This is a genomic window from Balneolales bacterium ANBcel1 (assembly GCA_029688905.1).
Taxonomy (GTDB): Bacteria; Bacteroidota; Rhodothermia; order Balneolales; family Natronogracilivirgulaceae; genus SLLW01.
The window spans coordinates 1-57,671 of sequence record JARULB010000001.1; the positions used below are offsets into that span (position 1 = coordinate 1).

The 57,671-nt window shown below is 54.6% G+C and carries 44 protein-coding genes and 1 tRNA gene (1 of these 45 running past the window's edge); 18 read left to right on the plus strand and 27 right to left on the minus strand.

Translation table 11 applies throughout. The features are described 5' to 3' along the window. Positions 1 to 1,066: MFS transporter (locus QA596_00005; protein ID MDG5765825.1), on the plus strand; the 1,066-nt coding region annotated here is incomplete at its 5' end. A gap of 123 nt (positions 1,067 to 1,189) precedes the next feature. Here the strand turns inward: QA596_00005 and QA596_00010 are convergent. Beyond that, positions 1,190 to 3,385, minus strand: a complete 2,196-nt coding sequence (locus QA596_00010; protein ID MDG5765826.1) for a glutamine synthetase III — start codon at positions 3,383 to 3,385, stop codon at positions 1,190 to 1,192. 242 nt (positions 3,386 to 3,627) lie between these two features. Here QA596_00010 and QA596_00015 point away from each other — a divergent pair, with 242 nt between their 5' ends. The 3 genes from QA596_00015 to QA596_00025 are packed head-to-tail and all read left to right on the plus strand — an operon-like array spanning position 3,628 to position 7,537. Then, complete coding sequence (locus tag QA596_00015; GenBank protein ID MDG5765827.1) at positions 3,628 to 4,506, plus strand: 1,4-dihydroxy-2-naphthoate polyprenyltransferase; 879 nt, start codon at positions 3,628 to 3,630, stop codon at positions 4,504 to 4,506. A gap of 35 nt (positions 4,507 to 4,541) precedes the next feature. Beyond that, positions 4,542 to 5,942 (plus strand): enolase C-terminal domain-like protein, encoded by a 1,401-nt coding sequence (locus QA596_00020; GenBank protein MDG5765828.1) that lies wholly within the window; start codon positions 4,542 to 4,544, stop codon positions 5,940 to 5,942. Beyond that, positions 5,942 to 7,537, plus strand: a complete 1,596-nt coding sequence (locus QA596_00025) for a fatty acid--CoA ligase family protein (GenBank protein MDG5765829.1) — start codon at positions 5,942 to 5,944, stop codon at positions 7,535 to 7,537. The genes QA596_00020 and QA596_00025 overlap by 1 nt, the downstream gene beginning before the upstream one ends. Before the next feature lie 30 nt (positions 7,538 to 7,567). On the opposite strand, the gene purB is transcribed toward QA596_00025, so the two are convergent. From purB to htpX, 4 genes are all read right to left on the minus strand, one after another. Further along, entirely contained in the window at positions 7,568 to 8,863 is a 1,296-nt protein-coding gene (gene purB, locus QA596_00030) for an adenylosuccinate lyase (protein ID MDG5765830.1), read from the minus strand. A gap of 24 nt (positions 8,864 to 8,887) precedes the next feature. Then, positions 8,888 to 10,360: a hemolysin family protein gene (locus tag QA596_00035; protein ID MDG5765831.1), complete on the minus strand. Its 1,473-nt coding sequence runs from the start codon at positions 10,358 to 10,360 to the stop codon at positions 8,888 to 8,890. 196 nt (positions 10,361 to 10,556) lie between these two features. After that, positions 10,557 to 11,003: a single-stranded DNA-binding protein gene (locus tag QA596_00040; GenBank protein MDG5765832.1), complete on the minus strand. Its 447-nt coding sequence runs from the start codon at positions 11,001 to 11,003 to the stop codon at positions 10,557 to 10,559. A gap of 286 nt (positions 11,004 to 11,289) precedes the next feature. Then, positions 11,290 to 12,153, minus strand: coding sequence for a zinc metalloprotease HtpX (htpX, locus tag QA596_00045; GenBank protein MDG5765833.1), 864 nt, complete (start codon positions 12,151 to 12,153; stop codon positions 11,290 to 11,292). A 275-nt stretch (positions 12,154 to 12,428) separates the two neighbouring features. Here htpX and QA596_00050 point away from each other — a divergent pair, with 275 nt between their 5' ends. Continuing rightward, a complete protein-coding gene (locus QA596_00050; GenBank protein MDG5765834.1) occupies positions 12,429 to 13,883 on the plus strand; it encodes an alkaline phosphatase in 1,455 nt (484 codons plus the stop codon). 4 nt (positions 13,884 to 13,887) lie between these two features. Here the strand turns inward: QA596_00050 and queG are convergent, their stop codons facing one another. Together queG and QA596_00060 are read right to left on the minus strand one after the other, a co-directional pair. Beyond that, complete coding sequence (queG, locus tag QA596_00055; protein ID MDG5765835.1) at positions 13,888 to 14,898, minus strand: tRNA epoxyqueuosine(34) reductase QueG; 1,011 nt, start codon at positions 14,896 to 14,898, stop codon at positions 13,888 to 13,890. Between the two features lie 11 nt (positions 14,899 to 14,909). Further along, positions 14,910 to 16,085 (minus strand): hypothetical protein, encoded by a 1,176-nt coding sequence (locus QA596_00060; protein MDG5765836.1) that lies wholly within the window; start codon positions 16,083 to 16,085, stop codon positions 14,910 to 14,912. A gap of 189 nt (positions 16,086 to 16,274) precedes the next feature. On the opposite strand from QA596_00060, the gene QA596_00065 reads away from it, so the two are divergent. After that, positions 16,275 to 16,868 (plus strand): outer membrane beta-barrel protein, encoded by a 594-nt coding sequence (locus tag QA596_00065; GenBank protein MDG5765837.1) that lies wholly within the window; start codon positions 16,275 to 16,277, stop codon positions 16,866 to 16,868. Between the two features lie 103 nt (positions 16,869 to 16,971). Here the strand turns inward: QA596_00065 and QA596_00070 are convergent, their stop codons facing one another. The 5 genes from QA596_00070 to QA596_00090 all read right to left on the minus strand — a co-directional run bounded on the left by QA596_00070 (position 16,972) and on the right by QA596_00090 (position 21,490). Then, positions 16,972 to 17,556: a sigma-70 family RNA polymerase sigma factor gene (locus QA596_00070; protein ID MDG5765838.1), complete on the minus strand. Its 585-nt coding sequence runs from the start codon at positions 17,554 to 17,556 to the stop codon at positions 16,972 to 16,974. A gap of 200 nt (positions 17,557 to 17,756) precedes the next feature. Continuing rightward, complete coding sequence (gene prmA / locus QA596_00075; GenBank protein ID MDG5765839.1) at positions 17,757 to 18,617, minus strand: 50S ribosomal protein L11 methyltransferase; 861 nt, start codon at positions 18,615 to 18,617, stop codon at positions 17,757 to 17,759. Beyond that, a complete protein-coding gene (locus QA596_00080; GenBank protein ID MDG5765840.1) occupies positions 18,604 to 19,644 on the minus strand; it encodes a M28 family peptidase in 1,041 nt (346 codons plus the stop codon). Before QA596_00080 ends, prmA begins: the two co-directional genes overlap by 14 nt. A 29-nt stretch (positions 19,645 to 19,673) precedes the next feature. Beyond that, positions 19,674 to 21,209 (minus strand): amidase family protein, encoded by a 1,536-nt coding sequence (locus QA596_00085; GenBank protein ID MDG5765841.1) that lies wholly within the window; start codon positions 21,207 to 21,209, stop codon positions 19,674 to 19,676. A 29-nt stretch (positions 21,210 to 21,238) separates the two neighbouring features. Then, positions 21,239 to 21,490, minus strand: a complete 252-nt coding sequence (locus QA596_00090) for a twin-arginine translocase TatA/TatE family subunit (GenBank protein ID MDG5765842.1) — start codon at positions 21,488 to 21,490, stop codon at positions 21,239 to 21,241. 197 nt (positions 21,491 to 21,687) lie between these two features. Between QA596_00090 and QA596_00095 the strand changes: the two genes are divergently transcribed. The 5 genes from QA596_00095 to crtI all read left to right on the plus strand — a co-directional run bounded on the left by QA596_00095 (position 21,688) and on the right by crtI (position 28,129). Then, positions 21,688 to 21,933, plus strand: coding sequence for a DUF2795 domain-containing protein (locus QA596_00095; protein MDG5765843.1), 246 nt, complete (start codon positions 21,688 to 21,690; stop codon positions 21,931 to 21,933). 225 nt (positions 21,934 to 22,158) lie between these two features. Next, a complete protein-coding gene (locus tag QA596_00100) occupies positions 22,159 to 24,399 on the plus strand; it encodes a BamA/TamA family outer membrane protein (protein ID MDG5765844.1) in 2,241 nt (746 codons plus the stop codon). Positions 24,400 to 24,568: 169 nt separating this feature from the next. After that, entirely contained in the window at positions 24,569 to 25,126 is a 558-nt protein-coding gene (locus tag QA596_00105; protein ID MDG5765845.1) for a cyclic nucleotide-binding domain-containing protein, read from the plus strand. After that, positions 25,127 to 26,566, plus strand: coding sequence for a 23S rRNA (uracil(1939)-C(5))-methyltransferase RlmD (gene rlmD, locus QA596_00110; GenBank protein ID MDG5765846.1), 1,440 nt, complete (start codon positions 25,127 to 25,129; stop codon positions 26,564 to 26,566). It begins immediately after the preceding gene. A gap of 81 nt (positions 26,567 to 26,647) precedes the next feature. Then, positions 26,648 to 28,129, plus strand: a complete 1,482-nt coding sequence (gene crtI, locus QA596_00115; GenBank protein ID MDG5765847.1) for a phytoene desaturase family protein — start codon at positions 26,648 to 26,650, stop codon at positions 28,127 to 28,129. 13 nt (positions 28,130 to 28,142) lie between these two features. Here the strand turns inward: crtI and QA596_00120 are convergent, their stop codons facing one another. Then, a complete protein-coding gene (locus QA596_00120) occupies positions 28,143 to 28,649 on the minus strand; it encodes a metallophosphoesterase family protein (GenBank protein ID MDG5765848.1) in 507 nt (168 codons plus the stop codon). Between the two features lie 120 nt (positions 28,650 to 28,769). Between QA596_00120 and QA596_00125 the strand changes: the two genes are divergently transcribed. Together QA596_00125 and QA596_00130 are read left to right on the plus strand one after the other, a co-directional pair. Continuing rightward, positions 28,770 to 29,801 (plus strand): glycosyltransferase family 2 protein, encoded by a 1,032-nt coding sequence (locus tag QA596_00125; protein ID MDG5765849.1) that lies wholly within the window; start codon positions 28,770 to 28,772, stop codon positions 29,799 to 29,801. Between the two features lie 75 nt (positions 29,802 to 29,876). Further along, the gene (locus QA596_00130; GenBank protein ID MDG5765850.1) at positions 29,877 to 30,596 is read left to right on the plus strand and encodes a hypothetical protein; all 720 of its coding nucleotides are present in this window, start codon (positions 29,877 to 29,879) and stop codon (positions 30,594 to 30,596) included. Positions 30,597 to 30,736: 140 nt separating this feature from the next. Here the strand turns inward: QA596_00130 and gcvP are convergent, their stop codons facing one another. After that, entirely contained in the window at positions 30,737 to 33,607 is a 2,871-nt protein-coding gene (gene gcvP / locus QA596_00135) for an aminomethyl-transferring glycine dehydrogenase (protein MDG5765851.1), read from the minus strand. 195 nt (positions 33,608 to 33,802) lie between these two features. Then, the gene (locus QA596_00140; GenBank protein MDG5765852.1) at positions 33,803 to 35,683 is read right to left on the minus strand and encodes a PAS domain S-box protein; all 1,881 of its coding nucleotides are present in this window, start codon (positions 35,681 to 35,683) and stop codon (positions 33,803 to 33,805) included. 379 nt (positions 35,684 to 36,062) lie between these two features. Between QA596_00140 and QA596_00145 the strand changes: the two genes are divergently transcribed. After that, on the plus strand, positions 36,063 to 36,755 hold the full coding sequence (locus tag QA596_00145) for a TonB family protein (protein ID MDG5765853.1): 693 nt from the start codon (positions 36,063 to 36,065) through the stop codon (positions 36,753 to 36,755). Positions 36,756 to 36,911: 156 nt separating this feature from the next. Here the strand turns inward: QA596_00145 and QA596_00150 are convergent, their stop codons facing one another. Continuing rightward, on the minus strand, positions 36,912 to 39,461 hold the full coding sequence (locus QA596_00150; GenBank protein ID MDG5765854.1) for a PEP/pyruvate-binding domain-containing protein: 2,550 nt from the start codon (positions 39,459 to 39,461) through the stop codon (positions 36,912 to 36,914). Positions 39,462 to 39,774: 313 nt separating this feature from the next. On the opposite strand from QA596_00150, the gene QA596_00155 reads away from it, so the two are divergent. Continuing rightward, the gene (locus QA596_00155) at positions 39,775 to 40,050 is read left to right on the plus strand and encodes an amphi-Trp domain-containing protein (protein ID MDG5765855.1); all 276 of its coding nucleotides are present in this window, start codon (positions 39,775 to 39,777) and stop codon (positions 40,048 to 40,050) included. Between the two features lie 349 nt (positions 40,051 to 40,399). Here QA596_00155 and QA596_00160 read toward each other — a convergent pair. Both QA596_00160 and QA596_00165 read right to left on the minus strand, forming a co-directional pair. Next, a tRNA-Val gene (locus QA596_00160) sits at positions 40,400 to 40,473 on the minus strand. Between the two features lie 174 nt (positions 40,474 to 40,647). Continuing rightward, positions 40,648 to 41,583, minus strand: coding sequence for a LysR substrate-binding domain-containing protein (locus QA596_00165; GenBank protein ID MDG5765856.1), 936 nt, complete (start codon positions 41,581 to 41,583; stop codon positions 40,648 to 40,650). Between the two features lie 836 nt (positions 41,584 to 42,419). Between QA596_00165 and QA596_00170 the strand changes: the two genes are divergently transcribed. Continuing rightward, positions 42,420 to 43,604 (plus strand): MFS transporter, encoded by a 1,185-nt coding sequence (locus QA596_00170; GenBank protein ID MDG5765857.1) that lies wholly within the window; start codon positions 42,420 to 42,422, stop codon positions 43,602 to 43,604. A gap of 110 nt (positions 43,605 to 43,714) precedes the next feature. On the opposite strand, the gene QA596_00175 is transcribed toward QA596_00170, so the two are convergent. From QA596_00175 to fabF, 3 genes are all read right to left on the minus strand, one after another. Next, positions 43,715 to 44,344, minus strand: coding sequence for a hypothetical protein (locus QA596_00175; protein ID MDG5765858.1), 630 nt, complete (start codon positions 44,342 to 44,344; stop codon positions 43,715 to 43,717). 90 nt (positions 44,345 to 44,434) lie between these two features. Next, complete coding sequence (locus QA596_00180) at positions 44,435 to 44,746, minus strand: YtxH domain-containing protein (GenBank protein MDG5765859.1); 312 nt, start codon at positions 44,744 to 44,746, stop codon at positions 44,435 to 44,437. A 256-nt stretch (positions 44,747 to 45,002) separates the two neighbouring features. After that, positions 45,003 to 46,247: a beta-ketoacyl-ACP synthase II gene (gene fabF, locus QA596_00185; protein MDG5765860.1), complete on the minus strand. Its 1,245-nt coding sequence runs from the start codon at positions 46,245 to 46,247 to the stop codon at positions 45,003 to 45,005. Between the two features lie 237 nt (positions 46,248 to 46,484). Between fabF and msrB the strand changes: the two genes are divergently transcribed. Continuing rightward, entirely contained in the window at positions 46,485 to 47,027 is a 543-nt protein-coding gene (msrB, locus tag QA596_00190; protein MDG5765861.1) for a peptide-methionine (R)-S-oxide reductase MsrB, read from the plus strand. Between the two features lie 135 nt (positions 47,028 to 47,162). Here the strand turns inward: msrB and QA596_00195 are convergent, their stop codons facing one another. The 5 genes from QA596_00195 to QA596_00215 form a co-directional block, all read right to left on the minus strand. Continuing rightward, the gene (locus QA596_00195) at positions 47,163 to 47,810 is read right to left on the minus strand and encodes an SDR family oxidoreductase (protein MDG5765862.1); all 648 of its coding nucleotides are present in this window, start codon (positions 47,808 to 47,810) and stop codon (positions 47,163 to 47,165) included. A gap of 125 nt (positions 47,811 to 47,935) precedes the next feature. After that, positions 47,936 to 49,420: a glutamate synthase subunit beta gene (locus QA596_00200; protein ID MDG5765863.1), complete on the minus strand. Its 1,485-nt coding sequence runs from the start codon at positions 49,418 to 49,420 to the stop codon at positions 47,936 to 47,938. A gap of 131 nt (positions 49,421 to 49,551) precedes the next feature. After that, on the minus strand, positions 49,552 to 54,165 hold the full coding sequence (gltB, locus tag QA596_00205) for a glutamate synthase large subunit (GenBank protein ID MDG5765864.1): 4,614 nt from the start codon (positions 54,163 to 54,165) through the stop codon (positions 49,552 to 49,554). 412 nt (positions 54,166 to 54,577) lie between these two features. Next, entirely contained in the window at positions 54,578 to 55,270 is a 693-nt protein-coding gene (locus QA596_00210; protein MDG5765865.1) for an FkbM family methyltransferase, read from the minus strand. A 118-nt stretch (positions 55,271 to 55,388) separates the two neighbouring features. Beyond that, positions 55,389 to 56,384, minus strand: coding sequence for a GNAT family N-acetyltransferase (locus QA596_00215; GenBank protein ID MDG5765866.1), 996 nt, complete (start codon positions 56,382 to 56,384; stop codon positions 55,389 to 55,391). A gap of 491 nt (positions 56,385 to 56,875) precedes the next feature. On the opposite strand from QA596_00215, the gene QA596_00220 reads away from it, so the two are divergent. Further along, entirely contained in the window at positions 56,876 to 57,511 is a 636-nt protein-coding gene (locus QA596_00220) for a hypothetical protein (protein ID MDG5765867.1), read from the plus strand. A gap of 64 nt (positions 57,512 to 57,575) precedes the next feature. Here QA596_00220 and QA596_00225 read toward each other — a convergent pair whose 3' ends face one another. Then, positions 57,576 to 57,671, minus strand: partial view of a glycosyltransferase gene (locus QA596_00225; GenBank protein MDG5765868.1) — the 3' portion only. The gene runs 1,107 nt beyond the window's last position; the window shows 96 of its 1,203 coding nt (coding positions 1,108-1,203); its start codon lies off the right edge, out of view — the gene reads right to left on this strand; it ends in the stop codon at positions 57,576 to 57,578.

Here is a 57,671-nt window from a genome sequence, read left to right on the forward strand (position 1 = left end):
GCAGACAGTATCCGGAACATTCGGGGTGCTCTCCTACTTTATCGGCGCTGTCTTTGGTAACATCACACTGCTCTATTTCGGAGTATTTCTGGTGTTCTTCTTTTCGGTGATCCCCCCTTTCTTCGTTAAGGAGCCAAAGTATCTGGGGCGCTACGGGGAGGATGAACAAGACATCGCCCGTGAAATTGACGGCAAGGAAGCGTCGCCGCAAAGTGTGAATCAGGCATCCCTGTATCAGATCTTGTTCAGTATCCGGCCGTTGTGGGGTTTTCTCATGTACGGGATTTACGCCATCATCAAACGGCTGAGCGGTCTGGAATTTCCGGGGTATTACTTCGAAATGTTTGCTCTGGTCATCACCATATACCTCATCGGAGAGGCGCTGTTTCGGTCGGAGGACGGGAAGACCGGAGAGGAGGCCGGAAAGATCGGGTTCCAGAAAGTACTTGCGGCACATTCGTTCTCCTGGATTGCCGCTCAGAGCATGTTCATCTACTTTTTTGCGTTTGTCGACTACCGGCTGCCGGGCCTATCCGACGAGGGGGTGGGTTCGGTTGTGAACTGGAGCTTTTTCTCGCTCAACCTGGTAGCGGCAATTATACCGGTTCTGATACTGGGTCCGCTTGCCAACCGTTACGGGCGGGTCAGGGTTCATGCAAGTGCCCTGGCGGTCATGGCTGCGGGATACGCGCTGATCGCGTTTCTCGGACAGTCACCCTATGTGTTTTATCTGCTGATGGCGGTTGTGGGCATCGGGTGGGCCTCCATCATCAGTTTGCCGTTTGCAATCATGTCCCAGAAAATAAACCAGGGGCAGATGGGTCTGTACATGGGACTGTTCAACCTGTCGGTCGTTCTGCCACAGCTGGTTTCCAGTTTTGCCGTCGGCGATATCGTACAGGCCGTGGACAACAAATCGATCCTGATGATCATCTGCTCGGTAACCGTGGCCTTTTCTGCAGCCGCATGGTATCTGGTGAAGGAACCCAAAGACGAAATGACCGAGAACCCGGCTCTGCTCGATGAAGAACTGGAGAAAAAAGCGGAAAGTGGTGAAAACCCGTAAATAAAAAAAGAAGTCCGGGCCGCTCTCACGACACCGGACTTTCTTTTTCCTCCTGTTGCGTCAAGAAGTATCGTTGGTTTCGCTGCGGGAACACCTCCCGCAGTGTGACCAAATTCGCTGCGCTTATTTCACGAAAAGCATTTCGCGATAGGACGGAAGCGGCCAGTAATCATCCGCCACCACCTTTTCGAGCTTGTCGGCAATTTCGCGCGTTTTATTCATTTCCGGGAGCACCACATTGGCCAGGTGGGCTGCTTTCTCGGGGATGGTGTCGCCGCCAAGGTCGGCATTGGCCGCCCCGAGCTTGTCAACCTGCGCAATAAGCTGGGCAAGCAGATCATTTACCTGTTTTGCCAGTGTATTGGTTGTGGATACATCCAGGCCGGAGCTCTTGCCCAGATCACCTGCGGCAAGTATTTCATTCAAATACCGGATGGTAGCGGGAATCACCATGGTTCGTACCACGTCTTCGGTGGTTTCCGCTTCGATATTCAGCTTTATGAAATACTGTTCCAGGTAGATCTCGAGCCGCGACTCAAGCTCGTGTTCGGCAAGCACATTATACTTTTCGAACAGTGAGACCGTGCTTTCGGCCGTAAGGTACGGCATGGCATCGAGCGTGGACTTGAGGTTGAGCAGCCCGCGTTTCTTCGCCTCAACCTGCCATTCCTCGGAATAACCGTCACCGTGGAAGAGTATCGCGTCGATTTCCTCAAAGGTCTCCTTCAGAACTGCCCCGAGAGCTTTTTCGAAATCACCTGTTTTCGCAATCTCTTCTTCAAGCAGGGTTGTCATGCCGTCGATGGCCTCGGCCACCGTCACATTCAAAATGGACGCCGGGAAAGAGACAGTCTGTTCGGAGCCCACGGCACGGAATTCAAACTTGTTGCCGGTAAAGGCAAAGGGCGAAGTCCGGTTTCGGTCACCCGCATGCTTCGGAATGTCCGGAAGCACCGGAATACCAAGGCCAAGCAGACCGCCTTCTTTTGAACTGGTGGCGCCACCGTTTTTAATCTGCTCGACGATATCCTCCAGCTGATCGCCCACATACGCCGAAAGGATGGCCGGCGGAGCTTCATTGGCACCGAGCCGGTGGTCGTTTCCGGCACTGGCAATGGATGCGCGAAGCAACCCCTGATGGTCATATACTGCCTTGAGCGTAGCGGCGAAGAAGAACAGGAACTGCATATTGTCATGCGGACTGTCGCCGGGCTCCAGCAGGTTTCCGCCCTTGCTGGTGGACATGGACCAGTTGAGATGCTTGCCGCTGCCGTTCAGGCCCGCAAATGGCTTTTCATGAAGCAGACACTCCAGGCCGTATTTTTTGGCGACTTTTTTGAGGATAATCATCGTCAGCTGCTGATGGTCGGCCGCCACGTTGGCTTTCTCAAATACCGGCGCTATCTCGAACTGACCGGGTGCCACCTCGTTGTGACGGGTTTTGACCGGCACGCCGAGACGGTAAAGTTCCCGTTCGGCTTCGAGCATGAAGGAGAGGATGCGATCCGGAATGGATCCAAAATAGTGATCGTCCAGCTCCTGCCCTTTAGGCGGCTTCGCTCCAAACAGGGTACGGCCCGATGTCATAAGATCAGGGCGACGATAGAAAAACTCCTGGTCAATCAGGAAATACTCCTGCTCAAAGCCTCCGGTCGAGTTTACCCAGTTGACATCCTCTATGCCGAAAAGCTTCAGCGCACGCAATGCCTGCTTGTTGAGGGCCTCGGTTGATCGCAGAAGCGGAGCTTTGAAATCCAATGACTCCCCCTTCCAGGAAGCGAACACCGACGGAATACAAAGCGTGGAACCATTACCGTTTTCGATAATGAACGCCGGAGAGGTAGGATCCCAGGCGGTGTACCCGCGCGCTTCAAACGTCGGGCGCAGGCCGCCACTGGGGAAACTGGAAGCATCCGGTTCACCACGCATCAGATCGTTGCCGGAAAACTGGGTGATCGCGCCTCCACCCTGATTCGGTGTGATGAAACTGTCGTGCTTCTCCGCCGTTGCACCGGTGAGCGGCTGAAACCAGTGTGTGTAATGTGTCGCCCCTTTTTCTGATGCCCATTCTTTCATAACCACCGCAACAGCATCCGCAACCGTTTCATCCAGGGGCTCATTGTCACGTATGGTCTTCTTCAACACCTTCCAGACAGATTTGGGAAGTCTCTCCTTAAGCGTATCGATGGACAGGCAGTTCTCACCGAATATCTCCGAAATATTCATATCCAGCTTGTTTGAACCGTTTCGGGCCAGGAGGTTCTCTTCTGCTTTTCTGACTGCTTTCAGCGCATCAAATCTTCTATATGTTGTACTCATCAATCACATTCTTTTAGGTTTTCGGTTGTACTCACGTTGGTGACGCTGACACAAGATAAATTATTAATGCAAAAAATCCATAATTATTTAATTAAATGATATCAACTGACTAATTTTTTCAATCTAATTGCCTTTTTTATGCATATAAATCAAAAAAGCGCTTACAACCTGGAGAAGGGACGCATCTTTCTGTCTTTTCCGTATTTTCCGCTACATTAATTTTTTTTATAGCTCGGATTTCTATGAATTTTTCTGTCTGGATAGAAGCGGCACGCCTTCGTACCCTTCCGGCTTCACTCGTTCCTGTAATGACCGGTGGGGCCCTGGCCTGGCAACACGGACTTTTTAACGGATGGATTACCTCCGTCGCACTGTTTTCCGCCATCCTGATTCAGGTTGCCACCAACTTCGCCAACGACTATTTCGATTTCCTGAAAGGTGCCGATAACGACGAACGCGTGGGTTTCACCAGAGCCTCTTCCACCGGAGCCGTCGCCCCCCGTACCATGCTTGCCGCCGCTTTTGTCTCTTTTCTGATGGCGTTTCTGCTGGGACTTATTCTGGTCTCACATGCCGGGTGGCCCATCCTGGCCATCGGCCTGCTTTCTATTGCCGCGGGAGTGCTTTATACCGGCGGACCCTTTCCGCTTGCCTATAACGGCCTGGGAGATGTGTTCGTTTTTCTGTTTTTCGGCCTGGCAGCGGTTATGGGAACCTATTATGTAAACACTCTTGAGTGGTCTGCCGAATCCTTTTGGGCCGCTGTTGCCGTGGGGGCTCTCTCCACCATGATCCTGGTCGCAAACAACTACCGGGACGTCGATACCGATCGCAAAGTAAATAAACGAACCCTGGCCGTGCTGCTTGGAGAACGTTTCTCTCGCTGGCAGTTTCTCGTTCTTATGATGCTCGCTTTTTCCATCCCCCCGCATTTTTATTTCCGGGAATCCTACCCCCTCGTTATTCTGCTTCCCATGATCCTCCTGCCATGGGGCGTTCTCCTGGTACGTGCATTCTGGCGGGAAACCGACAAGGCCGTCTTTAACGGCATACTTGTGAATACGGCCCGACTGATGACGGCCTTCGGCCTTCTTTTTGCAACGGGTATCGTCCTTTCGTAGTTTTTTACGAACCCGGCACCCCGTTATTCCTCCCGATGAGCAAGGAACTGACCCTGTACCGATATCGCCTGCCGTTTCGCATATCGCTGCGGAATGAACAAGGCCTGACGCGTCACCGCAACGGAGTGATTCTTGGCGACGGAGAGGCTCTGTGGACCGAAATCGCACCTCTTCCCGGTTTTTCCACCGAATCCCTGGACGACTGTGTGTCATTTCTGATGAAGAACCGGGAATCTGTGCAGCGACATTTCCGGAGTCAGAGCCTTGGAGAGTGGCTGCAGGATGACTTCATTGCCGAAGAGTTTGCTGCACTGCCATCGGTGCGCTTCGGCCTCTCCATGCTGGCCGCACAGCAGCAGGCGTTCTCATCGGAGCTGCCCCTTTACGCCCTGTTAACTCGTACCCATTTGCCGGAGCATCCTCAACTACTCCGGCGCCCTGATGCTTCTTGTGGTGAGCCCCCTTCACATGACCCCGCTGCTGACGCCCCTGGCGGCCGGGAAAACGTATCTACATCCGCCGGCCGGCACCGGTCACCCGCCGGAGGGGAGCATGCCGGACAAGCACCTGCACACATCACGCATGCCGGTCATGTTGTGCGATGCAACGGAATTGTCGGCCAGGATACTCCGGAAAGAATGCTGCAGTCTGTGAAGGCGCTCCAAAATGGCGGCTTTACCACCATCAAATTAAAACTGCCACCCTCGGTTCGAGAGGCGCTGGATCTTTTCCGCACCCTGCACCAGGCTTATCCCGGCCTTCGCTTCCGGCTGGATGCCAACGCCGCGTTCTCCCCGGACGACGCGGCCCGGCTTCTGGAGGGGCTTTCGGAATTCAGGGGTCCCCGCCACCGCTCTTCCACGGAGCCCCCTTCCGCTCCAATTGAATACATCGAGGAGCCGTTGAACCGGGGCAGTTTCCGGCAGTGGAACCGGTTGCGAAGCTTCGGCATCCCGATCGCCGCCGATGAAAGCGCCCGCACCGCAGATCAGATCTCCCGGCTGCTGGAGGAGGATGCTGTCGACGCCATCGTACTGAAACCGACGCTATACGGTTCGGCACAGGAACTGCATGGTCTGGTGGATCTCGTCAGAAATCACAACTACGCCCGTTGGTCTGACGGCAAGACCCGACCGGTGTCGCTGGTCGTCTCTTCAGCGCTTGAAACATCCGTCGGCCGCCAGCTTCTTGCACATCTGGCTGCCTGTGTGGACATGGTTCTAAAACCCGAGGCCCACGGCCTGGCAACCGGCCACCTGTTTGAAGCGGATTTCACGCTTCGGACACATCCGGAGGGTGTCGCGCGCGGTGCAACTGCCTCATCGCACAAATCCGCTGCTTCACTCACCATCGAAGAACCCGAACCTCCCAATCCCGAGATAATGCTGGCGGCAGAACCCGGAGTCGGCATGCGCCCCGTACCCCAAAACCGGTGATGAATACTTCCCGACACACATATCACTCTGACTCGATTTTCCTGACCGACGGCAACAGCACCGTTTATTACCGCGATCTGGCTGTGATTGCGCACCGCGTCCGAACACATACGGAGTCCGCCGACTCTCCGGTGATCGCCATTGATACTTCCGACCGCTTCCAGGCGATTCTATGGATGGCATCTTGCTGGATGGCGCACCTTCCCTTCGTGCCTTTCCACCCGGAAGATCCCGCACCACTGGGAGCCTTTCAACCTGATCTCATCGTGTCGCCGCATGCCGTTACAGCTAATCCGGCCGCAATAGCCTTTACTGAGCTGGCCAGGCCGACTTCTCACGACGATAGGGATTTGGGTCGCGGCAGCACATTGCCCGGTGCGCCTACTTTGTCCGGAGTCTCTTACAAGCTCTATTCTGAACGCGTGCAGGCGCACGGCACCCAACAGATCCCCCGTGCCGACACATCCGGGTTTCCGGGTGTGTCAGAGCTTCACTCCCACCCCGATCGTGTGTTTTGCGGACTGCTCACATCCGGCAGCTCGGGTCTGCCAAAGCGGGTTCCCCTGTTGCGCAGGCAAATGATCGCCGCCGCCGCAAATGCCGGCTTGTCGTCTGCTTCAACCGATAATGTCCCGGCAGAGTCCCTTTGGGGCCACCCCCTGCCCCTGTACCATGCCGGGGGCGTAGCCATCGTATTTCGGGCGCTGTTGAGCGGCACAGGGATTTTTTTATGGGATGGGTTTGATGCCGGAACAATTCTCAGAGCGCTGAAAACAAACCGCGCCATCAGACGCATTTCCCTGGTTCCGACCATGCTCAAGCGGCTGGTGGATGAAGCCGGGCGCCGGGAGTCTCACCCTATTCATTCGCTTGACTGTGTGCTTGTCGGCGGAGGCCCCTATACAACGGAGCTGGAGGCCCGCGCCCGCCGGCAGGGTTGGCCGGCGGCGTTCAGTTACGGAATGACCGAGACGTGCGGACAGATTTCAGCGCAAAACCCGGATGGAAGCAGTCCGGCAGGCTCTGTAGGGCGGGCGCTGCCCGGCCACGAGGTGCAGATTACCGATCGGAGAAATCAGCTCCTGCCGTCGGGTGAAACCGGCATACTGCAGGTCAGAGGCCCGCAGGTATTCGATGGTTATCTGCCGGAACAACAGCTATTGAAAGCATATCGCCCGGGTGGTGAAGGCCCGGAGCCTTCCCGATACCCGTGGTTCGAGACCGGCGATTATGCGAGACTCGACTCTGATGACCATCTGTTCATCGAAAGCAGGAGAACGGACATGGTTGTAACCGGAGGGTTGAACGTACCGGTGGCGGATGTGGAAGCTGCGCTCGCGGGCATTCCCGGTGTCAGGGACGCCGCAGTTACGGGTCTGCCCGACGAAGAGTGGGGACAGATTCTGGTGGCCCTGGTGGTTGCGGATGGAGAGATTTCAGCGGAACAACTCCAGCAAACGCTCGCCGGACAACTTCCTCCCCACCAGGTGCCCAAACGGCTGTTCCTGACCGACCATGTACCGCGATCGTCTTTGGGAAAAATCCGGCGCGAAAAAGTGAGGCAGGAGGCTTCCAGGCTGCATCGCCGGCGGTAACAGCGCGCCGACTTTTCGCAAACGGTGGTGCTATGAGAGTCCGGCCCGCTTAAAGATTACATCCACATTTTTTGTGTGATGGTTCAGGTCGAACGCCTCTCCGATCTCCTTCTCGCTCAGATGGGCCGTGATGCCTTCGTGCCGCTCCACCAAATCCCGGAAGGCCTTCTTCTGTTCCCAGGCTTCCATGGCGAGAGGCTGGACCAGGTCGTAGGCGTTTTCACGCGACAATCCCTTGTCGATCAGCATCAGCAGCAGGCGTTGTGAAAAAACCACACCGTGGGTCTTGTCGATGTTGGCCTTCATATTTTCGGGATAGACGACCAGCTTCTCAACCACTCCGGCAAACCGATGCAGCATGTAGTCAAGCAGGATAAGCGCGTCGGGTATGATGATGCGTTCGGCGGAAGAATGGGAGATGTCGCGTTCGTGCCACAACGGGATGTTTTCAAAAGCCGTGACCATGTAGCCACGAAGAACTCTTGCGCATCCTGCGATATTTTCGGAACTGACGGGGTTCCGCTTGTGCGGCATTGCCGAGGAGCCCTTTTGCCCCTTACCAAACCGCTCCTCCACCTCGCGGGTCTCGGTTTTCTGCAGGTGCCGAATTTCAACGGCGATTTTTTCGAGGGTGGAACCGATAAGTGCGAGCGTTGACATGTAGTGGGCGTGGCGGTCGCGCTGCAGAGTCTGAGTGGACACCGGAGCGGCTGACAGGCCCAGGATCTCGCAGGTGTGGGCCTCCACTTCCGGAGGGATATTGGCAAACGTACCAACAGCGCCTGAGAGCTTGCCGAACTCCACATCTGCAGCAGCCATTTCGAAACGCTTGAGGTTTCGCTCCATTTCGCTGAACCAGAGCGCGCATTTGAGTCCGAAGGTGGTCGGCTCGGCGTGCACACCGTGAGTACGGCCCATCATGACCGAGTACTTGTGTTCCAGGGCTTTCTCCCTGAGTACCTTCAGAAACCGCTCGAGGCCTTCGCGTATAATGCGGTTGGATTTTTTCAGACGCACTCCAAGAGCGGTGTCCACGACATCGGTGGAGGTCAGGCCATAGTGAACCCACTTTTTTTCCTCACCCAGCGACTCCGACACGGAGCGGGTAAACGCCACGACATCATGCCGGGTCTGCTCCTCGATCTCATGGATTCTCGCTACATCAAATGTGGCTTTCTCGTACAGCCTGTCTACATCGGCTTCCGGAATAATTCCAAGCCGGCTCCATGCCCGGCAGGCCGCCAGTTCGACCTCCAGCCATGCCTGAAACTGTTCCTTCTCAGTCCAGAGCGATGCCATTTCTTCTCGGGAATATCTTTCAATCATACGTCTGTTATTATTCGGACAAGTTTACGGGGCCGGGTTCTGCGACCCTGACTGATTCCGGTTGTGTTTGTCCGTCTTATCATGTTCATCACTATTATCATGCGCTTCCGGCGCTTCCGGCGCTTCCTGATCACTCAGCACTTCCACTTCCACTTTGGTAAGGCGGTTGTTATCCATCTCCATGACTTTAAGCTGGAGCTCCTTGAAGGTGACGGTCTCCCCTTCTTCCGGAATTCTTTCCAGCAGATAATAGACCAATCCTCCCAATGTTTCATACTCATCCTCGTCCGTGGTCAGGTCCATGGAAAGGATGTCGGCCATATCATCCAGGTCAATTTTGGCATCAAAAAGATAGTTGCCGGATTTGTTTCGCGTATAGAGCTCAACCGGCTCGGTATATTCATCGGTGATTTCACCTATAATTTCTTCAAGTACATCATCCAGGGTAATGACTCCTTCCGTTCCGCCGTACTCATCCACAACAATGGCAATATGGGTTTTCAACTGCTGAAACTCGCGCAGCAGATCATCCAGCTTTTTTGTGGTTGGGACAAACAACGCCTTTCGGGCAAGTGTTTTCCAGTTGATCGTCGCGCCACCAAGTTCGCTTTTTATATAGGGCAGCAAATCCTTGGAGTGGATAACGCCGATAATATTATCCAGGTCGTTTTCATAGAGCGGCAGCCGCGACACCCCCTTTTCCCGGATGATGTCCAGTACCTCCTGCAGGGTATTTCCGGTATTGATCGCCGTGATATTGACCCTTGAGGTCATAATCTCACGAACATAGGTATTGCCGAATTCGATAACATTTTCAATGATTTCCCGCTCGTCGCCATGAATTGATCCATGCAGCTCTCCAACTTCCGCTATCGTCTTCAGGTCGTCCGTTGAAATGGCATCGGAGGGGCGCGGGATACTTTTCTCAAGAAAACGGGTTCCCTGCGCAATCAGCCGGGCCAGCGGTGCCAGGATGAAAAAGAAGAAATAGAGCAGCCAGCTCAGTTTTCTGGAAACGGCAAGGGGCCTGTTCAGGGCAAGCAGTTTGGGCGTTATTTCCGCGAGAATCACAATGGTGATGGTCAACACCACCACTTCTATGGTGAAGATCAGAAGCTGTGGCAGTCCAAACAGCGCAATCAGTCTGCCGGTGAGTACCGCAGCTCCCACAGCGGTGATGATGTTCGCGAACGTATTGCCGATCAGAACTGTGGCAAGCAATTGCCGGGGGCGTTCCAGCATATGAAGCACCCTGGCGAGGGCACGGTCCTTCTTCGCCTCCTCGATGGTGCTGCTATCCACCTTCTTGTCGAGAGAAAAGAAGGCCACTTCCGCTCCGGAGAAAAAGGCGGAAAAGATGAGGCCCAGAACGATGACAATTACCAATACAAGAAAATCAGCCGGATTGACCAGCAGGGATTCAAAAGTACCGGTATCAGCGACGGCCTGGAATCGGTCCGGAAGAATCATTGCCTGAAACAACAGCGGAATAATCAAAAGAGTGCTGGTATCGTTGGGTTATGGATGCACCGGCATTTCACATTAACCGCATCTTCAGCCGGATCTGTCGTAACGGGTTAACAACAGATGGCAAGATAAGGATATCCGGTGAGCCGGTATAGCCCAAACTCAATTTTCTTGCCGCCATTTTTCCAGTAACACTTCATGATGTCAGCCCGCCCTGCTGACTGATTCAGAAGGGCAGGTCATCGTCCACATCCACAATCTCATCGCTGGTGTTGGCGCCTTCCTGCCTGCTTTGCTGCTGCCGGGCCTGTCCGGAGGAACCTCCTCCCTGGTCACCTTCTCCCCTGCTGTCCAGCATCTGCATGCCAAGAGCCTTGATTTCCGTGGTGTACTGCTTCTGACCGTCTTTGTCCTCCCAGGAACGCGTCTGGATAGGCCCTTCAAAATAGGCCTGAGAGCCTTTGGTCAGGTATTGCTGACATATCTCGGCCAGCCTTCCCCATACAACCACTCTGTGCCATTCCGTTGTCTCCTGCCATTCGCCGTTTTTATCCTTGTAACGGTCGCTAGTCGCGACACTCATGTTGGCAACAGCGGTATTGTTTTGAGTATAGCGAACCTCAGGGTCTGCTCCCAGCCGACCGATGATCATTGCTTTGTTAAGTGATCCCATATTGTTATCGATTTATCTCTGATTTACTTTTTAAAAACAAGACACTCCGGACCGTCACTCCTTACACTTACAATATTTGCTACATATCGCCTTTCTGTTGGATATGGAGACAAGAAAAGACATGGCAGTCCACACTGCGTATGGTACCGATTCCGCACCCCATATTCAAAAAAGATTGCTGTCGATTCCATCACTCCCGGGAAGGCGCACCGGCCATGCGGGTTGTAATATTCCGGAGAGAATCAACCACAACATTCAAGGCAGAGTGGACCGGCTGCGCAATGATTCAGGAATACCGGCCGGTTTTCTCCATTTCCATCAGTTTTTTAATCCTGAGCTGCGTATCCGGATGGGTGGAAAAAAGCTTACTCATGCCCCGGGCCGAAAACGGATTCACCGGAAACATGTGGGCGGTAGACCGCTGGGCCGTTTCGGATGCCTGCATCGGTATGCGCTCCACAGAGGCCTGAATTTTACGCAGCGCGCTGGCCAGGCTTTCGGCGCTCCCGCAAATTTCGGCCCCTACGCGGTCCGCTTCAAACTCACGGGTCCGGGAAACTGCGGCCTGCAGCATGGCGGCCGCCAAAGGCGCCAAAATAAGGGTCAGCAGCAGGACGATCGGGTTGGGGCCGTCTCCGCCTCCGCGGCCGATCGGCAGAAATATGGCAAACTGGGCGATCATGGTAATAGCACTCACAACCGTCGTAACAATCGTCTGCGTGAGGATATCGCGGTTTTTGATATGGGCAAGCTCGTGCGCCATAACCCCTCTCAGCTCTCTCTCATTCAGGCTGCGAAGGATCCCCTGTGTTGCCGCCACCGCAGCATGGTTGGGGTTGCGCCCGGTGGCAAAAGCATTCGGCTGTTCCTGGGGAATAATATACACTTTGGGCATTGGCAGGTTCGCCTTCTGCGAAAGCTCCTCGACCATATTGTAGAATTGCGGGGCATTATCCCTGGTAACCTCTTTGGCACGGTACATCTTCAGCACGAGCTTGTCGGAATACCAGTAGCTGAATCCGTTCATCATAAGTGCAAAAACCAAAGCGATGACCATCCCGGTCTGCCCGCCCAGCAAATTACCAATGAACAGAAACAGAAGGCCTACCAGCGCCATCAGAAATACAGTGCGAACAGAATTCTTGAGCATCTTAACTTTCCTCCAATCAATTATTACCAGACTTGTTTTCCGGAGTATAACTTGCCGGAATGCAAAATTATTATCCGAACAGAAAAACACCCGTGAGCCGGGAAACATTTCGTTTTTTACAGTTTAATAATCTCTTTTTTTTTATTCTGCAGATGGCAAATGAAACCACTGCCGGCATCGTATGTACACGGACGCGGCCTGACCCGGGCGCTCATACCCGAATTGAATCGTGAGGCCGACCGACTTTTTCCACAAACTGCAAAATACAACTTACCATGCGACAATCCGATCAGAAAAAAAACGGCTCCTTCAACCGCAGGGACTTTCTCAAAACCGGGGCGCTGTCCGGTCTGTTTATTGGCTCCGGAGCGTTTGTTACCGGCTGCAGCCCCCAAAGTAACGGCGTGGCACGGCCGGGAGATGTCAAGAATATCATTTTCATGGTAAGTGACGGTATGAGCAGCGGAACCCTCGCAGCCGCCGATCAGCTGCTCCGCCGCAACTACGGCCGGCCCTCAAGCTGGATTTCGCTCTACGAATCGGGAAAAGCGACACGGGGCCTGATGGACATGGCATCGGCCAGCTCCGTCGTCACCTGTTCCGCCGCCGCATCGAGCTCCTGGGGGTGCGGGCAGCGTGTCAACAACGGAAGGGTGAACATGACCGAGGATGGCGAGCCGCTCACACCCATCCTGAAGATTTTCCGGGATGCGGGCAAGGCGACCGGACTGGCCACCACCACCACCATTACCCATGCCACACCGGCCGGTTTTGGTGCCAACGTGATGGAGCGCGGCGACGAGCAGACTATTGCCGTCCAGTATCTGGAACGCGGATATGACCTGCTCCTCGGCGGCGGTCACCGGCATCTGGCTCCCGACCGGCGCGAGGACGGCCGCGATCTCTATGCCGAATTTGCAGAAGCCGGCTACCGTATCGCCAGAACCAAACAGGAAATGCAGCAGGGTGAAAACAGTAAAAAGCTTCTCGGCGTCTTCTACAACGGCCATCTCCCCTACAACCTGAATCATATCAATACCGAAGAGTACCGCCGTGACATCCCAACCCTGGCTGAAATGACCGAGACCGCCCTCGCACAGCTCTCCGGCAAACCCAACGGATTTATCCTGCAGGTGGAAGGCGGACGAGTAGACCACGCCGCCCACGGTAACGACGCCGCCGGCCTGGTTTATGACCAGATCGCATTTGACGATGCGGTCGCCAAAGCGGTTGCTTTCGCCGAAGGGCGCGATGATACCCTGGTAATCATCACCACCGACCATGGCAACGCCAACCCGGGCCTTAGCGGCACCGGTGCCTACTATAATGATAGCGGACCCGCTCTCGACCAGCTCGCCGATTTCCGTTACACCAACAGCTGGATGCTTCGTCAGCTCAATGAAAACAGCTCGGTAAGTAGTATCCGTGAGACGGTTGAGTACGCTTCCGGAATTGCGATCGGCAGGGATGAGGCGGAAATCCTGCGCAAGGCTTTTGCCGGTGATTATCAAAACCTGAACCGGGGGATGAGCCGCCCCGCACAGGTGATGGGGCAAATTTTTGCCAATTACCTGGCATTCAACTGGGTAAGTGGCGCCCATACTGCCGATTACGTTGAACTTGCCGCCATGGGTCCCGGCAGCGAAAAAATCGGAGCGTTTACCAGAAACACCGACCTGTTCCATCTTATGGTGGAACTGGCGGGAGTTCAGCAATACGCTGAGGTATAAGAGGTTACGGGCGCCGATGGAGCGGGGCCGCCGATCGGTTGAGATACCGGTTTTCCGGATCCCTCACATTGGCGCCTGCCACCCGGATATTGCGCTTTAACCCTTCGAATTTCGCCCGCTTGACGGTACTTTTCCGGAAGAGCTCCCGATATTCGTGGAGGTTCAGCTCCTCCCAGTAGTTAATGTCACGGTCGGCGCTCTCCGGCCGTGCGAACAGGCGTTCTTCCGCCCCTGGCTCCGCCCTGCGGTTCCACGGGCACACATCCTGACAAATATCGCATCCGAAAATCCACTCCCCCATCTGTCGGTGGTACTCCTCCGGGATTTCATCGCGCAGTTCAATGGTGAAGTAGGAGATGCACTTGCTGCCGTCTACCTTGTAAGGTTCGTAAATGGCATCGGTCGGACACGCGTCAATGCACCGGGTGCAGGTTCCGCAGTGGTCGGCTACCGGCGCATCGTAATCAAACTCGACATCCAGTATCATCTCCCCCAGGAAAAACCAGGAACCCTGGTGACGGTTCAGCACGTTGGTGTGCTTGCCCAGCCACCCAATGCCCGACTCCACCGCCCAGGCTTTGTCCAGTACCGGCGCCGTATCCACAAACACGCGGCCTTCGACATTGCCGGTGATCTCCGCGGTAAAGGCATACAAATCAAACAGCTTCTCCTTGACGACCTTGTGATAATCATCGCCCAGCGCATACTTTGATATTTTGGGATTCTTCGAATCCACCTGCATGTTCGCCAGTTCGGGCTGATGGTAACTGATCATCAGCGAGACCACCGACCGGGCACCCGGCACCAGCTTTCGGGGATCCACCCGCTTGTCGAAGTGGTTCTCCATCCATTGCATGGATCCGTGCCGTCCCTCCCTGAGCCACTGCTCCAGATGGCTCTCTTCCTGCTCCAGGCGCCGTGCACGGGCGAATCCGACACCGTCGAATCCCAGGCGAAACGCTTCACGGCGAACAAGTTCGGTTCTTCTGGTGATGTTGTTGATGATGCGATCCATAGCACTGCATTTCAGCGGTTCGGGGCGGACGATGAACGGCCATCGTCATGCTTCTCCTCTACGGGGTCCGATCCTCCGGAATCCCCCGGGTCCCCCTCATTCTCTTCGGATTCAGCGGCCGATCTACCATCTGGAGCCGAGATGATCGCATCCCGCAACCGGCGCTGAAAATCCTCCTCATCCTCGGCCAGATCCCGCAGTTTCCACTGCTGAATGCCGACCTGCTGCTTGACGATCTCAATGGAGCGGTCAATGGTCTCGACCACCATGCGGTTCAGTTCCGAATCTTCCTCTTTCAGCAATATCGCGTCAAACAGAATGTCGGCAGATTCATCAATCAGCAGGCGGTTTCGATCGGAAGCCAGGTCCTGCATGATCCCGTTAATCACGTTGAAGGTGATGTCATGGATTGCCTGGCTGATGGTTTGCCTGATCAGCGATCCGAACACCGGAATCTGATCCAGCCGGGCCATCTCCCGGTTCTCCTCGACAGCCAGGCTGATGCGTTCCCGCACATATTCCCGGATGTCTTCGCGGTAGCGGGCGTAGTTATCCGCCGACACCTTCTCCACACGATGGGAAATCCACTCCACCAGATTCTCCTTCTGGGGCATGACCACCTCGCCAACGATGCGATCGACAACGGGTCCGCCGTTTCTGACCTCCTGCTGGATATCGCTCAATATGTTGAGCGTCACCTTGTCCGACAGCTCCCCAATCAATATGCCGTAGTACTTTCGAATAAACGAAAAAAGTGCAGTCTCACTCAGGTCGATGATCCCGCTCTTCTGCAGCCGGTACACAATGGAAAAGATCCTGAGCAGTCGCAGGAAGCGAAATCCGCCCAGCGGGATGCACCCCAGCAAATCATAAAAGTGGATAAACGGGAAAAAAAACCAGCGATGATACACTCTGTGATATATGGCCATCCCCCAGCGAATGAAAAATTCGGTCAGAAAAACCGAGATAAACATCAGGTCGATGAGTATGAAACGCGGGTGGATGGCAGAGGCGTACCAGTCTGTAAAACCCGGCGCGATGGAATAGAGTCCATCACGCAGAATCTCATACTCAAAAAGCCAGTCAAAGACGATCCAGGTCAGGTTCACCACCAAAAGCAGGATCATCAGGGCATCCAGCGCAAAAAAGGAAAAACGGGAATGTGAGCGGTCTTCTCTGTTCGGCATGCCACAAATTACTACTCGGAGTAAACTATCCCAATCTCTTTTTGGAATCTTTTGCGTTCTGTCCGGGCATTTGTATATTAGGGCACTCCTTCCTTGTAATTTAATCACTTAGAGATAAGTCAGGTTGCGCCTGTGAAGCTGTCCGACATGAAAACGAGAAGGAATGCAACACCAACCGTCAACGGCCGGATGGCTACACTGTATCTGTATGTGCAGCTGTTTCCCGGCCGGAAAATGATAACCAAACCCGACATGCATATCATGAAGTCAACCAACAAAATCCTTTCACTGACCCTGATACTCTCCATTACGCTGCTTGCCCACACCGGCGCTATGGCCCAGCAAAACGATGGTTCCGATATCTTTATCGGCGGCGGACTCACCTACGGAGAATCGATCGATGAACTCGGCCTGCAACTTGGAGGATACTACATCTTTAACGAAGACTTCCGGTTCGGCGGTGATTTTATCTACTGGTTTGTCGATTCTCCCCAGGATGCATCCAACACCTTCTTCGAGTTGAATGGCAACGCCCATTACCTGTTCTACCGGGAGGGTGATATCACGCTTTACGGCATCGGGTCGCTTGGTATCCATTACAACAGCTTCGAGGTGACCTTCAACGGCGGCAGCATTTCCGATTCCAACACCGACCTGGCACTTGGCGTGGGTGCTGGAATTGAGTACAATGCCGGTCCGGTGCTGCTTTACGGTGAACCCCGTTTTTTCCTTACCGGATTTGACCAGCTGACACTCTCTTTCGGAGTGCGCTTCGGTATTTAACCCTTGCGGAATTCACGCGCCAATGCTTTTTTTCGCGGCGCGGCAGTGATCTGCGATGCCGGTTCCAGCCGGGATTCCCCAGCGAAGCCCGCTGGCCGGTATCTTAATAAGCGCGAATACGATCCTTCAGGTATTTGTTAAGCAACTCCCTCGCCCGGAAAATGTGCGCCTTCACCGTACCCAGCGGCAGATTCAGTTCTTCGGAAATCTCTTCGTAGCTCATCTCATCCATATGCCGCATCCGGATGACCAGCCGGTATTTCTCCGGCAGGCTCTCCACCGCGTCCCGTATGAGTTTGCGTCGCTGCTTTCTGATGATATCACGGTCGGTTCCGGACGTCTCGTCCGCAATTTCCATCCTCATCTCTCCATCCTTACCAGGCACAGGCTCATCGATGGAGTATGTCTGAAGCTTTTTTTTACGCAGAAAATCGATGGTGTGATTTGTGGCGATCCGGTAGATCCAGGTGGAAAACGCGTACTCCCTGTTATAGGACTTCAGGCAGTCAAACGCCTTCAGAAATGCCTCCTGGACCAGATCCTCCACCACATCCCGGTTCCTGACCATTTTCAGCACATGGAAATACAACGGCCTCTGGTACTTGTCAACAAGCTGCTGATACGCTTTCTGATCGCCGGAAAGCGCTGCCTCCACCAGTGTAATATCTTTTGTGCTGCTGTTGCTCATTGGGTACCTGTCAATAATCCGAATCCTGATTTGATTGAACCGGCCGGAAACTGGGCTAATTATTTCCGCAGAAAATATAGCAAGAATCCGGTATGAATTCTAAGCCGTTTCTGCACTTTCGCCGCCGGGTATCTTCACTTTCACTATCTGGGTAACCGCACTTGCGTTGCCGGATATCTATTCATTCGCTGCCGCTGTTATCAGCTTTTTTTAAGCACCAGAGCAAGCCATTCGTTTTCCTGCCGCGAATCGGTACACTCAAGAGAAGCATAGGCGGGGTGAGCCATTATGGCCGTGCGGTCTCCCTCCAAAATTCCGGAGAGCAGCAGGCGTCCGCCGGGAGCCAGGCGCCGGGTGAGTTCGTCGCCCAAATCCAGCAGCACGTTGCGGTTGATATTTGCCAGGATCAGGTCGAACCGTTCTTCATCCTGAATCTGTTCGGAGGAACCGATTCGAATCGCAAGCCGGCCGGCCACCCGGTTCAGCGCCGCGTTTTCGTTCGCGTTGTCATAGCACCACGGGTCCAGGTCAATGCCGACGGCCTCGGAAGCGCCCAGTTTGAGTGCGCCGATGGCCAGAATTCCGGTTCCGGTCCCCATATCCAGCACCTTGTCGCCCTCTGCCACACTGCCCGGCAGCAGATGCAGCAACAGTCGCGTGGTTTCGTGATACCCCGTTCCGAATGCCATTTTGGGATCGATGGCGATCGCTATCTTGTCAGCAGGCACGGGTTCGTCCGTCCATGTGGGGTGGATGTGGAAGGAGCCGATGGTCTGCGGACGAATCGTCTTCTCCCACTCCTCATTCCAGTTCCTCTCCTCGACGCGCTCTTCCGAAAGGATGCGGCACTCTTCCGGCAGGCCCGAAAGCCACTCTTGCAGCCGTTCCCGCAGCGCATCACCATACTTCTCCGGTGAAATCCATGCCGAGAGCAGGGCCTCCTGCTGTTCAAATGCCTCAAAGCTGTAGTCCAGCAACTCCCCGATCACCAGCTCCTGCAGCTCGTCAGGCACCTGCAAACGGACGTTCAGGTGCGCCACCGGTTTTCTATTGGCGTTCATTCTGCTGTTTTCCGATTCGTGTATAGATGAAATGGGTCATCACCTCACCGACGGCCTGCAGCGTCTCCCGGCTGATGATCTCCATGTTGTCGTCGTGGGTGTGCCAGTATTCCGGGAAACGGACGCCGCCGCTTTCCGGCGGTTTATGGTGGATGATGTTGATGGTGGGGATACCGGCGTCGCGATTCACAATCCAGTGGTCATCGGCAATCGTGGATCCCCTGCGATCGGGGAACAGCTCCTCATACCCAAGTTCGGCCGCCTGTGCCCAGACTTCCCTGACCAGCTGCGGGGCGTACTGCATCGAAAAGCCCTCTTTGGGAAAAACCGCGCCTTCACCGCCGACCATATCCAGCAAAATCCCGAACCGGGGCCGGTAGCCGGGCACCGGCGGATTGGCTGCCCAATGGCGCGCACCCAGGAAGTAGTAGTCCAGGTCGCCCTCATGGCCGTAATCCTCACCGTCAAACAAAATGATATCCACGCCAACGGGCGGGGGATGGTCGCGAAACAGCCTGGCCAGCTCCAGAAGTACACCGACACCGCTGCCGCCATCGTCGGCTCCGGGAATCGGCTCGTGCCGCAAACGCGGATCGCCGTCACGTTCCGCTCTGGGTCGCGTATCCCAGTGCGCCAGCAGCATGATCCTGTCGGTAACATCGGGCCGAAACGAGGCGATGATATTTCCCATATCATAGAGATCCTCTTCGTATCCGACGTGAGTAAAGCGCTGAATGAAGACCGAACGGTTACCTGCATATTTGCGCAGGGTTTCTGCGAGGTACTCCATGGCCTGCGCGTGGCCGGCCGAACCGGGGTTCCGCGGACCAAACGCTACCTGCTGCTCGATAAAATGATATGCCGAATCCGCAGAGAAAGCCGGCACATGGCGGTCGCGGTCAACCAATCCAAACCGGTCATTATCCGCCTCCGAGGAGCACGCAATGGCACCGAAACAGAAGATCAGGGCCGCCGGCAGCAGCACCCGCCATCGGCAGCAGGTAAATGGTTGTAGGTGAAGTGACATGGGAAGTAGAGAGAAATACAGTGAGTATTTCAGCCAGCGGCATTTTCCGCCAGCAGCGCGGCGTTGAAAAGCTGTGGCTCCCGGAAGGCATCCGCCATCAGCTGAACTCCGATCGGCATATTGTCGGCATCGTGCCGGCCGGCCGGAACGCTGATGCCGCAAATCCCGGCAAGGTTGGCCGATATGGTATAGATATCGTTGAGATACATTTGGAGGGGGTCGTCCAGCTTGGATCCCAGGTCGAAGGCCGTTGTCGGTGCTGTCGGCGAGAGGATCACATCCACTTCGGAGAAGGCGTTCTCGAAATCCTGCCGGATCAACCGGCGAATGCGCTGCGCCTTGCCGTAATAGGCCTCATAGTATCCGGCACTGAGCACATAGGTGCCGAGCATGATACGGCGCTTCACCTCCGGCCCGAAGCCTTCGGTCCGGCTTTGCTTGTACAGGCGGATCATGGGGCTGTCCATCGCGTTCAGTTCCTGCTGCAGGGCCGCGGTATCCGTCCCGTTGGCGGTTACGGAAGCCCGGATCGCGGCCTCCTCTTCCTTGAGCTCTTTTCTCACTTTCTTCATGTCGGCCCGGTGTCCGTAACGGATACCGTCAAAGCGCGCCAGGTTGCTGGAGGCCTCCGCGGTTGCAAGAATGTAGTAGGTGGCGATCGCATACTCGAGGTGAGGCAGGCGAATATCGACCAGCCGCGCCCCTTTCTGCTCCAGTTTGCGCGCAACGCCCATCACACGTTCACGAATCACAGGGTCCAGCCCCTCTCCGAAATACTCGACAGGGATGCCCACTTTTATGGCGGGATCGGGTTTCTCCAGCAGCGCGGGATAGTCGGGCACGGGGCGGGCGGATGAGGTGGCATCGCGGGGATCCTGGCCGGCGATTGCTTTCAGCAGAACCGCGGCATCGGTTACATTTGTCGCAAGCGGACCTATACAATCAAACGAAGAGGCGTAGGCGATCAGGCCGTAACGGGAGACCCGGCCGTAGCTGGGTTTGAGTCCGACCACACCGCAATACGACGCCGGCTGGCGGATGGAGCCACCGGTATCGGTTCCGAGGGTGGCGCCGCACATGCCTGCGGCCACGGCCGCCGCGCTCCCCCCGCTGGATCCACCCGAAACCTTCTGCGTGTTATGCGGGTTTTTAACCGGTCCATGGATGGAATTTTCGGTGGATGACCCCATGGCGAATTCGTCCATGTTGAGCCGGCCGACGATCACCGCATCCTGTTCCAAAATCCGCTCAACCACCGTGGCATCGTAAACCGCCTCGTATGATTCGAGCATCCGCGAAGCACACGTCGCCTTGACACCTTTTTGGCAAAGCACCTCCTTGATCCCCATAACCGCACCGGCAAGGGGCCCGGCACTGCCCGCCTCGATCTTTTTCTGAACGGCCGCCGCCTGCTCCAGGGCCTCATCCTGATGAAGCTGCGTGAATGCGTTGATTTCGGGATTGGCGGATTCAATTTGCGAAAAATACCCGGATACGAGATCAGTCAGGGATGCTTCCCCGGCTTCCACCGCCCGGCGCGCACTTCGGATGCTAGTGTAATTCAAAACGAATAAATACGATTTCTGGGAGGATTTCAGTTATCGGACTTCTGCTCTTCTTTGACCGTTTCCTTCTCCGGCTCTTTTTTGCTCTTCTGGTCACGTTCCGAAATAGTCGGTTCACTGGAACCTTTTTCGATCTCCTTGCGTATGTCGGAAGAAGCTTTTCGAAACTCTGTAAGTCCCTGACCCAGGCCTCGAGCCAGTTCCGGAATTTTTTTTGCACCAAAAAGAAGCAGCACCGCCAACGCGATAACCAGCCACTCCATGCCACCGAATGATCCCATAAAAAAACCTCAGAAAAATGTTAAAAATTTACGTTTCTTTGCTACCTGAGAATATCGTAAAATAGCAAACTTTCTCGACAGGGTTAACCCCCGGCAAAATTATTTTGTATTGATGCCGTTAGGCACTTGAATTTCTCCATAATTATTGGTTTATAACCCACGAAACTTGATAACGCATAAAATCGGATTTAGTTACTATGATTTGGACCGTTGAACTTGCTGCGACCCTGGAGGACGCCCCCTGGCCGGCTACACGTAACGAATTGATTGAGTGGGCCGAGCGCAACGGATGCCCTCAACAGGTCATCGATAATCTCTATGAGCTGGACGAGGAAGATGATACTCCATACGAAAGTATTGAAGAGATCTGGCCTGACTACATCATGAAAGAGGACTTTTTCCACGGAGAAGAGGACGAAGGATTTGACTATGATGACGTGTGATCGCCACGCCGGCTATCTTTTTTAACGCCGGGTGAATGCGATAGCCAGAATGTAAGTTCCAACGTCCTTCTCTCAGCATCTATTTGGCCCGCAGAATAGATTGTATTCTGTATCCTTGCCTTTACGCTCACTTTTTACAGAGATAAATCATTTTTGAAATTCGTATCGGGTGTCTTTGGATTGTGCTTTCTGCTCGGTATTGCTGCGCCTGCGATCCCGGCGCCGATGGAAGCACCTTCGGTACAAACAGAGGCTGATACAGATTCTCGCTCCCTCGAAGATCTGCGCATACGGCGCGTGCGGTTTGTAGGTAACGATGCGTTCAGCAACGGGCAGTTGCAGTCAATCGTCAGAACACGGCCCAACCGGAGATTTCTCGGAATACCGGGCCTCACCATGTGGTACCAGCTGCACAAAGTCTGGGACCGGCTGGGTGAACCCCCCGCCCTGCTGGACCTGGCTGTTCTCAACCGCGATCTGGAGCGCCTTACCAACTTCTACGAATCTCAGGGGTTTCGCGAAGCGCGCATTGATACCAACCTCACTCCGTTCGACCGGGAACGGCTCGAAGTTTCTTTCATCATCCAGGAGGGGGAACAGTCACGGCTGCGGGAAATCTACTACAGCGGAATGCCTGTAATCGGCTCCGATACCGAGATTTTCGAGTTCTTCAGCGACAGCGAGTTGATCACCCGTTCTGTCAACGACACCACCTTCGTTTCGGGCCTGCCCTTTACGTACGAAAAGGTAGGAGCCGAGCGCAACCGCATCCTGGAGCACCTGCGCAACAACGGCTACGCCTCCGCCAACCGCGATTCCGTACTGGCCATTGTGCGCGAAGATTCCGTGAATACGCAGGAGCTGGATCTGATGTTCCGAATTTTCCCCGGTTCACTCTACCGATTCGGGGACGTTCACGTGCAACTTGCCGGGCCCGAGGGGCAGCTCGACAACGTACGAACCGACACCCTGTCCGGTGAACCGTATACCGAAGACTCCCGCCAGATCGTAATCCGTGTCGATGAATCGGCAAAAACCCGGACCGGTCTCCTTGCCGACCAGCTCATATTCAAACCCGGAACACTCTACAGCAACAGGGATTACCGCAACACGATTACGCAGTATCAGAACCTCGGCATGCTGACTGTCAACCAGTTCAGCCATAGTGACGACGGCTCCCTGCCCGACTATTCCAGAGAGCTGCTGCCGGTATTCATTCGAATGCAGACTCTTCCGAAACACCGAATTCAGCTGGACTTCTACGGCATGAGACGGCTCGGATTCGGCGCCGGCGCCGGTTTGCGTTACATCAACAACAACCTGTTTCGCGGAGCCGAAAATTTTGAAATCGGGATGCAGGGCAGCTTCGAGTATGTCGGCGGAACCCTGCTCAACAGTACCGAGCTGAGCACCGCCTATTCCGTGCAACGGCTGAATTTCCCGTTTCGCCGCCTGGACCAGACCCCGTTTTTCCTGAATGCCACCACCCGGTACCGTTTCAGCTGGGCCCAGAGTACCCAGGAAAATTTCACTATCAACACCAATTTCCGGTTCAATAACCAGTTCGAGGTGCGGCACCGACCGCAAATGGCCAGCCTCTTTGACCTTATCGAGCTGGACTGGCTGGATGCTTCCGCCACCTCCGATTTCGAACGAAACCTCCGCGACCGATTCGACGATATTGTGGTTGAACGCATCCTCGAAGACTTCAACCCGCAATTCAGTTCCATCACCCGATACACGTTCCGGTATGCCAATACCGATCTCATCAAGCGTAACTACGGATTCTTCAGCGAGTCGTCCATAGAGCTCGGCGGAACCATTCCCTGGCTGATGGACCGGTTTATTTTCGACCCGGGAGATGTTCAGGGTACGGTGCCTTCCCTGAGCCTGAGCGACAGTACGCTGACCTACAGCCGTTTTGCCAGGGTTTCCGTTGATTACAGGCGATATATTCCGGTCCTCGAAAACGGAGTATTTGCCTGGAGGGCTTTCGCCGGTTATGCACATGCCTTCGGCACCAACCCCCAGATACCGCTCAACCGGCGCTTCTTTGCCGGCGGCAGTAACGACATCCGCGGCTGGGCGCCACTCAGACTGGGACCCGCCGACCTGGATGCAGGCGCGGGGGAAGCGCCCATCAATGGCGGCGACATAAAACTGGCCGGTTTCCTGGAGTACCGGCACACCATTCTGCAAGGGTTCATCAATACCGACTGGGGCATCGCCGGATTTACCGATTTCGGGAATATCTGGTACGGCTCTCGAAGCCCGTTTAACGAAGGCAAATTCCGGGTTGATGAATTCTACCGGCAGATTGCCGTGGGATCCGGATTCGGTTTGCGCCTCGACTGGGACTACTTCGTCTTCCGGATTGATGTGGCCTACCGCATCCACGACCTTCAGCAGGGCTGGTTTCAAAACAGCAACCCCTACTGGCATTTCGGAATCGGCCATTCCTTTTAGTCCCGCAATCCCCTATTTTCCGGTGTAAAAAAAAACGGCCTGCAGTGCCGATTTCGAGCTTCCGGCAATGGAGTCGATATTCAGGCAGGTGGTTGCCCTTTTGAACCTGCCGGAACGGTCCCGTACGCCGAATACACTCTGTTTACCACCAGCAAACCCGAATCCCGCCATGTACAAACCCAAATTCTGGCAGCGTTTAAAATCCCAGTCGGAGCTGATTTTCCAATCAACGTTTCTGAAACGCCTCTCGCAGCTGGAGCGCTATGAGCTGCTGCAACTGAGCCACCGGAGGCGATACAAAGCCGGGGAAGTGATTTTTTATCAGGGAGACCCCGGCACCGGGATGTATCTGATTGAGCAGGGGTCCGTGGAACTGCTGTACCAGGAAAACCCTGAACAGGAGCAGGTCCAGCTCACCCAGCTCCATCCGCCCGAATCGTTCGGCGCTTTCAGCGTGGATTACCAGATCCGGCGCAAGGCCACCGCCCGCTGTGTCACCGATTGTGTGCTTTACGGCTTTTTTATCTCCGATTACCAGATTCTGAGTAAACGCCACCCCAAGATCGCGCTTCGTTTTCTGGAAACCCTGAACGTCGTTTCGATTCAGCACCTCGACCTCGCCCTTTCCCGCATGAACAATGTTGAAATGGAAGCAGAAGCGTACGCCCTGCTCTTTGAAACCTATGACCTCCCGACGGAAGAGGCGGTCAATGAGAAAATCAGTTAAATGAATCAGCAGCAGCCCCCCTCTCCGGTAAAAAAAGGCCGGGAACTGGAACTGGATATTACCGCGGCGGCTTTTGAAGGAAAAGGCCTCGGCAAAGTAGGTGAGTACGCGGTATTTGTGAAGAACACAGCGCCCGGTGACCGGGTGAAGGTGCGTATCATCAAAAAGAAGAAGAAATACGCGGAAGGAGTTCTGCTTGAGCTGCTCTCCCCGTCACCCGACCGGATCCGGCCGGAATGCCGCCACGCGGAGATCTGCGGAGGTTGTACCTGGCAGCATATCCCCTATGAAACCGAACTGGCCTACAAGGCGGGGCACGTCGCCGACCATTTCCAGCGAATCGGCGGTTTCCGGGATCTGAAACCCGAACCGCCCGTTGGCGCACCCCGGCCCTATCACTACCGCAACAAAATGGAATATACGTTCGGCGACCGCCGCTGGCTCACCGACAGCGAGGTGCAGTCAGGCCAGGAGATCCCCGACAGGGATTTCGCCTTGGGCCTCCATGTTCCGGGCCGCTACGACCGCATCCTCAACATCGAGGAGTGCCATCTTCAGCACCCGGTCTCCTATCGCATTCTGGACGCCGTGCGCGCCTGGGCCCTGCAGAACGACATCCCCCCGTACAATACCCACAAACACACCGGCCTGCTGCGGCACCTGGTCATTCGCAACGCCGAACATACCGGCGACCTGATGGTGAACCTGGTCACCCGCACCAACGAGGAGGAGACCGTCCGGGCACTGGCCGGTCATCTGCTGGAATCTTTCCCCGAAATCACCACCTTCGTCCATACCGTCAACGACACCCGGTCCCCCACCTCCGAAGGTCGCTACCGGAATCTGATCCACGGACCAGGCCACATCCACGAGCACCTCGGAAGCTATCGCTTCCGCATAGATCCCGGTACGTTTTTCCAAACCAATACGCTCCAGGCCGAAGCCCTGTATGAAATTGTTCTCCGCTCTCTGGGTGATCAGAAGGTTCCCGTTGTATATGACCTGTACTGCGGGGTTGGTACGCTTACCCTGTATGCAAGCCGCATGGCCGGCCGTATTGTGGGCATCGAGCTCAATGAGCAGGCCATCGAAAAAGCCAGGGAAAATGCCGTCGATAACGGTGTCGAACACGCGGTTTTTGAACGCGGCGACATGAAGGATATCTTTAACGATGCGCTCGTGGAACGGCACGGACGGCCCGATGTGGTGATCACAGATCCCCCGAGGGCCGGCATGCACGAGGATGTGGTTCGGCGCCTGCTCAAGCTCGCCCCCCGGAAAATCATCTATGTAAGCTGCAACAGTGCCACACAGGCGCGTGACGTGGCCCTGCTCTCGGAACGATACCAGCTGGACAGCGTTCAGCCGGTCGATATGTTTCCGCGGACATATCATATTGAGTCGGTGGCCGTTTTATCCTTACGGCAGGACGGACTCTGATACGAACAGCTCGGCCTGCCTGATATTCGCTTACGGGCGCCGCATATGGCCGCCTGTTGCCTGAAATAATGTGATTCGAAGATGAAAATCGTTGTTATTGGTGCCGGTTTGGGCGGACTCTCCGCGGCTGCGATCCTGGCGGCCGATGGCCATGAGGTTGACGTGTTTGAGCAAAACGACCTCATCGGCGGAAAGATGCAGGAAGTCCGTGCCGACGGCTTCCGCTTTGACGCCGGTCCGAGTACGCTCAACATGCCCTTCCTGCTCAATGAAGTCTTTGCCGCCTGCGGCAAAACGCCGGAAACCTATCTCGAGTGGTTTCCGGTTGAACCGCTCTGCCGATACCGGTTCGCCGACGGTGTTTTTTTCGACAACTACCGGGACGCCGAGCGGAACCGGGACGAGCTGTTGCGCGTCGCCCCCGAAGATGTGGACGCCTGGGAAAAATTCATGAGCTACAGCGCCGATCTCTACCGGCGCTCATCCGGATCCATTATCTTCAATCCTCTGCAGGGCCTGCGTGACCTTCAGATACGAGATCTGCCCGGCATGCTCAATATCGACTCCTTTGCTACCGTTGCCAGCCGCGTTGACGATTTTTTCAGCTCTCCAAGGCTGCGGCAGCTTTTCAAACAGTTTACCGTAAGCAACGGAGCATCCGCGTACCGGGCCCCGGCCACAATGAATATCATTCCGTACGAGGAACTCAGGCTGGGCGGCAACTACATCGGCGGCGGCATGTACCGGCTGGCCTCGGCGCTGCACGATCTTGCGCGGGACTGCGGCGCAAATGTCTACACCGGCATGCCGGTTGACCTGATCGTTCCCGATCCATCCCGTAAAAAGTCGATTTCCGGGGTGATGATCAATGGCTCACTGATTGAATTCGATGCCGTCGTAGCCGGCAGTGACGCCACCGACACCTATCTCAACCTGCTGCCCGAAAACGCCCTTCCGGGGCTGAAACGCCGGAAAATATCCCGAACCGAACCCTCATCATCCGGCTTCGTCGTGATGTTGGGCATCAACCGGACCTACGAAGACCTGGTCCATCATAACGTTTTTTTCTCGGACGATCACGAAGGCGAGCTCCAGGCGATTTACGAGAACGGAGAGCTGGCGGACGAGCCCACCGTTTATCTCGTCAACACCTCCCATACCGATCCCGATGACGCTCCGCCGGGCTGCTCGAACCTGATGCTTTTTGTGAACGCGCCCTATACGCGTAACGGTCAACCCTGGCCTGAGTGGAAAGAAACGTATACCGACCACATCATCCACACACTGGAAAAACGGGGGCTTTGCGGACTCCGCGAGTCGATCTTGGTTCGCCGAACCATCACTCCGGAGGATTTTGAGCGAATATATCATCTGCATCGCGGGAGCATTTACGGACCGGGAATGAACAGCAAAGCCGCCGCTTTATCCCGACCGCGCAATAAATCCCCGTGGTTCCGGAACCTCTATCTGTGTGGCGGCAGCACGCATCCGGGCGGTGGCATCCCGATGGTATTGCAGTCGGCGCTGAACGTGGGGCTTTTGGTGAAACGGTCGGAAGGGTGACGTTTTCGGAAGATTACTCCTGCGCCCGTTTGCCGAGATTGATCACTTCCACCTCCCGGACCTTTCCGCTGTCGAGACAGAAACGCAGAACGGTGCGGTATTCCTGAAAGCCCTGCCGGCCGGCGGCGCCCGGATTCATGTAGATCATGTTGTTCTTGTCGGGATCGCGGGCGATTTTCAGGATGTGGGTATGTCCGCAGATGAACAGATCGGGGGGATTCGCCTCAAGCATGCCCTTGATCGGCAGCGAGTAGCGGCCCGGATTGCCTCCGATATGGGTCATCCACACATCCACCCCTTCGATGTCGTTCCTGTGAAACAGGGGGAACTCGGCCCGGATATCCGCACCATCGATATTTCCGTACACCCCTTTAAGCGGGGCGATCTCCCGCAGCTGGTCCGCGATGGCGATGGTACCGAAATCCCCGGCGTGCCAAATCTCGTCCACACCGGAAAAATGCCGAGTGACTTCAGGGTCCAGATAGTGATGGGTATCAGAAATAAGCCCTATTTTAAGCATCGTACTTATTGTGTATCATAGGGTCACCGTATCGAACAACATCGCCATGATACGGCAATTAGCAACAGGGGTAAAGCAAAAAATGCGGCCCGGCTACGAACCCCGCTGTAATCTATAACGATGCCTGACTTCAGTATTATTATTGTCACCTGGAACGCGCTGCACCATCTGAAAACCTTTCTCCCGTCGGTGTGGGAACACTCCCGCGACGACGCGGAAATCATCCTTGCCGATAATGCCTCGACCGACGGCACGGCCCAATGGGTGGCGGAGCATTATCCCGAAGTGCGGGTGGTAGCTCTGGATCACAATTACGGCTATTGCGGCGGGAACAACCGCGCCGCACGTCAGGCTTCGGGGAAATACCTGCTGTTCCTGAACAACGATGTCAAGGTGACCGGGAGATGGCTCCGGCCCCTTTCCGGAATTCTGGATCGTGAGCCGCAGACAGCCGCGCTGCAACCCAGGATTCGAAGCCATGAACAGCCCGGCATGTTTGAGTACGCCGGAGCCGCCGGCGGCTTTCTCGACCGCCACGCCTTCCCGTTTTGCCGGGGCCGCGTTTTTGACACTCTTGAAGAGGACCGCGGCCAGTACGACGACCGCTGTGACATCGCGTGGGCCAGCGGGGCGGCGCTTGCCATTCGCGCGGATCTCTTTGAGGAACTCGGGGGGTTTGATGAATCCTTCGAGTTTCACATGGAGGAGATCGATTTGTGCTGGCGCCTGCGCAACCGCGGATACCGGGTGAGCTACTGTCCCGACTCGGTGGTCTATCACCTGGGCGGCGGCTCCTTGCCGACCGGATCGCCCCGAAAGGTCTATTACAACTTCCGGAACAACCTGAAGATGATCTTCAAGAACAGTGCCGGTGGCCGGCTGCTCCCAAGGCTGCTGATGCGGCTGGTGCTGGATGAGGTCGCACTGGCCCGGCTGCTGCCGGGATTGCGTTTCCGGGAGGCCGGGGCCATCCTCCGAGCCCATCTCCATTTTTTTCTGGCACTGCCCGCGATGATGCGCCAGCGAAAAAAACTTCTCGCGGAACGTACCGAACCCTCCGACCGTACCGTTTTAAAACCGTACTCCCTGATATGGCACTATTTCATCCGCGGAAGAAAAACCTATGACCAACTGCCCGAAACTGGACATTGACGGGGGCGATACGTTATTTTTCGAATTACCTCTTTTTTACTCTTACTCACAGACATGATGCAGCCCATCTTCCTTATGCGATCCCTTCAGGCCGTGTTCCGTTCGGCGTTTCGGGGACCGTCGGCATATAGCCGGAACCATCCCCCCATCCCGGTTTCCCGGTTTTCCGCAGCGCCTGTGTGGCTTTTGGTGCTGTTGACGGGCACGCTCCTGCTGGTCTCCTCCTGCGCCTCTACCGACGAGCTGAAGGACGATGAGCTGGAACAGCTGCTGGATCAGGCCGAAAGGGAGTACGGCGACCTGGCCGAGTTGCTGGACGAAATGGCGATCGTCGAGGAAACCCTGGACGAGGAATCCATGGAGGCGATTGAGGCCCGGGCCGAGGAGTTGCTGGCCGAACTGCCCGAACTGTCAATTGACCTGGCAAGCTACCGGAGCCGGCTCGCAGATCAGCAGCAAACGGTCCGAAATCAGGTCCCGGAGATCTACATGGAGGAGATCAGGGAACAGGAGCAGAGAGCCACGAATCAGGGATTCCGGATCCAGATCATATCCACGAGAGATGCCCGTCTGGCCGAAGAGATCCGGGAGGATTTTGAATCCTGGATCAGCAGCGTGAGCGCGCCACCGCACGCCCGCACCTACATGGTGTTCCAGCAGCCGTACTACCGTGTGCACGTCGGCGATTTTCTGAACCGCGACCATGCAATGGAATTTACCGAGTTTGTACGCCTGCGCTATCCTGATGCCTGGGTGGTGCACAGCCGCATCCAGCCGGGGCGGGTTATGCGGTAACCATTCGGGTTTTCATTCCTCCGGGAGAGCGGGCAGAAAGCCGGTTGCAGCGTTTGATGGCCAGCGCTTGGGTCGCCGTACTTGTGCATCTTGCAGCGCGTCAGGCAGAACTGCGACCCGGATCATTTCTGCTGCATGCGTCAGGCGTATTCGGAGGTATCCGGACAGCTGCACACCAGATTCCGGTCACCGTAAACATCATCGATTCTGGTCACAGATACCCAGAACTTGTTCTGCCCGATCCATTCGAGAGGATAGGCCGCCTCCCTGCGGCTGTAGCTGTGGTCCCAGTGGTCGGCCGTCACCATCGACGCGGTATGCGGCGCGTTGCGAAGCGGGTTGTCTTCCTTATCCAGCGAGCCCTTCGCAATGCTTGCAATTTCCTTCCGGATGGAGATCATGGCATCGCAGAAACGGTCCAGCTCCGCTTTGTTTTCGCTTTCGGTTGGTTCGATCATCATGGTCCCGGCAACCGGGAAGGAGACCGTAGGCGCATGGTAGCCATAATCCATCAGTCGTTTGGCCACATCGATTGCATCAATGCCGGTGCTGCTTTTGAAGTCCCGGAACTCGATAATCATCTCGTGACCGACGCGGCCGTTTCTGCCCACATAAAGCGGTTTATAGTGGTCCTTCAGCCGCTCTTTAATGTAATTGGCATTCAGAATGGCGAGGCGGGTCGCGTTGGTCAGGCCTTCGGCTCCCATCATCCGGATGTAGGCATAGGAGATGGCCAGGATGAGCGGGCTTCCGAACGGTGCCGAGGCCACCGCCCCGTTGCTCTCGGGGAGGGCTATGTGTCCGGGCAGGTGCGGGACGAGGTGTTCGGCGACACCAATAGGGCCCACACCCGGACCACCGCCGCCATGCGGGATACAAAACGTTTTGTGGAGGTTCAGATGGCAAACGTCGGCGCCGATTTTGGCGGGCGAGGTGAGTCCGACCTGCGCGTTCATATTGGCACCGTCGAGGTACACTTGACCGCCATGGGCGTGAATCAGGTCACAAACTTCGCGAATATCCTCTTCAAAAACCCCGTGGGTGGAGGGGTAGGTCACCATAAGAGCCGCCAGGCGATCCTTGTGTTGTTCCACCTTCTCGCGAAGATCCGACAGGTCGATATTGCCCTGGTCGTCGCATTTGGTAATAACCACCTGCATGCCCGCCATCACCGCGCTGGCGGGATTGGTTCCATGGGCGGATGACGGGATAATGGCCACATCGCGATGCCCCTCGCCCCTTGTCTGGTGGTAGCCGCGTATGGTCAGCAGGCCGGCGAACTCTCCCTGAGCGCCCGAATTGGGCTGCATGGATACGGCCTGAAAGCCGGTGATTTCGCAGAGCCAGCCGGAGAGCTCACGAATCAGCTGCCGGTAACCCCGGGTTTGATCCTGCGGGGCGAACGGATGGATGTCGGACAGTTCGGGCCAGCTGACCGGCAGCATCTCCGTGGTCGCGTTCAGTTTCATGGTGCAGGAACCGAGCGATATCATGGAATGGGTCAGCGACAAATCCCGGTTTTCAAGTCGTTTCAGATATCGCAGCATCTCGTGTTCGCTGTGATAGCTGTTGAAAACCGGATGGCTGAGGTAGCGGGAAGTCCGCTTAAGTGAATCCGGAAGGTACAGCGCCACCTCATTCTGCAGGCGGGCGGTATCCGGGGCGGTTTTTCCGCAGGCACTTGCAAATACGGCCAGAATCTCCGCCACATCCTCCGGCTCCTTGGCCTGGTCAAACGAGACACCCACCGCAGGTTCCGGGAAATAGCGCAGGTTGATCGATCGCTTTTCGGCTTCCACCCTGACCCTCTCCTGCTCTTCCGGAGTATCGAGAAGCACCTTGAGCGTATCGAAATAGCGATCGTTGGCCTGGCGCAGTCCCATCTCCCTGAAGCCCAGATCGGCAAGCCGCGCCAGGGAGTGAATGCGTGAAGCGATCCGGCGAAGGCCATCCGGACCATGATACACGGCATAGGCGCCGGCCATCACCGCCAGAAGCACTTGTGAGGTACAGATATTCGATGTGGCTTTCTCCCTGCGGATGTGCTGTTCGCGGGTTTGCAACGCCATCCGGTAGGCAGGCCGGCCCTCCTTGTCGACAGACACCCCGATGATGCGTCCCGGCACCTTGCGCTTGAACGCATCCCTGGTGGCGAAGAAGGCGGCATGGGGCCCCCCGAACCCGAGCGGGATGCCGAAGCGCTGGGTCGTCCCGACCACTACATCGGCTCCCATCTCACCCGGCGGTGTAAACAGGGCAAGGCTCAGCAGATCGGCAGCCACGGCTGTACCGATACCGTTTTCGGAGGCTGCCGCTATCAACGGACCGATATCACGTACGGCACCGTCGTTATCCGGATATTGAAGCAGGATACCGAACAGGGTTTCGTCGGAGACATCCAGCCTGGACGGCTCATCAACCACCAGTTCAATTCCCAGTGGTTCGGCTCTGGTTCTCAGCACATCGATGGTCTGGGGATAGCAGTTGCTGGAAACAAAAAAACGGCTTCCCTCACGCCGGGTCCCCTTGCGGGTATCCCTGAGCATGGTCATCGCTTCGGCCGCCGCCGTGGCCTCGTCCAGCAGGGATGCATTGGCGATTTCCATACCGGTAAGGTCTATGACCATGGTCTGAAAATTGATGAGCGCCTCCAGCCGTCCCTGTGATATTTCGGCCTGGTAGGGTGTATAGGAGGTATACCATCCGGGATTTTCCAGGATATTGCGCTGAATCACCGGAGGGGTTACGGTTTCGTAGTACCCTGTACCGATAAAATTCCGGAACACGTTGTTGCGGGATGCGATAGCGCGGAACTCCTTGATAAAATGGTGTTCGCTGAGCGGATCCGGCAGGTCCATTGGTTTGGAAATGCGAATTGACTCCGGTACCGTCTGGCGGATGAGTTCATCGAGGGATTTGCAGCCCACAGCTTGCAGCATCTCCTCGACATCGGATGGGCCGGGGCTGTTGTGACGAAATTCGAACAATTCTCTTTCAAAAAGGGGATTCATAAAGTAACAATCAGCAAAGAAATAATTATTAAAAAACGGGTCACGGAGCGGCATTGGTCACATCCGGGAGACGCCAAAAAAAACACAGGTAAGATACGTATCATTCCAACCCCATTGAACCCGAAAAGTGCCTGATTCAGCAATGCCCGGTCTCTCCTCTTTGAATGTGATTTCGCCTCGCGTTCGGTATGCCGATCAGAAGAGATCCGCACTGCCGATCCCCTTTTTTTTGTCCGTTTTATCGAACGTCAGGGAGAAGCTGTTCTCCCGGCCGGAGGTATAGCGATAGGTGGCCTCGAGCTGTTTTGAGAGCAGATTGATCATGTGCAGGCCCAGGCTCTGCTCAAAACTGTTTTCAAGCTGTTCCTTGCCGGGCACCCCCTGGCCGTTGTCACGGATTTCGAGCATTACCCGATCGCCCTCTTTGCCGAGTGATACGTGGATATGTCCCTCTTCACGGTCACGGAACGCGTGTTTTACGATATTCGTCACCACTTCATTGACAATCAGCGAAGTGGTTATGGCCTGGTTGATGTTAAGATCCAGGTCGATGCAATCGAACGAGACGGTAATATCGGATTCCGAGGCAATGGTTTCCACAATTCCGGCAATCTGGGCGGCGATATTTTTCTTGAAATCGATTTTCGAGAAGCTGTCCGACTGGTAAAGGTGTTCGTGAATGGAGGCAATGGTTTTAATACGCAGGGAGCTTTCCAGCAGCTTTTCATTAACCACCTGCTGGTCTTCCTGCAGCGCCTGAAGCTGCAACATGCTGGAGACGACCGCGAGGTTGTTTTGAACGCGGTGATGGATCTCCGACAAGAGCATTTCCTTCTCCCGCAATGACTCACGGATTTTCTGCTGGGCCTGACGGTGCTCACTGATGTCGGTATGGATGGCATACACCGCTATAAGCTCATTCAGGTTGTTGAAAACCGGGCCGGCGCTGAGGTACAGGTCGACCGTTTTCCCGTCGCGCGTATTCAATGCGATATCGCCTTGCCAGTAATTTCCGGAAAAAAGCATTCTGGGGATGATATCCTTGAGGTTTTTGTCGGTATAGAGCTCGAAAATTCCACCGAGGCGGGTGACTTCCTCCGAACGGTAGCCCACCATATCAACAATCGCCTCATTGACGTACCACTGCCTGTCTTCCAGCGTATAAATGGCAATCCCGTCGTTAGACATTTCTATGACATTCTTGAACTTAAGCAGATCAAGCCGGGTCTGTTTCATCGCCGTCACATCGCGTCCGATGGTATAGATCACCCCCTCCTCAACAATCCACTCCGAGGGGTGCCAAACAATCCATTTCCAGATTCCTTCCCTGGTTCGCACACGCAGCTGGGTACTGATGTTTTTCAATCCGTTTTTTATGCTTTCAAAAGTCTGTGCGGCATCATCCACATCATCAGGATGGATGAATTCAGAAAACGGTCCGGAGGTCAGCTCCTCTTCCGAATAATTCAGAAGTTTGCAAAAAGACGGGTTTACTTTGATAAACCGGCCCTCTTCGGTCATGATGCCCAGCAGGTCAGGAGATCCGTTGAAGAAGCTGTTCATCTGGTGGGTGGCCTGTTTACGCTGTATATCGATGCCCGCCTGCAGGGAGATTTTCCGAAACAACTGATGGATTTCTTCGGTATCCGGAAATGGGTCTGGCCGATACAATACAAATACGGCGACCATCTTTTCATCCACCTCAACGGGAAAAGCCACTGCCGAGAGCTCCTTATCGGCGGGAAAGCGGTCTTTGCAGCCGGCATACTCAGAAGCAGTCAAGTTCTGGGTGAACTGCGTGGTCTGTCGCTCCAATACCAGGCCGGGAAGCCCCGTTCCCAGTTGCAGTTTTTCAGGCAGATCGCAGGCCGCCTTCGCTTCAATGGCATCGTTGATCCAGCGGGCCCGTACACCCAGATCCTCGCCGGAGTAATGAACCAGCCACGCCTCGGCTGCCTCCACATCAAACAACAAACCGATTTCCCGGATTACGTACAGCAGAGAGTCGTCCAGCTTTTCTATCCCGTGCATCACATGCAGCAGGTTGTAAATAATCTCATCTTGAAGAACTGGCATTTTCTCAATGTTCTTGTTTTGTATTCCGGCCGATGAAAAACTTCTCTTTCCCCGATTCCCGACAGAGGATTCCGGTCCGTGATGACAGCATATATGGCACATCTCAAAAGATAAGCGCATGGCTTAAATCCATCCCAGGTTGATGCAGGCTGCTGCCATAGTCCATTTGAACCGATTCCTCGATTATTTCCCAGTTTGTACAACCTGCCATACCGTCAGACATTGAATAATGTTACCGGCATTTTCCCCTCCCGGATAAGCAGGTATACCGTCGGGCAATACTTTAGATTTTTCTCAGACGTTGTATAAATTAGGATTTTATTATTGATTGACAAGGGGTTATATAAAAAATTTTAATATTTAATACCATGGTGATGATATGTCAATTAAGGGTACCATCCATTGCCATTACGTGTTGCTTTCCGTGATTGCCTGCCTGATTGCGGCAGGATGCGCTACACAACCGGATGCGGTTCGTGTATTGCACAAGACCATGCTGCCTGCCCATACAGGTGATGAAAGCCAGGGACAAATCAATCTTGAAGTACTGTTTTTATTGAATGAGGAAGGGGAAGTGACCAACCTTCGACTGCTCAATACAAGCGGCGATGCGGTGTGGGACCGTGCGGCAGTGGACTCCCTGCGGAAATGGACTTTTACCAAGCCCCCGGCCGGCAAGTCCGAGTATCTGTTCAAGAGCAGGATAGCCGTTCGCATCGAGTCCCCTGCCGGGGTTCCCGGGCCATCTGAGCTGTGGGGACCGGCGGCAAAAGTCGGATTGCTTTGGGCAGAAACGGAGGATCTGGCTGCAGCTTTGTATCAGCAGCTTGAAGACGGAGCGTCATTCCATAGCGTAATGACCTATATCGGGCAAACCGGCTCCGACTCCATGGAAGCCCGGATACTGGATACCTTTCCAGTTAACCGGTACCCGAAAAATGTCACAGAAGCGGTACGAAACCTCTCCAGCGGCGAGTACACACGGCCGATGGCGGTTCGTGACGGATATGTTATTGTCACATTCCTGCAAAACAGTCAGGGTACCGTTCTGATGCATCATCGCGACATCTGAGTCGTGACTGCGGTTTAACGGTATTGCCACCGTATAACGACACGGCTTTAACCGGCGGGGTGGATGGAATTGATACTGCCATCACGGGCAGCCGGCCTGCAGTTACGGGTGGATTGAGCTGCCGCCCTGAATTGGTCCGGCGACAGCCTTTCGTCATCACCGGCAAACAACCTGTTGCGTCATCACATCGGAGTAGATCTGCAACCCCTCGGTACGTGCCACATGAATTACATCTGAAAAACTACCGGCTTCGGGAAGGAGCTCTGTGAGCAGATTATCCCGTGAGTGGATTATTTCGGGATTGAAGATCACATCCTGCCTGCCGTCGAAAACAGCGATATAGAAAATTCCGGTTTCCACAAGATCCTGGAAAAAGTGGCTGCCATACGACAATTCCGGCATGAAGCCGGCAGCAGTTGAAGACACTTCACAGATCACCGACATGTGGCTCAGTTCGGAAAAATGGACCGGCACTCCCAGGGAAGCGGTCGTGGTTCCCCATCTACCCGGACCCACAAGCATGGCACTGCTGTTGCGGAGCAGCGCGTTGATTTTTCCGATTTGCCTGGCCACGGCAAACTTGTCCTGTTCCCGCCTCTCCCTGTAGGCCTGCGGATCCACGTAAACCACATGGTCTATGGGAAGGTGTACATTGCCCCCCATGAAGTTGCCTGTCTGCCGGATCAGGCATGTTTCATCGGCGGTTTGTTCGGGCATGGACACGGCGCGTCCCAGTCCGCGGGTCTGAAGCGGGCGGCACTGGACCAGGTTCACCTTGAACGCCCCCTCTTCGGTGAAGTTTGCGGTAAACTCCACATCCACAGGATACTCATAGACCTTGGACAACAATGCCAGCATATCTCTCATGAATCCGGGAAACGGGCTGCTTTCAAGCAGGCCCTGAAAGTCCAGCAGGTATGGCGCGGTATAGTTCCGTTGCCCAAGGCTGCGCATCCGCTGCTCCGTCTGGTAGTCGATGGTGGCGAATAGCGCCTTGTCGGCGCGCAGGTCAAGGGTGCCAAGCGATTGCCAGTCTCTGGTGACAAAGGCATTTTCCGAAAGAGAGACGGCATCCACCTGGCGTTGCGCAAACTTCTGCTGCTCATCGGAGTACATGGGCGGAAGCCGCTTTGGCCTGTCGAGGGTAACCAGTCTGGCGTAGTCGCTGACGGTTCTGTCGACCGCTCGGGTACCGAGTCCGAATACCAGCCTGAGCATTCCCGCCTCCATATCGATGTTTTTGTCCCAGACATACAGGTTGGAGGAGTTCCCGACTCCGGCGACATGCGGGAAAAAGAGGTCATCGTAGCGGTCGCCGGAAACGCGCTGTACGAGTACGGCCATCTGTTCGTCCTTGTCGGAGAGTCCGCGGTTCTTCCGGTACATCAGGGCGTCACGGTTCATGGTGCTGGCATAGACGGTTCTGATGGCCGATTCAAATGCCTCATAGCGCTCTTCAATCGAACCCTGATTGGCGCAAAACACGCTCTCGTACTTGCCGGCGAACGCATTTCCGAAATTGTCTTCCAGCAGCGAACTGGAACGGACGATGATCGGCGATTGGCCGAAATATTCCAGCATCTGAAGAAACTCTTCACGGATTTCGGGGGGAAAGGTGCCCGACAGCAGTTTGTCCCTGAAATCCGGGGCAAGCGAGAAGTAACCCTCATCCGTTTTCTGCTGAGTCCTGAGTTTCCACCAGCCGTTTCGGACCACATAGGTATAGAAGACATCCGACCCGACGTAGAACGAATCGTGAGGTTCCATGAACGGAGCAAAACGTGCCTCATCCTCCGTTTCCAGAATTTTTCTGGCCAGCAGCATGCCGACGCTTTTTCCACCGATGAAGCCGCTGCCGATTTCCCTCGAGGCGACGGCGATCAGGTCGGCCAGCGAAAAATAGCGGTCGCACAAATCGAACATCGCCGACTCCTGCCCAACGAGCATCCGCAGCAACTTTCTTTTTACGGCCTGGTGCTGCTCCTCGTTCTGTTCGAGTACTTCCCTGGCCTGCCGGAAAATCACATCCCAGTTATCGAGACGTTCCTCCGGGCGGGGAATACCCGAAAAAAGTCCGGCTGCTTCGGCGCTGGAGGTAACGCTGACCGCCTCCTCCCCCCGGATCAGATGGGGAAAAAACATGGTTGGCGAATAACGCTGCCACACCTTGAGCGGGTGGATATAGCGGTTGCCCCGGACATGGTAGACATCAAGCAGCAACTGGGTGGTCTCCCGGATACCCGCGATACAGCTGTTTGTGTGCATATTTCGTCTGAGGGCGAAATATGCGATCGTGTCCAGATCAAACAGATAGGGGCAGGTCACTTTAAAAAAGTTACCGATCATAAGGTCGGAGTGCCAGTTTGCGAGCAAATCGGTCAGGCAATCGAAAACATAGAACGTCTTCCTCCCTTCCCGCTCCATCATTTGGTGGATGGCTCCGGCGAAATGTTCAAAGCCCTTACCGGGATCGACATCATATTCGGTGATGTCAGGATGATGGTCCAGAAGCGGGGCATGAGAGCCGAACCGGACATACACGAGCCGACGTTTGTCGTTATGCGTTTGCCTGACAAAAGGTTCGATCAGTTTTTGGTAGTCGAATACCGAATCGACCTGCCAGACCACATTATCGCCCAGACGAAGGTAGTCGATCGCCTTGTCGAGGCCGCTGATTCCGGTTCCTGCCCGATCCTGATGGTTCATATCTGAGCTCTGTTGTAATTAAAGTATTTCGTTTTTTGTCATCCGGAGCCTGGTGCGATAAAAAGTACCGGTCCGGAATGTGTCATGCTCAGATCGCAACCTGGCACACCTCTGCTTTGGCGGAATTCCGACAAAGACGGAAAATCCGACACCGAATCTGCGAAGGAACCGTTCTTTGCCTGATTTGTGTTAGTGAGTGTACATGAAGTGATGTCGCGGCTTCTGTCTGTCACAATCCGCACGGCAGAGCAGGCGAAGAGGCGGCTGAGCAATAATACATTACCCCAAAATAACGAAAAGTATTTCAGTTGTTATGAGAAATGAAGATCTCCGTTTTAAGAGCAAAGAGCGTAAATCCCGTGAAGAAGCGGCTGTTTTCCTGCGTCAGCTTGCCGACAAGATTGAAGCGGGCAAACTGACTCTCAAACAGGGCAGCGAAGAGGTTCTGCTAGAGCTGCCCGGCGATGTAACCGTAGAAATAGAGGTAGAGGACAAGAAAAAGCAGAAAAAAGGCATCCAGCATAAACTGGAAGTTGAAATCAAATGGTATGAGGGAGACGATGCTTCGGGTCCGGTTGAGCTTGGGTAAATGTGCCGTGCAATGAGTCAGGTTATCGTGGCTGCACGAAAGGAACCTGCCGGTCCGTGACGTTCAAGAGCTACTAAGGCACGGCTCATTGACCATAACCGAAATATACCTGCACGATAACCCGGACGGCCTTCGTAAAAAGGTACAATCTGCCTGATGCGGAGAAGCCAAAACCTGCCAAATGCAGAGCGACTGTTTTTTTTAAAAAAAACAGTCGGGGGGGAATAAGGGGGGATAAAAAATTTGAGGCACCTCAAAACCCCTTGCATTTACCAACCCCCATATAGCAAAAAAATCGATCCCATTTTGCATGAGAGCCGATTTTTGCAAAAACTTCAACATGATTTCGTGGGTCCTACTGGATTCGAACCAGTGACTTCCAGCTTGTCGAGCTGGCGCTCTAACCAACTGAGCTAAGGACCCGGTTTGCAGCGTCCCGGGCATACATCCGATACTTGCGTAACTTCATAGTGGCCCGGCCTGACGGCATCCGAAACAGGCAGTCCGTCAACTGCAGAGCAAAGATATCATTTTGGCGGATTCCTCACAATAGAAAATGGAAATTGCCACCAGATTATGCTCCCTGAAAAGCCGGGATCAGACTTCCAGTATCTCCATCGCCCGGTCACCGGCGAGCAACGGACTCACCTTCTTTTGGATCTCTTCCTTGAGAACGTCTACAATCTGTTCTTTCAGGTGATGCCGGTAGGTGACAATGCTGATCTGTCGTGCCGGCAGCGGCTCCCTGAAGTATTGGACCGATGCAAGTTCCTGTTGGGAAAAATCACGAACGGACAGTTCCGGCAGTATGGTGATCCCGTCATTGGCATCCACCAGCCGTTTCAGTGAATCAATGCTTCCGGCTTCATAAACCAGGTTGTTTGGCGTTTTCTTGTGCTTTCTGAGTTCACACAGCTTCGCGATCTGGCTGCGCAGGCAGTGCCCCTCCTCAAGGAGCCACAGATTGTCCGGATCCAGTTCGTTCGGGGTGATATATTTTTCTCCGATGGGCTGCAGACCTTTGCCACGGTAGACCACAAACGGTTCGTTGTAGAGCGGAAGTTCGCGGATGGAGTCCTGCCCCAGTGGCGTTGCCAGTATCCCGGCATCAATCATGTTTGATTTCAGCCGGGCGATGGTCTCGCTGGTCGTCAGTTCATTGATGGTGACCCGCAGCCCGGGATAACCGGCCAGTAAATCCGGCAGAAAGAGCGGCAGCAGATACGGGGCAACGGTAGGAATCACCCCGATCCGGAGTTCTCCTTCTACCTGGTCGGACATCTCACCCGCAAGGCGCTGCATATGTTCTACCTCCTCCCGGATACGACGGGCCTGGGCAATGATTCGTTTGCCGGTTTCCGTTGGCATTACGGGAGACCGGCTGCGATCAAATATTTTCACCCCGAGCTCCTCCTCAAGACGGTTCACCATCGTACTGAGGGTGGGCTGCGTTACGTGGCAATGCTCCGCCGCCCTGGCAAAATGACGAAACCGGTCAATGGCAATAATGTAGGTCAGCTGCTGAAAATTCATAATCTCAGTAACGTTTCTGGTGGAAAACGGCATGGCGCCCTGGCTGTCGCCCCATCCGCTGCACATCAGGACAAGAACCCCTCAGCCAGACAACATATTCATTGGATATAGACACCGTCTATTGCAAGATAAACATTATCATAATAATTTAAATAACTTCTTTATTTGCACATGAATTGCCATGATTGCGCCCCAATCAACCCCATCCATCCCTCAAGCGCCTCGTGCGGTTCGCCGGTCGGAAATCTTTTGTGCTGGCTTGGTGAACTTGATGAAATGATCATGACCGGGCTGGCATCAGGACACACAGGCACATGACTAAAACCGGTCATGGAATTGCACGTGTCCATGTAATCAAAAATTTAAAATGCTGAACCGACGGTTACGAAGTGCTATGATCATGACCGGGCTGGCATCAGGACACACAGGCGCATGACTAAAACCGGTCATGGAATTGCACGTGTCCATGTAATCAAAAATTTAAAATGCTGAACCGACGGTTACGAAGTGCTATGATCATGACCGGGCTGGCATCAGGACACACAGGCACATGACTAAAACCGGTCATGGAATTGCACGTGTCCATGTAATCTAAATTTTTAAAAGATGAACCGAAGATCACGAAGTGCAATCAAATTTTTTAAACAGATGAAACACCTTGTTTTTCGTATTGCGATATTTCAGCCGGGCACCTAAACTATGGCGGTTATGTCGGCACAGAAGCCGCCACAGCTTACAGAAGTCCGCTGTTCGAACCCTGCTGATCCCGGGAGCGCATTGGTAACAGCCATTATCAAACATAAAGCCACAGCACCATTCCAAAGAAAATTGTCATACTGCTTGCCAGTACACTGACGGTGATGTCGGGCGCCACAATCGGCCCCGTTCTGCCCCTGATGAGCGAGGTGTTTGCCGATACGCCCAATGCGGCGTTTCTGACCCGCCTGATTCTGACCATGCCCGCCCTGTTTATTGTATTGTTCTCCACGTTGTGCGGATATCTTGTGGATCGCCACGGTCGCAAGAACATACTCTTGATGGCGACACTGCTGTATGGCATCTCCGGTTCGGCCGGTTTGTGGCTTGACTCCCTCACCGCCATCCTGATCAGCCGGGCGATGCTTGGCATGTCTGTGGCAGGGGTGATGACCGTCTGTATCACACTCATCGGCGATTATTACAGCGGCGACGAACGGCAGTATTTCGCCGGACTGCAAAGCGCATTTATGGCGTTCGGAGGTGTCGTGTTCATCTCCGCAAGCGGAGTGCTCGCCGACATCAGCTGGCGCGCACCGTTTCTGATATATACCATGGCGTTTTTACTGCTGCCCGCCATCGCCCTGATCATCACCGAACCGCCAGTGAATCGCGGCAGCGACAGTGAGCCGCCTGAGCCGAGGGGCACACCGGACACATCGCCGCCCCCCTCCCCCACATCGTTTCCCAAAGGGATCATCACCCTGATTATCGGATCGGCTTTCGCCGGCATGGCCATTTTCTACATGATCCCGGTTCACATGCCTTTTTTTATCAACAGCTTCGGCGATGTGAGCAACACCGCCATCGGCTTTGCCCTGGCCTCCTTTGTGCTCACCGGCGCAATCGTTGCCCTGAATTACCAGCGGTTTCTGGTGCGTATGAGCTATGCTTCCATCTATCTGCTTTGCTTTTTTCTGCTCGGCACCGGATATATCCTCATCTCCTTTGCCGGCAGTTACCACGAGATTTTTGCAGGCATGGTACTGGGTGGATTCGGATCCGGACTGCTGATGCCCAATAGCAACGTATGGATGCTTTCGGAGGCGCCGGCGCATCTCAGGGGCAGGCTTTCAGGCACACTTACGTCTGCGGTTTTCCTGGGACAGTTTCTGTCACCCATCCTCACCCAGCCGATGGTGGATGCCACATCCATCGATACCGGTTTTCTGATCATCGGCCTGACGGTCGCTTCGGCCGCGCTGCTGGTAACAATCGGGTATCTCGTTTACACCAGCATCCGGAGCAGAATCCGACCGCGGTAAAAGGCACGTCTCTCATCAACCTTTCCCCCGGCAGGAGAGTCAGGCAGTCCACCTATTGGCGGATCTAATGGAAGGCGCAATCGCGAAACTCCCCTCTCCCGGAAGGAGAGTCAGGCTCTCCACTCGTAGCGATCCTGGCCGTCGGACGACGCGACGAATCCCGCTTTCTCCAGATAATTGCGGTGTTCCGGAGTTGAGCCATGAGCCACGAGCCTGTCAATCCCCTGTTCCTTCAGATAGCCCCGGTTATCCTCGAAGAGGAATGTTCCGATTTTGAAATCCCGGTAGTTGGGGATCACGAAATCCAGCACCACCGTATGCAGCCCCGCTTCACCCGGACGGGTCACCAGCAGCCCGGCAGGCACCATGTTCCTGAGCACAAAAATACAGCGGTCCTGCTCCTGCAGGTCGTCCTGAAACTCCGGTTGAAATTTCCGAATCTCTTCCCGGTAAAACCGGATGAACGCTTTAATGTACTCACCATTGCTGCCGACTTTAAGAAGCTGGAAATACTCCTTGTCGCCCAGCATCCTGCTCAGATAGTAGATGTTGATCAGGACGATAAATCCATTCATGGCGGCGACGGGGGTGGCGCCTATCAGGATTCCGTAGAGACAAAAGGTGGCGGCACCGATCAGGTTGATAATCCTGAGCCGGATGATCGCGCTCATCATCAGCGAGACGGCAATCAGTACGGATGCCGTATAACCGATGATTTCATAAATAACATGGGTTTCCATAAAAAAAAAGCCGGTATATGATCCTGAATACGTTTCAGGTCATGATACCGGCATTTTCACAAAGATAAAACAGGCGGCCTTCTCCGGCTGCTATTTCAGAGCTTTTCTGACATCCTTTTTAATGTCATCCGATTTATCCTTTCCCTTCTGGATGATATCCTCCGTCATGTTTTTTCCCTTGTCGATCATCTCTTCGGTGTCCTTCAGCGCCGCTTCGTAGCGACTGTTCATGTTCTTAACAAAATCATCGAACTCGGATCTCACCAGGTCGGCATACTCATCACCTTTTCGGGAAATCTGTTTTCTTGTTTTCTCCCCTTTGTCCGGAGCAAAAAGTACTCCAAGCAGGGCTCCGATAAACGATCCGATAATTACACTGATCAGCATATTGAGTTTGCTCATAATCCCTCGCGATTTTTGGTTCATGGTATAGTTAGATAACACGATGCAGGACTCATCTGTTCCGAAGTGCGGAACAAGTGGCCACGTGCTCTTCAAATGGCTGCGGCTGAACCCGGCCAAAGGCATTCGTCATGGCTGGCCGCCGTCGATGTATCCTCTTGCCCGGGCTATTCGTGACGGCTCAGCGGAGCGGCCGTTCCTTTCGCGCGGATGGTGACCACATATGTAACGACCGCGACCGGTTCGATCAGCCCTATCAGACGGATTCAAAAATGGCGATACCGTTATGCCCGCCGAAACCGAACGTATTGCTCATCGCCACATCGATCTTTTTCTCCATGCTTTCGCCGATCACGATATTGATATTGGAGGGGATTTGCGGATCCAGATCGGTGGTATTGATGGTAGGAGGAATCACATTGTCCCGAAGCGCCAGTATGGTAATGATCGCTTCGATGGCGCCGGCCGCACCCATCAGGTGCCCGGTCATGGATTTGGTGGCGCTTATCCACAGGTCGTTCTTTCCGGAGCCTACCATCGACGCGATGGCTTTGATCTCGCTGATATCACCCACCGGGGTGGATGTCGCATGCGGGTTCAGGTAATTAACATCACTGATATCCCGTTTTGCTTCGGCAAGCGCGCGTTTCATTCCCTCGATAGCGCCAATACCTTCGGGATGGGTGGCCGAAAGATGGTAAGCGTCGGCGGTCATGGCCGCACCGGTCACTTCACAGTAAATATGCGCGCCCCGGGCCACGGCATGGTCATAATCCTCCAGAACAATGGCTCCGGCCCCTTCTCCCATGACAAATCCGTCGCGGCCGGTGTCAAACGGCCGGGATGCCGATTTCGGGTCATCGTTCCTCGGCGACATCGCCTTCATGGCCGAAAAGCCGCCCACAGAGCCTTCCGTAATCGGGGATTCCGATCCGCCGGTAACGATCACCTTCGCCTTCCCCCATTTGATATAGTTGAATGCGTCCATGATGGCGGTATTGGACGTGGCACAGGCCGAAACAGTGGTGTAATTGACTCCCATGTAGCCGTTGCGCATGGATATCATTCCGGAGGCCATATTGGCGATGAGCTTGGGCACAAAAAACGGGCTAAACCGCGGGGTGCCGTCGCCCTGATAATAGGCTTTCATCTGCTCTTCGAACGTCATCATCCCGCCCTGTCCGGTACCCCAGATGACACCGACATCAAAAGGAGACATTTTCGAGAAATCGAATCCGGAGTCCCTGATCGCCTGGTCGGAGGCAATCAGCGCATATTGCGTAAACATGTCCGAGCGTTTGATATCGGCCCGATCCAGGTGGTCGGCGGCATTGAAGTCCTTTAGCTCGCAGGCAAAGCGGGTGCGAAATTTTTCGGGGTTGAACCTGGTGATGGGGCCGGCACCGCTCACTCCGTTTTTGACGTTATCCCAGAATGTGTCCAGGTCGTTGCCAAGCGGGGCCAGGGCGCCCAGGCCGGTAACTACTACTCTGTTAGACATGAATCTCCTCTATAATTTATGAAGGCCACCGTCCGGGAAAGAAACACACCCTCTTGTGGCCTGTTGCCAAACAGCGCGCAAAATAAGGAAATTCAACGGGATCATCATCACGGAAATGAAGGGAATGATACCGGCGACAACCTGTGTTTGCGGATAAGCGGGTTATCGTACCGGCGCCGATGCTTTTGAAACCTGCGCGCCTGGCGCGGTTCCATCCACCAAAAAACCACCATGACTATGAGCGATAAAAGAGGTAACCGGACAGATGACAGCGCCGTTGCGGCCCCAACACCGGAATGGTTTGATTTCGGATTGTTTCCCTCACCGGATCAAAAACTGGAACTGAACGATACGGAGTGGCGGGAACGTCTTTCCGAAAACGAATACCGGGTGCTGCGCTCGGAGGGAACCGAGCGGCCCTTTGACAATGAATATTTCGGTACAAAGACCGAAGGGGTCTATGTGTGCCGAAGCTGCTCGAACCCGCTGTTCTCGTCCGTTGCCAAGTATGATTCGGGGACGGGATGGCCTAGTTTTTATGCGCCGCTCTCGCCCGATCATGTGGGCGAAAAATCGGATCACAAACTGCTTATGGAGCGTGTAGAGGTGCATTGCGCACGATGCGGTTCGCATCTGGGACATGTATTCGACGACGGGCCCGCGCCTACCGGCTTGCGCTACTGCATGAATTCGACCACCCTGCGCCTGATTGATGAGCCTGCTCACGCGCACATTGCCGCCGGACGGGAGGATGAGCTTCTCTTCACACTGAACCGCTGAAATCTGATGCTATGTTCTATGTTTTGCGGATGATTGCTCTGATTTTCGGTGCTTTTCCATGCAACCGCTGAAAATCGCGACTCCATGAATCCCGCAGGGCCGCACGTGATCCGGCCCTGCCTGTTCCGCTGATGATTACGGATGGTGCCCGCCGGTCGATGCCGCGTTCCGGATGGCCTTGTCGATTTCCATATCACCCGTGACCAGATCCCATTGGTGGCCGACAGATTCGGGGCTTTCCAGGACTTCCGCTACAACGGCGGCCACATCAGCGCGCGGTATTTCGCCTCCGGGGAGATCCGGAGCCAGGGAAACCCGTCCACGGGGCAGATCGTCAATGAGCCTGCCGGGGCGGATAATGGTGTAATCGAGTCCGCTTTCGCGCAGAGCCTTGTCGGCCTCCGCCTTGGCTTTCTGATACACCTGGAACACTTCATTGCCGCGCGGTTCCTCAACCTTCATGGCGCTGATCATCACATATCGGCGGATATTGTTCTTTTTGGCGGCTTCAATCAGTTTGAGCGCCCCGTCCCGGTCGACGGTCCATTTTCGCGCCGCTCCGCTGCCCGGACCGGCACCCGCCGCAAAGACAACGGCGTCAACCTCACCGACCGCATCGGAAATATCGTCGCTCTTTTCGATGTCACAGATTACCGGTTCGGCGCCGGCTTCCCTGACTTCATCGGCATGCTCCTCATTCCGGATGATGCCGAACACCTGGTGGCCGTTACTCTTAAGTATGGAGTGCAACAACATGGCGATTTGGCCATGTCCTCCTGCCATAGCGATCTTCATTTTTGCCTTTCACTTCTTTTTCTGATGGATTGCTATACACGTAAACAGTTTGTGTGCTATATCATTCCAAAAAATGACAAATAAAGCAAAAAAACGGGGCCGCGAGTTTCGAATCAGGGCAGTTCGGTGCTTCCCATCAGCCAGCGGTCGCATTCACGCGCCACGCCACGGCCTTCGTTGATCGCCCAGACGATCAGGCTTTGCCCTCTCCGCATGTCACCGGCGGCAAACACGCCATCCACATTGGTGTTATAGACTTCGTGTTCGGCTCTGGCGTTGGAGCGCTCGTCACGCTTCACATTGAGCTGATCCAGCAAGGGGTTCTCCGGTCCGAGGAAGCCCATGGCCAACAGCACCAGATCCGCTTTCCACACTTTTTCCGTGCCGGGTACTTCCTTCGGGGCCATCCGTCCGTTATCGCCCTTTTCCCAGGTGATTTGCACGGTATGCAGCTCCTTGACGCGGCCATTCTTATCGCCGGTCAATTTCCTGGTCATGATCTCGTACTGCCGCGGGTCGTCGCCAAATTTTTCGCGGGCCTCTTCCTGGCCGTAATCCAGCCGGTAGATATTGGGCCACTGCGGCCAGGGGTTGGAATCCGCACGGGAGTCCGGCGGGCGAGGCATGATTTCGAACTGGGTAATTGTTTCGCATTGATGGCGCAAAGAGGTGCTCACGCAGTCGGTACCGGTGTCGCCGCCGCCGATCACAATCACGTTTTTATCTTTGGCGGAAATGAACTTGCCGTCACTGTGATCCGAGTCGAGCAGGCTTTTGGTGTCGGCATGCAGGAACTCCATGGCAAAATGGATACCTTCAAGGTCGCGTCCCTCGATGGGAAGGTCACGTGGCGCAGTAGCGCCTCCGGCCAGAATCAGGGCGTCGTGGCGTTTCTGAAGCTCTTTGGCGGAAACATCCTTTCCAACCTCGGTATTGGTGACAAATTCGATGCCCTCAGCCTCAAGGATGTCCACCCGGCGCTGCACAACGGACTTCTCCAGTTTCATATTGGGGATTCCGTAGGTAAGCAGCCCCCCGATCCGGTCGGCACGCTCATAGACGGTAACCTTGTGTCCGGCTTTATTGAGCTGTGCGGCGGCTGCGAGTCCGGCCGGTCCCGACCCCACAATCCCGACCGTTTTTCCGGTTCGTTTCTCCGGGGGCTCCGGAACCACCCACCCTTCTTCAAAACCACGATCGATGATCGCCTGTTCAATGCTTTTGATAGACACCGGCGGCTCGATGATGCCCAGTACGCAGGAGCCTTCGCACGGCGCCGGACACACACGACCGGTGAATTCCGGAAAGTTATTGGTTTTATGAAGCCGGTGCAGCGCCTCTTTCCATTTACCACGGTACACCAGGTCGTTCCACTCAGGAATGAGGTTGTAGACGGGGCAGCCACGGGCTCCGCCTTCGGCCATTGAACCGGTCTGGCAAAACGGAATGCCGCAATCCATGCACCGGGCGCCCTGCGTTTTCAGCTCCTCCTCGGTCAGCGCAACGTTGATTTCATCCCAGGATTCGATACGTTCCCTGGCATTGCTGTAAGGAGTGGATTTTCGTTCGTACTCCAGAAATCCGGTTGGTTTACCCATGTTTCTTGCGTTTTTCTTTGTGTGATATCGTGTTGGTCTGTCTGTTGTGCCCCGGCCGGGTTTCGAATGCCTGCATCATGTCCGGAAGCCCGTCCATAATTAATGCGTCCGGCACGAAATGCCGGATTATGTCAGTTTCCGGCGGCCCGTGCCTTGTCGCCCTTGTTGATCTCAAAGGCTTCCATGATGGCTTTTTCGCCTTCAAGTCCGCGGAGCCGGGCTTCCCGGATCGCCTCGTTCATCCGTTTGAAATCAACAGGGTGCACTTTCACGAAGAGCGGCACTATCTCATCCCACTTGGCGAGCACTTTCCAGGCACGGTTGCTGTCGGTGTAGTCGGCGTGTCGCCGGATCATCTGCTTCACCTCCTGAATCTCATCAATATCTTCAAGACGCTCGAGGTGGACCATATCCTTGTTGCAATGGCCTTCGAAGGTGTCATCCTCATCAAGGACATAAGCGATACCGCCTGACATTCCGGCTGCAAAATTGCGTCCGGTGGATCCGAGCACAACGACCCTTCCACCGGTCATGTATTCGCAGGCGTGGTCGCCGACAGCTTCCACAACCGCCCTCACACCGCTGTTCCGTACACAGAAGCGTTCACCGGCCATCCCGCGAATGTACGCTTCACCATCGGTGGCTCCGTAGAATGATACATTCCCGACGATGATGTTATCCTCAGGCTTGAAGCGCGCGTTGCCATCGGGAGAAAGTATCAGCTTGCCGCCGGAGAGGCCTTTTCCAAAATAGTCGTTGGCGTCGCCTTCCAGTTTGAGGGTCATCCCTTTCGGGGTGAACGCGCCGAAACTTTGTCCGGCCGACCCGCGGAACGTGAGTCGAATGGTATCCTCCGGGAGGCCTTCGCGCCCGTGTGCACGGGTGATCTCACTGCCCACGATGGTCCCCACAACCCGGTTGATGTTACGAATCGGGAGTTTTGCCTTGACCGGCTTCTTCTCTTTGATCGCGGGTTCGCAAATATCGAGCAGGGTCTGAATATCCAGCGAGTTGTCCAGGCCGTGATTCTGCCGCATCATCGAACGGATACCATACGTCGCGGGCACTTTCGGAATATAGAGAAGCGGCGACAGATCCAGGTTCCTGCTTTTCCAGTGGTCGGTTTTGCGTTGCCGCAGCTTGTCCACCCGGCCGATCATTTCGTCGACGGAGCGGAAACCGAGCCTGGCCATATGCTCCCGGACATCCTGCGCCACGAATTTCATGAAATTGACCACATACTGCGGATCGCCCTTGAAGTTGTGGCGCAGTTTCGGGTTTTGCGTTGCCACGCCTACCGGGCACGTATCCAGATGGCAGACCCGCATCATCACACATCCCAGAGTGATGAGCGCGCTGGTCCCGAAACCATATTCTTCGGCGCCGAGCAGCGCGGCAATAACGATGTCCCTTCCGGTCTTGATCTGGCCGTCGGTCTCGAGTACCACCCGGCTTCGCAGGTCGTTCATCACCAGGGTCTGATGCGTTTCGGCAAGACCCATCTCCCAGGGCAACCCCGCATGCTTGATGCTGGTCTGGGGAGAAGCGCCGGTGCCGCCATCGTGACCGCTGATCAGGATCACATCGGCTTTGCCTTTGGCCACCCCTGCGGCAATGGTACCTACCCCGGCCAGGGAGACCAGCTTCACATTGATGCGGGCATCGCGGTTGGCATTCTTGAGATCATGGATGAGCTGTGCCAGATCTTCGATCGAGTAGATATCGTGGTGCGGCGGCGGGGAGATCAGTCCCACTCCGGGCGTGGAGTAACGGACTTTGGCGATCCACGGATAGACTTTTTTGCCCGGCAGCTCACCACCCTCTCCGGGCTTGGCTCCCTGGGCCATCTTGATCTGAATCTCCTGCGCCTGGTTCAAATACTCGCTGGTAACGCCAAAACGCCCGGACGCCACCTGTTTGATGGCGCTGTTACGCAGATCCCCGTTCGGGTCGGGTGTGAAGCGGTCGACATCCTCTCCCCCTTCTCCCGTGTTGCTTTTCCCACCGATGCGGTTCATGGCAATCGCAAGCGCCTCATGAGTTTCCCTGCTGATGGAGCCATAGGACATCGCCCCCGTCTTGAACCGTTTGCAGATCGACTCCACCGACTCGACCTCATCGATGGGCACCGGCTGTGACGAATCATTGAATTCCAGCAAATGACGCAGGGTCGGAGCCGGGTCGCGCTGCTCGTCCAGCAGCGTCGTATAATCCTTGTACAGCTTGTAATCATTGATTTTGACGGCAAACTGCAGGGTGTGTACGGTTTCGGGATTGTACATGTGGTATTCGCCGTTCTTGCGCCACTTGTACTGCCCACCCTCTTCCAGCACCTGTCCGTTGACCCGCACTTTGGGATAGGCCTTGCGATGACGCATTTCCGCCTCTTCGGCAATGACATCCACGCCGATGCCCCCGATCCGTGACTTGGTCCAGGTGAAATGTTTGTCGATAACCTTGTTGTCGATTCCAAGCGCTTCAAATATCTGCGCGCCGCGATACGATTTGATGGTTGAGATTCCCATCTTGGACATCACCTTTACGATACCCTTGACCACAGCCTGGTTGTATCCCTTGACCGCACGTTGGTAATCGATGTTTTCCAGCAGCCCTTCCCGGATGAGATCGTGGAGGCTCTGGTAGGCCATGTAGGGATTGACCGCATCCACGCCGTAACCCAGCAGGGTACAAAAATGATGCACTTCGCGGGGTTCGCCTGACTCCAGTACCAGTCCGACTTCGGTTCGTTTTCCCGTCCGGATAAGATGGTGATGGAGCGCGGATACAGCCAGAAGAGCCGGTATGGGGACATGTTCCCTGTCGAATCTGCGATCGGAAAGGATAAGGATATTGGCTCCATCGGCAATGGCCTTGTCGGCGGATGCAAACAGTTCATCCAGGCTTTTTTCCAGCCCTTCCCCGCCTGATCCTGCCTTGAACAGCATCGGCAGTGTCGCGTTTTTGAAACCGGGGATCACCAGATTGCGCAGCTGCTCGAGCTCTTCGGTGGTAAGTACGGGGCCTTTCAGCCGGATTTGCCGGCAGCTGTGCGGACCCGGATCCAGGATGTTGCCCTGCGCGCCGAGGTTGGTCTCGGTCGATGTGATCAGCTCCTCGCGAATCGGATCGATCGGAGGGTTGGTAACCTGCGCGAAAAGCTGCTTGAAATAGTTGTATAACAGTTGCGGCTGGTTGGACAGCACCGCGATTGGGGCGTCGTTGCCCATGGCTCCAACCGGCTGCAGCATGTTCTCGGCCATCGGACCCACATTGATGCGCAAATCCTCGTAAGTATAGCCGAACACTTTCTGGTTATGAACAATCTGATCGTGGGAAAGGTCAGGTGTCTTGTAGGAGAGATCCTCGGTCACCTTGTCAAATTCCACAAGGTTCTCATCCAGCCATTTACGATACGGATGTTCGGCGGCAATTTCGTTCTTTATCTCCTCATCGCTGATAATGCGGCCTTCGCTGGTATCGATAAGCAGCATGCGGCCGGGCTGCAGGCGCTCCTTGTACAATACATCCTCGGGCTTGATGTCGAGTACCCCCACCTCGGACGCCAGCACGACCATATCGTCGCGCGTCACATAATAGCGTGAAGGGCGAAGCCCGTTGCGGTCCAGGGTCGCACCTACTACCGATCCGTCCGTAAACGCAATCGAGGCCGGTCCGTCCCACGGTTCCATCATGCAGCTGTGAAATTCGTAGAATGCACGCTGCAGATCGTCCATGTTCTCATGCTTTTCCCAGGGCTCGGGAATCATCATCATCATGGAATGGGCCAGCGAGCGGCCTGTCAGGGAGAGGAACTCCAGACAGTTATCGAACTTCGCGGAATCGCTGCCCTCATCCTGGATGATAGGCATCACATTCTTTATGTCGTCGCCGAACAGTTCGGTTGCAAACTGTTTCTCCCTTGCGTGCATCCAGTTCTGGTTACCCTGAAGGGTGTTGATTTCGCCGTTGTGGATGACATAACGGTACGGGTGCGCCAGTTTCCAGCTGGGAAACGTATTGGTACTGAACCGGGAGTGGACCAGGGCGATGGCGGAGGTCATGGCCGAGTCTCTCAAATCCGGGTAATAAAGTTCCACCTGGTTGGGAGTAAGCATCCCCTTGTAAACGATGGTGCGTGAGGAAAAGCTGTTTACGTAATAATACTCCTTGTCCGCGTCACTGAGCTCCGATTGCTGAACTGCCAGGGTACAGCGGCGGCGGACTACAAACAGTTTTCGTTCGAAATCGAGTTCGGTTTTCAGGTCGGGGCTGCGTTGAACAAACACCTGCCGAACCAGGGGCTCTGTGGATATGGCAGTGTCGCCAAGGCTGGAATTGTCGGTGGCCACCTTGCGCCATCCCAGCAAGGTGAGCCCCTCTTCCTGGATCACCTTTTCGATGATTTTTTCACACAATTTCCGCTGTTCCCTTTCCGGCGGAAGAAAAAACATCCCGACTCCGTATTCGCCAGCCTCCGGCAGAGTAAAACCAAGACCTTCGCAGGATTGGCTGAAAAATTTGTGGGGAATCTGCATCAGGATACCGGCTCCGTCACCGCTGTTGGGCTCGGCGCCTGTGGCACCGCGATGATCCAGATTGCGCAATACCCGGATCCCCTGCTTGATAATTTCGTGGGAAGGTTTACCCTTCATATTCACGACAAAGCCAATACCACAAGCGTCATGTTCAAATTGCGGATCGTACATGCCCTGCTTTCCAGGGGCCATCATTCCTTCGTTTGCCATACATATATCCTGATTTGACGTGCTGATTTCAAATACCCAGACGCTGACGGCGTGCCGGGTGAGCCTTCACAAAAAATAGCGGATTCAACTGCCGCGCGGATTCAGTCCCCTGACCGCGCAAACCCCGGCCTGTCAAAAAGCTCCGCTGTAACCGGGTATCGCTTCACCAACCGATTCGTCAAAACTTTAAAAGCTTTTAATCTGAAAAACTTAAAAAGTTTCAGCAATGCAATATGATTAAAAACAGGTAGCGATTCAAATAAAAAAACTGTCCAGGGCGCTGGTTCTGCCGTTTTTGGGCACATAAAACGCAAAAAAGCGCTATCAGTTTTCAGAAAAAAGTTCGGCACAATGAATAATATCAGAGTGTAAGCGACAACACTCGTTGTATCCGGGCTTTCAGGCCAGGATCTTATTGTGATTTGGGGTAGCCGTTATTTTTCATGACCAGTATTCCCATTTGCAGAGGCTGCATGGTCTCCTGAAATTCCAGTTTTACCAGCTGATATCCGTTGATCTCCAGAAAATGAATTAACCCGGTCACATTATATCCGGGCAATCCGGTATCGTGAAACTCCAAAGCGATCACCCGTATCCGGTCAAGAACGCTTTTCGGACACTGTAGCAGTATTTCGTACTCACTCCCTTCACAGTCCAGTTTCAAAAAATCGACTCTTTCAATTTGATTATTCTGGAAAAAATCAGCCAGTGTCACAGCATTGACCGATACGGATTTCTCCTGACTGTCCTTTGGGTGCCTCCCTTTAGTTTTTACCAGTGTGTGGTTCACCGATTTGCTTACGTACAGCTCCCTGGTGCCGGTTTCTCCGGATACCGCCATATTGTGTGGTTGAACCTTGCTGCATTGATTTGCTTTTATGTTGTCCCGCAACCGGGAGAAGTTTGACGGCTCGGGTTCCAGCGCATGGATCGTGGAGTTCTTTCCGGAATAGCTGTCGCAAAAAATGGAAAAGTAGCCTCTGTGCGCACCAATATCTACAATCACAGAATCGGCATAAAACGGGAACAGGTTGTGATAAACGCGCTTGTAAAACACATCAATAATTACCGAAGCGTCGTCGGCGTCCAGCTTGACGGGAGTCATGATACCGAATGTTTTACATATGCCATGGGCCAGCCGAAGCTGTTGTCGTTTCCTGAAGCGCGCCACCAGTTTTGCCAGAAGCTTCCTCATCAATCTCTTACCACTGTTTTTCGGGATATTAGCTGTTGATTCCGGAATCGAAATACCTCCGGATTTTTTGAAGTCCCCTGACATACGAAGAACGTGTATCCATCACGGGGGCGGGCATGGCTACGGTAGCAAACCCTTTCTTGAAGTGCTCCACACCTTTCAGACTGCTGCTGGGATTAAAATCAAACCAGGCAAACCCCTGCACTCTGTAATGGCGGATAAGGTGATAGTAAAAATACTGATAAACCCCTTTCCCAATGTAGTCGGCATCGGCCAGGCCGAGCCAGCTGACGGCGTGCCTCCTGCTCCGCAGAATCGGTCCGCCGCAAACTAGTTTTCCGCCGTGAAACACCCCGAAAAAATCACAGTACTCCGATTGAAGCAGTTGTTGGAACATTTCCATGCCATAGTGGCTTTTGGGGCTTCCCTTTCCCTGCCACCGCTCCAGGGATTGCCTGTAACAGTCGTAGTAAGCCGGCAAATGGCGCGCTTCTATCTTCTTCAGCGACAGATCCAGCGATTCGGCCTTTTTCAGATTTCTGAGCGTATTTCTCCGGATTTTTTTCCGCAGCTCATCAAACGGCATGTTGAGTGGAACAACGAATGTCGATTCCTGTTTCAGGCTGCCGGAGACCGGAAAGGCAGCGTCATGCGGCTGAAACGGGCTGGCTCTCCAGATCAGGCCGGGGTATTGTTTCATCACCAACGATGTGATCATCGCTGCATGGGCATCCGAAAGGGCATGGGTTGAAATCCATCCGCCATAAACCCCAAGGGGGGAAGATTCATACACCTTTACCAGGCCTTTCAGGTTTTTGGTCGCCGAGAGGATGAAAAAGGCGGATGTGCCGTCACTGAAAGTGATCTTCCTCGTTACAGGCAAAACGGATCCTCCGGAATACTCTTTTACAATGTGCAACCACTCTGGTGAATGGAAGAATGTAGCGTATTCACACTCCATCCAGACCTGTTGCCACTCGGATTCAACGGCCGCTTCAACAAATTCGATGGAAAGTTTGCTCATGGTTCAGCGTAACATCGGGGATCGGAAAGGAGTGCAGACAATCTGCGCATCCATCCCTGAATATACAAAAAACGAACCGGGTGAAAGCTGATTAATCCCCTGCCGTGAAAACCGGAACCCGGGCTGCATCCGGCACGCCGATACAGTCCGCAATACCCTCAAACCCGGCCGGACCGCTTCGGGACAAAACCTGAAATCAGCCTGCCGGCAGGTGCCATCATTCGACCGCAACTAATATCTGACTCTCACGTAATATCCGGCCAGTATTTATTTGCACCAAGTCTCCTAAAATAATTTTTAAATTAACAGCCGTGTATTCCGCAAGCATGTACTGCACCCGGTTTCATGGGTTTAAAAATTTTGATTACCTGGACACCTGCAATTCCATGACCGGTTTTAATCATGCGCCTTTGTGCCCTGGCGCCGGCCCGGTCATGTTCATAGCATTTATTTGAAACCCCAGTTTATCCTAATCCTGAAGAGGTAATATCATGACACAACGTGTACGAAAGTTGCACCGGCTGTTGCCGGTTCTGTTTGTTGCTGCAGCGTGGATGGCCGCAGCGGCTCCCGCGACATCCCAGCAAATGCAGACTCTGTTTGATGGAAATGTGCGACATGGCGGGTTCGGCGGACCCGTAGTCAAGTTCAGCAGTATCGATGGTAAAACCGGCGTCTGGGTCGGTGGCCGGGGCGGGTGGATTCTCAACTTTTCCAACGAACACGCGATATCATTGGGTGGTGGTGGATATGGACTGGTGACCGAACACCAGGTACCGAATCCGAGCGTTCCCCTTGTTTCTGAATTTGCCGCAATTGGCTACGGCGGTTTTGAAATGGAGTACACCAACCGGACCTACCAGCTTGTCCATTTTACCGCCTCCACACTTATTGGTGCTGGTGGCGCAACGACCCGTGACAGTGATTATGTTGAAATCGATTCCGATGCGAACACCTTCTTTGTGCTGGAACCGGGGCTGAACATCGAAATGAATGTCACCTCGTTCTTCAGAATCGCGACCGGGGTCTCCTACTTTTATACCAGCGGCATCAGCAAGGCCGGGCTGCAGGATTCCGATTTCTCGGGCTTCAAAGGGAAACTGACGTTTAAATTCGGCTCGTTTTGACAACCAGCGAGGTTGCCGCTTTACCACTAATCAACACCTGACGGGCACTCCGGTTCGGTTTTTTTTAAACCGATCGGCTGCCAGGAGTAACCGGACCTGATTTCTTGCGCTTATCAACCATATTCTGATAGGTTTCGAAAAGCATCCGGAAGTGATCGTC

Coding starts and splice junctions, on each gene's coding strand:
- QA596_00010 (MDG5765826.1), bottom strand. CDS start 3,385: ATGAGTACAACATATAGAAGATTTGATGCGCTGAAAGCAGTCAGAAAA.
- QA596_00015 (MDG5765827.1), top strand. CDS start 3,628: ATGAATTTTTCTGTCTGGATAGAAGCGGCACGCCTTCGTACCCTTCCG.
- QA596_00020 (MDG5765828.1), top strand. CDS start 4,542: ATGAGCAAGGAACTGACCCTGTACCGATATCGCCTGCCGTTTCGCATA.
- QA596_00025 (MDG5765829.1), top strand. CDS start 5,942: ATGAATACTTCCCGACACACATATCACTCTGACTCGATTTTCCTGACC.
- purB (MDG5765830.1), bottom strand. CDS start 8,863: ATGATTGAAAGATATTCCCGAGAAGAAATGGCATCGCTCTGGACTGAG.
- QA596_00040 (MDG5765832.1), bottom strand. CDS start 11,003: ATGGGATCACTTAACAAAGCAATGATCATCGGTCGGCTGGGAGCAGAC.
- htpX (MDG5765833.1), bottom strand. CDS start 12,153: ATGCTCAAGAATTCTGTTCGCACTGTATTTCTGATGGCGCTGGTAGGC.
- QA596_00050 (MDG5765834.1), top strand. CDS start 12,429: ATGCGACAATCCGATCAGAAAAAAAACGGCTCCTTCAACCGCAGGGAC.
- queG (MDG5765835.1), bottom strand. CDS start 14,898: ATGGATCGCATCATCAACAACATCACCAGAAGAACCGAACTTGTTCGC.
- QA596_00060 (MDG5765836.1), bottom strand. CDS start 16,085: ATGCCGAACAGAGAAGACCGCTCACATTCCCGTTTTTCCTTTTTTGCG.
- QA596_00065 (MDG5765837.1), top strand. CDS start 16,275: ATGGCTACACTGTATCTGTATGTGCAGCTGTTTCCCGGCCGGAAAATG.
- QA596_00070 (MDG5765838.1), bottom strand. CDS start 17,556: ATGAGCAACAGCAGCACAAAAGATATTACACTGGTGGAGGCAGCGCTT.
- prmA (MDG5765839.1), bottom strand. CDS start 18,617: ATGAACGCCAATAGAAAACCGGTGGCGCACCTGAACGTCCGTTTGCAG.
- QA596_00080 (MDG5765840.1), bottom strand. CDS start 19,644: ATGTCACTTCACCTACAACCATTTACCTGCTGCCGATGGCGGGTGCTG.
- QA596_00090 (MDG5765842.1), bottom strand. CDS start 21,490: ATGGGATCATTCGGTGGCATGGAGTGGCTGGTTATCGCGTTGGCGGTG.
- QA596_00095 (MDG5765843.1), top strand. CDS start 21,688: ATGATTTGGACCGTTGAACTTGCTGCGACCCTGGAGGACGCCCCCTGG.
- QA596_00100 (MDG5765844.1), top strand. CDS start 22,159: ATGGAAGCACCTTCGGTACAAACAGAGGCTGATACAGATTCTCGCTCC.
- QA596_00105 (MDG5765845.1), top strand. CDS start 24,569: ATGTACAAACCCAAATTCTGGCAGCGTTTAAAATCCCAGTCGGAGCTG.
- rlmD (MDG5765846.1), top strand. CDS start 25,127: ATGAATCAGCAGCAGCCCCCCTCTCCGGTAAAAAAAGGCCGGGAACTG.
- crtI (MDG5765847.1), top strand. CDS start 26,648: ATGAAAATCGTTGTTATTGGTGCCGGTTTGGGCGGACTCTCCGCGGCT.
- QA596_00120 (MDG5765848.1), bottom strand. CDS start 28,649: ATGCTTAAAATAGGGCTTATTTCTGATACCCATCACTATCTGGACCCT.
- QA596_00125 (MDG5765849.1), top strand. CDS start 28,770: ATGCCTGACTTCAGTATTATTATTGTCACCTGGAACGCGCTGCACCAT.
- QA596_00130 (MDG5765850.1), top strand. CDS start 29,877: ATGCGATCCCTTCAGGCCGTGTTCCGTTCGGCGTTTCGGGGACCGTCG.
- gcvP (MDG5765851.1), bottom strand. CDS start 33,607: ATGAATCCCCTTTTTGAAAGAGAATTGTTCGAATTTCGTCACAACAGC.
- QA596_00140 (MDG5765852.1), bottom strand. CDS start 35,683: ATGCCAGTTCTTCAAGATGAGATTATTTACAACCTGCTGCATGTGATG.
- QA596_00145 (MDG5765853.1), top strand. CDS start 36,063: ATGTCAATTAAGGGTACCATCCATTGCCATTACGTGTTGCTTTCCGTG.
- QA596_00150 (MDG5765854.1), bottom strand. CDS start 39,461: ATGAACCATCAGGATCGGGCAGGAACCGGAATCAGCGGCCTCGACAAG.
- QA596_00155 (MDG5765855.1), top strand. CDS start 39,775: ATGAGAAATGAAGATCTCCGTTTTAAGAGCAAAGAGCGTAAATCCCGT.
- QA596_00165 (MDG5765856.1), bottom strand. CDS start 41,583: ATGAATTTTCAGCAGCTGACCTACATTATTGCCATTGACCGGTTTCGT.
- QA596_00175 (MDG5765858.1), bottom strand. CDS start 44,344: ATGGAAACCCATGTTATTTATGAAATCATCGGTTATACGGCATCCGTA.
- QA596_00180 (MDG5765859.1), bottom strand. CDS start 44,746: ATGAGCAAACTCAATATGCTGATCAGTGTAATTATCGGATCGTTTATC.
- fabF (MDG5765860.1), bottom strand. CDS start 46,247: ATGTCTAACAGAGTAGTAGTTACCGGCCTGGGCGCCCTGGCCCCGCTT.
- msrB (MDG5765861.1), top strand. CDS start 46,485: ATGAGCGATAAAAGAGGTAACCGGACAGATGACAGCGCCGTTGCGGCC.
- QA596_00195 (MDG5765862.1), bottom strand. CDS start 47,810: ATGGCAGGAGGACATGGCCAAATCGCCATGTTGTTGCACTCCATACTT.
- QA596_00200 (MDG5765863.1), bottom strand. CDS start 49,420: ATGGGTAAACCAACCGGATTTCTGGAGTACGAACGAAAATCCACTCCT.
- gltB (MDG5765864.1), bottom strand. CDS start 54,165: ATGGCAAACGAAGGAATGATGGCCCCTGGAAAGCAGGGCATGTACGAT.
- QA596_00210 (MDG5765865.1), bottom strand. CDS start 55,270: ATGACTCCCGTCAAGCTGGACGCCGACGACGCTTCGGTAATTATTGAT.
- QA596_00215 (MDG5765866.1), bottom strand. CDS start 56,384: ATGAGCAAACTTTCCATCGAATTTGTTGAAGCGGCCGTTGAATCCGAG.
- QA596_00220 (MDG5765867.1), top strand. CDS start 56,876: ATGACACAACGTGTACGAAAGTTGCACCGGCTGTTGCCGGTTCTGTTT.